We start from the raw sequence: 41,638 nt of genomic DNA on the forward strand, positions 1-41,638 counted from the left end.
TATACAAGTGAGGAAGTCGTCGGAAATACCCCGCGGATGCTCAAATCTGGTGAACATGATGAGGCGTTCTATGAAGAGCTGTGGAAGACTATCACCGCCGGTGAGACGTGGCATGGCACGGTTGTCAACAGACGCAAAGACGGCGAGAGGTATATTGTCCAACAAACAATTGCTCCGGTTGAAAACCCAAATAGTGATATCACACAGTTCATCGCCGTTAATCACGAAATTACTGATCTCCGAGATCTCCAAGAACGTCTTCGTGAGCAACGTGAGCAACTCGACGTGTTGAACAGAGTTCTCCGTCATGATATCCGAAATGATATGAACGTCATTGTTTCGTGGGGAGAAATGCTTGAAAATGAGCTCTCTTCGGACGGTAAAGAGAAACTTGACCGGGTCCTCCGGGCAGGAAATCATGTTATCGAACTCACAAACGTTGCCCGTGACCTATCAGCACTCATTCACGGTGATGAAACGCCAGATCTCAAGCCGATCTCACTTCGACAACTCCTCACTGAAGAACTCGAAAAGCGTCGGGAGACGTTTTCCGACGCAGAAATTACGATGCCAGACCCACCCGATCAAGAAACGCGGGTACTGGCAAATGAGTTGCTCTCGTCAGTGTTTCGGAACCTTGTCAACAATGCGGTCCAACACAATCAAAGACCAGATCCGAAGGTAGTCATCACCGTTGAAGAGATGGATGACACCGTCCGTGTCAGAGTGGCTGACAACGGACCAGGAATTCCAGCCGACGTCCGAAAAGATCTGTTTCAAGAAGGTCAGAAGGGACTAGAGAGCGGGGGGACCGGAATGGGTTTGTTCCTCGTTGATAATCTTCTTGAGAGTTACGATGGAAAAGTCTGGATCGCGGATTGCAGTGAGGATGAATTGCCCAGAGAAGCAACTGAGACGGATCAACCTGGCGTAGCCTTTGTTGTTGAGTTACAGACGACTGAGGCTACAAACAATAGCGAGGGGGGCGATCGATGAACGATACACTTTCTGTAAATGACTTCTCTGATGATGTTACTGACCAAGCGGCCTTGTTCCCTTTACTCTCTGATAAAGGAGATCGGCGGCTGATTGTTGAGTGGATTGAATCCCACGATAGCTACACGCTTGTCGATCCTGACCAGCCAGTCGAAACAGCGACATTCGATTGTTGTATCGTTGATGGGGAGATGTTACAGACGCATGCTGAAACGCTCCGAGCTCGGAAACGAAAGGCTGAGCCCGCTCTCTTGCCATGCCTTCTGCTCATTCCGGGAGCAGACCTCTCCGTTATTGAAACCGATCGTGGTGAGATTGCCGACAGCGTTGTGTTCGAAACCGCTGACGAAGTGGTTTCGATGCCGATCAAAAAGGCTGAATTAGAATGGCGGGTAGAGGCACTTACGAGGCTGCGAACCCAATCACTGCGTCTCAAAAAACGGACGGAGACGCTGGAACTATTCAAACAAGCGGTTGAATCCTCTGGTCACGCCATCTGGATGTCCGACGCGACAGGAACGATCAAGTACGTCAACTCAGAGTTCGAATCGATTACGGGTTACAGTCGGACTGAAGCTGTCGGTGAGTCACCAGAGCTTATCAGTTCTGGAGCGATGACCGACGACTACTACAGTGATCTTTGGGAGACGATCACCGCTGGCGACACGTGGCATGAAGAAATTACAAACCAACGACGAGACGGCTCCCAGTACGTCGCAGATCAAACTATCGCGCCAATTGTCGAAGATGGTGAGCCGAAAGCCTTCGTCGCAGTCCAAAGAGATATCACCGAGCGCAAAGAGATTGAGCAACGGCTCTCCTTATATCGTGATATTGTTGAGCGGCTTGAGGATCCAATTATGCTCCAGAGCTGTGAGGGAGAGTTTCGACTGGTTAACGACGCACTGTGCTCGTTTGCCGGGCTCTCAAGGGATGAATTACTCGGCGATGGTGAATACGAGTTTATGGACGCAGCCACTGCCACAGAGATTGCCCGGCAGAAACAGCGTGTAATCGAGACCGAACAGCCAGTCGAATACAGTGTTGAGCCGACGTTCACACATACTGACAAGGAGGCGGTCTTCTACACGAGCCGGTACCCCTACTATGAGGATGGAGAACTCACAGGCACAGTTGCGATCTGTCGGGATGTCACCAATCTCGACAAGCGGACGCGACAGTTGAAAGTCTTCGACAATATTTTGCGCCATAATATTCGCAACGATGTGAATGTAATCCGTGGTCGAGGCAAGCAGCTTCAAGATGAACTCGATGGTGACCTCAAGGCTGCTGCCGATGTTATTGTTGAGCGAGCTAACGGCCTGTTGACGACGAGCGAGAAGTCACGAAAGATTACTGACGGCCTCAGTGATCCACGCGACCCGGCCCCGGTAGACCTCGGACAGGTAGTTCGAAATCTTGCGGAAGAGACGGGTCAAAAATGGTCTAACGCAAGTATCGATGTTTCGGCCCCGGCTCAACTTGTTGTCTCTGCGTCTGACTCGATTGATACCGCTATCGAAGAGCTACTGATTAACGCTGTAGTCCACAACGACAGCGACGAACCACGTGTATCTGTTGACCTTACTGTTGACAGTTCATGGGGTATCCTCCGCGTGCGAGACAATGGTCCGGGTATTCCGGAGTTTGACAGAAACGTTCTTGAATCGGGCGGTGCTATCGAGACACTCTCTCACGGCAGCGGACTCGGATTGTGGCTCGTCTATTGGACCATCACTCACTCTGGCGGAAAGATTCGTGTTGACGACCGCGAGCAAGGTGGGACCGAGATTACGATTAGGCTCCCGTTAGCAGCTGAGAAGTGACTTCTTCTACTCCTTTAACAAGTAATTTTACCGGCTGTGCTCCCATTTGTTTGATATGACCAACTCGCCTGGCGAGACGATTGAGGCTCTACATGACGTTGCGACCAGACTTCAATCTCAGGATACGACTGAGAGTGTCTGTGATTTAACGGTTAGTGCCGCATCAGATATTCTGGATTTTAATCTTTGTACTATCTTGATTCGCGATGGCGAGTGGCTCGTTCCGCGCGGCACATCAAAAGATGCTCCAGCAGACGGAAGTCGTCAGATGCGTCTTGACCAAGGATTAGCAGGCAAAACATATCAGACCGGAGAGTCGCAGCTTGTTAACACAATAGAACCGGATGACAATACGGACCCCGCGAAGCCGGACTATCGGTCAGGCATAAGTGTTCCAATCGACGACCACGGTGTTTTTCAGGCGGTTAGTACGACTGAGTCTGCGTTTACCGTAGACGATATTGAGTTAGCTGAGCTACTTGTGAGTCACTCAAAAACAGCTCTTGATCGCATCGAAAGAGAGCAAGAACTGAAACAGCAAATTGAACGTCTAGATCGGTTTGCCTCAGTAGTCAGCCACGACCTCCGCAACCCACTGAATATCGCTCAAGGATACCTCGAAACCGTTCGTGAGAAGGAAGATAGTGAGCCTCTTCGAAAGGTCGCCGCTGCTCATGAACGAATGGACCACTTGATTGACGACATGTTAACTTTTGCACGAATCGGAACAGAGGCGCTCAATCTGGAGACTGTAGAGTTAGCACAACTCACTGAAGAAAGTTGGTCGAGTGTTGATCAACAGAACGCCACGTTATCTATTGACACAGAGCAATATATCAGCGCAGATCGGACGCGTCTTCGTCAGTTGTTGGAGAATATTTTGTCAAACGCAGTGATGTATGGTGGGTCAGATGTTTTTGTGAGGGTCGGGGAACTTGAAGATGGCTTCTATATTGAAGATGATGGCCCCGGTATTCCAGCTACAGATCGCACGGCTGTATTTGAGGCGGGATACTCTCCGGGTACGGAAGGTACTGGATTTGGATTAAGTATTGTTAAGCAGGTTACTGAAGCACATGGGTGGGACATTCGTATTACCGAAGGAAGTGACAACGGTACACGATTCGAGATTACTAAGATTGACATTATTTCTCAGTGACACCCCCGCACAGGGTGATACAGCAAGGGACACGTATCGAGAGAGCCTCTAAGATATTGTCTTAACGTACGAGATTGAGATCGTTAGAAGATCGGAACACCATTCTCACCGTCGTTCCCCGTGGCTCATTATCGTTAAATTGGAGTACTCCACCAGCCTGTTCAACAATCGCTTTCACGAGCCATAGTCCAAGACCAGACCCATGAAGAACAGGCTGAATCGTTTCTTCACCAGTCCGTATATCGCGCTCCTCATCCGGAATACCCGGCCCGCTGTCACTCACTTCGAGATACGATGCATCACTATCTGACCAGACCCGAATCGAAACTGACGCTTGGTCACGGTCTGAATGGATAACCGCGTTTTCGATAAGTTCTTCGACCGCTGTTTCGATCGTTCCGTTTGGAACGCTGACTGGCTCATTCGACGTTTCCAGCGTAATGTCTGCCTCAGGGAATTCTGTTTGAGTGTTTGATACTGCGTATTCGGCTGACTGTGTAAGATCGGTTGACTCAGCCGTTCGCGACTTCGAGAGAACTTTTGTGACCTGCCGTATTTTCCCAGCCATATCAATCAACTTCTGACTGTGCTCCGAGACTGTTTCAGCGGTGTTCACAACTTCGGGGTCAGTTGTCTGTTGTTCAATCAGCTCTGCGCTCCCCTTCACAACGTTCATCGTATTCTTTATGTTATGACGGAGCACCCGGTCAAGAACCTGAAGCTGCTGCTCACGTTGTCTAACCTCGCTAAGATCATGAACCGACCCCACTACACCGGTAACCGCTCCATCGTCGTCCCACAACGGCGAAAGAACAGCCCGAACGAAGCGCTGTCGTTCACCCGTATTGGCCTCAGTTTCGAGTTCCAAAACAACTGATTCTCCATCCAGCGCTTGTTTTATTACGGGCTCAATCTTCTCAGCAGTACTTTTTTCAACGATCGAATCAATTTGTGTCCCCCGCACTCGGCCCGAATCAAGTCCATAAAACTGCCGAAAGTCCTCGTTAGCGAATATAAGTCGCTCTGATGAGTCAATACAGAAAATCCACGTAGGCGACGCCTCGACTGCCGATTTGTATTGTCGGAGCCGCTCCCGTTTCTCTTTGTCTTCTGTGATATCCCGGTGAAAACCGGCGAATTCGCTGATTGTACCCTCTGTGTCGGTAATAGGAGCAAACGTTTCTTTTGTCCAGAATTCCGGTCGATCATCGTGGTTGTCACAGCGCTCGATGGTCACTGATTCACCTTCTTCGACGGCTCTCTGGACCGTTGCGGCCATTTCCGAATCTTTGCCATCACAGAACAGCGCTGTGAGGTCAGACCGATCCTCCAGATCGTTCTGCGCTAGTTCGTCGAACCGATCGTTTGCGTACACGAGCGGGTCGTCTTCCTGATGTAAATCGAATATTGTGATTCCAATCGGTGCTTTATCCATCACTCTGGATTTGCGATGGAGTTCGCGGCGTGTCCGCTCGGATGCCGTCACTTCAGTATACACGTATGCTCGGTGCGCGCCCACCCGCTCGCTCGGTAACCCCGTCTCAACCACCCGGTAATACCGAGTTTCACCGTCAGCTTCCCACTCGAAGATCGGATCGTCTCGAACCGTACACTCGTACAGTCTCGGCGCAGTGTCAGCGAAACTCGTTTCACCGGCCCCGCGGAGCTCATCGAATGTCTCAGCGGCGGTGGGGCTTATGTGTCTGATTTCTCCATCGGCGTCAACGATAACCGTTGCTTCGTTGAGATGTGTAAGCACCTGTTTTCGCCAGAACCGTGGAATCGGGCGAAACGTCTCATTCAAAAACACGAAGCTTCCCAACGCGAAAACGGCCATTCCAAGAGGAGCATAGCTCGTCTCGACAAACTGCGCCGGGACGCGCCCCAGTCCGATAGCGACGTCCACTACTGCTGGGACGGCTGTGAGGACTACAACGATCCCGAGCCGCCAGTCTTTGATGCGAGAGGTGGTCACGGCTTCGATCAGCCAGATCGTTGCAACCCCGACCGACAGGTATGCCGCCCCGGAGATCAACCAATAGGTAACACCGGGATTAAACGCAAGGTGCGCGAACGGTTCGGTTGAGACATAGGTAGTGAAGTAGAGATTATACGTGGGGTTAGTGAGTTTGATAGCGATAGCGACGAGGTACAGCCCAACCGCAAGACGCCGCAGTGCGGGGCGCCGGTGGTATTCGTGACCTGCGTACGCCGACGCAAAGTATAGCCACGCGCCAATACTAGCAAGTCCAACAATTAACCCGATGATTCGTAACCATATGGCTGCTGAAACCCAACTGATCGCGAACTGTATCGCAGTTGTCGCTGTCCACCCACCAGCCAGAACGAACACTGACACAAGTCCAAGGCGTGTATCACGCTCGGCGATATCGGTTGCTCGCCAAGCCCCATAACCCGAAATGAGCGTCGCGAAAGCGAAAACCGCGATATACGCCGCCCGTGCTACCTCCATACATATCTCATTTTATCTATTATAAAATGTGTTATGGTGGTCGCAAGATTCTTTTGTGTCATTACTATTGGAATTCTACGACTCAAAATATCTCCCAACAGTAGGGGAGAGGAGTCAAATCAGTTACTTCCCTCAGACGACACATTGCCTCCATCCGCGGCCATCTGAGACTGTGTGTTTGCCTGAACTGTCGTTTCTTGTTGTGTTTCGAACCCAGTCACCTGATCGTTGAGATCATCAGCCAGCGTCGAGAGTTCTTGAATCGTTTCGGTCGTTTCCGCGAGTGACGACGTCTGCTCCTCGGTCGCCGCCGAAACGTTGCTCGCCTCCGCGGCGGTCTGTTCACTCACACTTGCCACCTCATCTACCACCGAGACGACCTCCTCTGTCGAGGCGGCCTGGTCATCCGTCGCGTCACTAATTTCTCGGATGCCGCTCTCAGACTCCTGTACTGCGTCCGCGATCTCATCAAACATCTCAATTGTACTCTCGATCGTTTCCGACCCGCGCTCAACGCGCTCGCTCATCTCCTCCATTCCCGCAACTGTTTCCGTTGTACTTTCTTGCGCAGTCTCAATCCGCTCTTCTACAGCAGTCGTCGCTTTTCCTGCTTCCTCTGCGAGCGATTTGACTTCAGAGGCTACAACACCGAACCCCTCTCCAGCTTCTCCAGCACGCGCTGCCTCTATCGACGCGTTCAGGGCCAGAATGTTTGTTTTCTCCGCGATTCCGGAGATCATCTCTACAATCTCTCCAATCTCGTCCATATCCTCTTCGAGAGCCTCGACTTGTGCGGCCGCCTCGTCGGCTTGTTCCTCTATCGACTCAATTTCTTCAGTCGCCTCCGATGCGTACTCACGCCCTTCATTCCCCTGTTCAACTGCCGTCCCCGCAGTTGCAGCCACTTGATCTGCCGAAGACGCAATCTCTTCGACCGTAGCGGACATGTCGTTCATCTCGTTAGCGAATTCTTGCAGATTTTCACTCTGCGTGTCTGCTCCGTGTGAGATCTCCTCGACCGACCCGGCAACCTCTTCACTTGCTTCCTTGACTTCTTCCGTGTTTTGCGCAACAACATCACTTGAAGTGGCGACGTTCTCAACAATTTCTTTAACACTACCAACACTATCACTAAGGCGGTCTATTCCATTTTCTAAGTTAGACAGCACGTCGCCGTACGCTCCTGGGTAGTCGGTATCGATGTCTTGCGCGAGTTGACCCTGCTCTAACCGGTCGCTCGCAGTCGATATTTGCTCGAAACTGTTCGACAGCTGGGTCGTCCCCACCGCGAGATCATCAAGCACGGCACCGTACTGCCCGGGGCGGTTTGTGTTGACGTCGTCATCGAGCACACCCTGCTGAAGATCGCTACTAACGCTCTGAATTTGCTCGAAACTTGCCGCGAGCTCGCCGGCACCCGTTTCAAGATTAGTTATTGTCTCACCGTACGTTCCGGGGTATTGGGATTCAAACTCCCAGTTGAGGTCCCCCTGTTTGAGCCCTTCACTTGCGGTTCCAATCTGGGAAAACACCCCCTCAAGGTTTTCCTGCATCTTGGTGTACGCCTCGACCATCCGCCCGATTTCATCATTCTCGACGTGCTGATCTACCTCCTTATCGAGTTCTCCGTTACTGATCGCGGTGAGCCCGTTCGATAGCTGCTTGATTGGTGGTGTGATGCGCCCGGCGACGAACAGGCCGATCATAATCGCCACGATGAACGCTCCGATGGTCAGCCCAAGAACTTCCAACTGTGCGGTTTGTGTGGTACTGTCGGCTGCAACAACCGATGCTTCTTTGTCTTCGATAGCTGCCTGCTCGAGCGTCTGCGCGGAGTCCTTGGTATCTGTGACGATTGCGTCTAACTCATCACTCTTGACCTGTGCTTGCTCCATATCACCGGCTTCTAAGGCTGTAAACAGTTCCTGAGCGATCGTCGAGTACTGTTCGTGTTGCCCCTGTAATTCTTCGAACTCTGCTTGTTCTGCTTCGCTCAGCTCTTGCTGTTGTAGCTTGGCGGAGTATTCGTCGAATCTCCGACCTGCTGCTTCAAATTTTGACTGCTCTCCTTCTTCGCCGAGGAGTGCGGCGTGTACAGCGACTTGTTGCTCTTCGATGGCTACGAGCATGTTTAGCGAAGCATCGATTTTGTCGCCGTCTTCAGAGATGACGTGTGCCTCTTCATCGACGTTTCCAACGGCTTGGTATCCAATTGCGCCGGTGACGCCCACCAGTAGCGCCACTAAGACGAATGCGATGATGAGTTTCGGCCGAAGGTCCAACCGGTCGATCGCAATCTTATTCAGCATATCTGAGATTGTATGTCTGTTTGATAAGTAGTTACGTACCTAGATATTGTCTGTGATATTCAAGAAGGGTAGTTTCCCAAGAAAATTGGGGCAATGAAATGTGTGTCTACAGATAAGCAAGGCGAGTGCCTCGGGGCTTGACCCCGAGGGTGAAGCCGACACTTAGATGTGTTCTGTTAGTTCGATGTACCGTTCAATCGTCTCTGTTGAGACGGTTCCCGCAGTCCCAATGTAGTACGACCGCTCCCAGAACCTACCGCCCCACAAATACTCCTCCAAGAACGACTCGTGCTGTTCCCACATCTTTCGGGCCGTGACGCTTTTGACCGTCCGAACAATCTCGCTCGGTGCGTGCTTTGGGTGAGCAGAGAGGAACAGATGCACGTGGTCTGGTGAGATGTGGAGCGACAGTATCTCGTAGTCGTACTCGTCGCACACGCCCCGGAGACTCGTCTCCAACGAGTCCTCAATCGGTTCGAGTATCGAGTGACGGTACTTCGGACACCACACGAAGTGGTAGTTGACGTTATACATCGTGTGGTTCGACCGCTTCTCACCCATACCGAACCCACTCCACCAACACAGTTAAGTATATCCAAAGGATATACTCAGGTATGGTGAATCGCTTTGAAATCGACGGCGAGGAAGTTCTCGACGGTGAGGTCAAACCGTTCGGGAATAGTGCCCACGTCACCGTCCCCAAACGCTGGCGTGGTGCGGACGTGAAGGTTGTCCGGACCTCAGAACCTATCGAACAAGACGAAGAATGAACAACCCGCAGGGCCTCGTCAAGACGCTGGATTTCCAACTCGACATCCAGAGCGACAACGAGGGCCTGCTGTACGACGCCACACTCGAAGCCCGTCGGGTGTACAACGAGACCATCCGATTCGCTAAGGATGGTGTGGACTGGAACTCGATTTCCCCACGCCTCGAAGACGACGCCGACCTCGTGAAGAACACGACTCAACGAATCGTGGCCAAGGCACTCGGGGCGATGGAGAACTACTACGAGTACGACGACTTCGGGAAACCCAGTCACACCAAGGACGGCACCTACCCGCTCCGAGCGAACTACGAGGAGGGGTACAACCTGTCACTCACCGACGACGGCGACGTGGCGTTCCGCATCAGCGCGGCACCCTACAAGCACGTCAAGGGCGTCCTCGAAGGAAGTGACGCCCACCTTGACCTCCTCAAGACTGCGCTCACTGGTGACGAGTGGAAGGTCTCAACGTCGGAGACGCTGTGGCGTGACGGTGAGCCAGAACTTCACGTTAACATCCGCAACACCAAGCAGACCGTTCGAGACAAGCAGGACTCACGGATGGTTGTCGGCGTGGACGTGAATGAGGACAACGTGGCTCTCACCGCACTCTCAACGGATGGTGTCGAAGATACGTTGGTCATCGACTTCCCCGAAATCAAGTTCGAGCGCCATCGGTACTTCACGATGCGGAAGCGCGTCCAGAACGCGGGGAAAGACAGTATGCACGATACGCTGGAAGGGCGTGAGGAACGGTTCGTCCGCGACCGACTCCACAAGGTGTCTCGGCACATCGTGGAGTGGAGCCAACAGTTCGAGAGGTCGTGCATCGTCTTTGAAGACCTCAAAGAGATGCGCGACAGTATCGACTACGGCACGCGGATGAACCGACGCTTGCACCATCTCCCGTTCCGCGCCCTACAGTTCTATACGTCGTACAAGGCGTCATTCGAGGGCATCCCGACTGGTTGGATTAATCCCGAGTACACGAGCCAACGGTGTCCGATGTGCGGGCATACGGAGCGAGCGAACCGCAACAAAAAGCGATTCAAGTGCAAGGACTGTGAGCATCAAGACCACAGCGACCGTGGTGCAAGCGTCAACATCGCCGTGAAAGGTATCGAGAAGCATCAGGACTGGAATGTGCCTGCTCTCAACAGCCTTCCCCAAGTTCGGAAGGTGCGACGGCAGGCATCGGGGGCCGTGGACGCCCCGACCGCAACCCACTCGTCCGTTCGAGACGACCGTGACCCATCTCGGGGTATGGCGTCGAGGACGGTGGGAGTGTCAGACTAACCTGCGGGAAGACAGAAGCCTCGGGGCTTGACCCCGAGGCGGTTCACTTCTGTAGAAAGTGTAGTTCTCATATCACAAATCATCCAACAGGTTAATGTGCTCCTATTTCGATAACTATATATGAATATTACCGACCAATCAAGCAGCGAGGTTAATTCGTTAGCCTTCGCTGAAACTATTGGCGGCGCGAGATCGAGTGAAATAGTTGTTGATAACCTACTGTTGCTAGCTCAGTCATTTCTTTCTAACTCGGCGGTTGCTTTCTACAGAAATGGTACTGAATCAGATTTAGCTACAGAACTTAGCCCACAAAAAACTACAGATAACTTTGGAAATGTTAGGGAAGAAACCGTGTCAGTATCAGTTGTACGCTCTGTTATTGAGAGAGGTCAATCACAGCGGCGTACTGACTTGGAAACAAAGAGCCTCAGTGAAAGTAAGGAATGTGCCCCAGCAGACGTCTTTCTACCTGTAGGTAAGCATGGCGTATTACGAGTTGAAATGTTGAATGAAGACCATGTCCCCAGCGGTGATCTTTCGCGACTGACTCAGGCTACATCTGCGGCTACAGCAGCACTTGACCGACTGATCCAAAATAACGGAGCAGATGAGGACGAACAACAGCGTACAGTCGAATTTGATGCGGACTCACTCGATCAAGTCTATCAGCCTAAAACAACTACAGATAGTCACGAGACAATCGTCACCCAACTACTCTCACTTGGTCAGGATTACGTTGGACTCGACACTGGAATTCTTACGAAAGTAGAGAACTCAACAATCGAGATTGAGTACACGGTTGGTTCGACGACCGAGCGCGAAAAAGAGACGACATACGATATTTCGGATCAGCTGTGTGAAGCCACACTCAATCAAGATCTTCTCGAATCCATATCGTTCGCCGACGCGTCTGTGGAGGATTACGGAACGCATCCAGCGTCTGAGAACAGCGTCGCGTATATCGGCGTGCCAGTCTTTGTTGATGGAGAACTATACGGAACGATCAACTTTACGAGTAGCGAGCCGCGGTCAGAGACGTTTGACCGCGACGAACACGAGTTTGCCAACCTTCTCGCACAGCGGATTGGGATTGAAATCGAACACCAGAACCAACTCTTAGACGTCGAACGGTACGAGACCATTCTTCAAGCAGTTGATGACCCAGTATATGCGCTCGATGCTAATGGAAAATTCACATTCGTCAACGATGCCGCAGAGCGAGAGTTCGGGTACGGAGAGGACGTGATCGGTGTAGACCCATCAGTCGGGATGGATGAGAACGACATCGCTCATATCCAATCGCAGATTGATGATCTAATTACGACCGATCAGCGGTCAAAACGATCGGAATTCGAACTTAAATCGCGTAACGGCGAGCCTAAGATTGTCGAGAACCGGATCGCATTAATTGGCGAAAATGAATTCCGTGGAACAGCTGGTGTCCTTCGAGATGTCACCAGTAGAAAAGAACGAGAGCGGCAGTTGGCCTCGTTTCAAAGGGCAATTGAGCAAGGTGCTGATGGCGTCGCTATTCTGGACGACGAGGAGTACGTCTATGTTGATGACACTCATGTCGAGATGTATGGGTTCGACAACAAAGACCAGTTAATTGGGTCAACGTGGCACACGCTGTACGACGATTCTGAGATTTCTCGGCTCGAAGCAGAAGCCCTCCCAGCAGTTGAGTCCGACGGTTACTGGCGCGGACAGGTCACAGGTCAACGTCCGGACGGAACGACTTTCCCGACTGAAATCTCCCTAACTCTGATCGATGATGGTCGGATTGTGTGTACTGCTCGCGACGAGACCGAGCAACGACGTCAACAGCGTGAGCTCAAACTCTTCCAGCAGGCTATTGAACAAGCGGCTGATGGCGTCGCAGTTCTTAAAGATGACAAATACACGTACATCGACAAGACACATATTGAGATGTACGGCTTCGAGAGTAAGGAGGAGCTGCTTGGAGACTCTTGGCGCAGACTGTACGATGACGCAGAGATCGAACGGTTCGAAACCGAGGTCTTCCCAGCTCTCGAAGCTGACGGGCACTGGCGTGGGCCGGTCACGGGTACCCAGCCTGATGGAACGACGTTCCCTGCTGAACTCTCTCTGACAATCATCGACGATGGTCGCCTCGTCTGTACTGTCCGGGACGAAACGGACCGCAAAGAACGCGAGCGTGAACTGGAACTGAAAGAGCGGGCGATGGACGAAGCCACTGTTGCCATCCAGATCGCTGACGCAACAAAAGACGACAATCCGTTAGTGTACGTTAATGACGGGTTCGAACAAATAACTGGATACGAGCCAGAGGAGGTAATCGGCCAAAATCCACGGTTTCTCCAGGGTGACGACACCGACCCAGAAAGTAAACAGAGGCTACGCGAAGCGATTAGCCGAGAAGAACCGGTCTCACTTGACATTCAAAACTATCGAAAAGACGGGACACCGTACTGGAGTCAGCTCTCGATCACACCCGTTACAGACAAACACGGTACTGTCGAGAACTACATCGGTATCCAGCAGGATATTACTGAACGCAGAGAGCGCGAACAGAAATTGCTTGCAGAGCGCGAGCGATTCCGATTATTGATTGAAAGCGTTGACGAGTATGCTTTCCTCGCCATCAATGAAGACGGGCAGATCCAGACGTGGAACGAGAGCGCCAAACAGCTGTTCGGATACACTGATGAATCGGCACTTGGGATGGACGTCGCTACACTCCACCCGCCTGCTGATCGAAAGTCAAAGATCCCAGAGAGACTGCTTCAGCAGGCCAAAGTCGCTGGGAAGAGCTCTCACGAAGGATGGCGAGTGACAGCTGATGGGGACCAGTTCTATGCTGATACACGGTACGTCCGGCTCGAGAACGACGAGGGGACGTCTCATGGGTACGCGCAGATTGTCCGGGACATGACTGAGCGACGCCAGCAGCGGCGTCGTACTGAGCGGTTCGTTGAAGAGTCTGAGGACGTGATCGCAATCGTCGGGACAGACGGGACGTTTAGCTACGTTAGCGGCTCAGCACAAGCAGTTCTTGCGTATGATCCAAATGAGATGGTCGGTGAGAATATCTTCGATTACGTCTATGAAACTGAACGCGAGCAGTTGATGCAGACGTTTTTCGCTACTGTCGAAAGCACGGATGCTGACCAGCAGGCAGAATGTCGCTTCAAATCGGGTAACGACGACTGGCTCAATATTGAGTTACAGTGCCGGAATATGTTGGACGACGACGCTATCGACGGAATGCTGCTGTACCTCCGAGACGTTACCGACAGTAAACAGCGTGCACGCCGATTTGAGAGTATCTTCAATCAGACGTTCCAGTTTGCGGGGTTGTTGGAACCTGACGGAACGGTTATCGAGGTGAACGACAGTGAAATAATACCCGCTAGCGATCAAAGTGACGGAATAGCTGGAGATCTATTCCACGAAACGCCCTTCTGGGTGCACTCAGAGACAGTACAAAATAAAGTACAGGATGCGATCACTCAAGCCCGAAAGGGTGAGACCGTTCGATTCAAAACGGAGATGCAAGACGCGTCCGGTCTCGCGACGGTTGACCTCTCGATAAAACCGGTCATAACGGGTGAAGGAGATATTTCTGTGCTTGTCGCAGAGGGTCGCGACATTACCGACCAACAGCACCGACGCCAGCATATTGATGTCATCCACCGGGTGATGCGGCACAACATGCGAAATGACCTATCAAAACTTCGTGGCTGGGCACAGCAAATGAGTGAGGAGCCAGAGCCGAGCACGCGTGCCGAACACCTCGCAACGCTCGAACGGATATTTGACAAGTGGGAGTCAATGACTGATCGTGTAAAACAGATACGCCAAGCATCTCGACAATCAAACAAAGTAGCTGGTGTTAATCCCGGGTCACTAATTGAGGACGCTGTGGCTCCAATCAACGAACAGTACCCCACCGCGACTATTTCAACTGACATATCAGTTGACGCGTCAACACAAGTGCCGGCGATACTGCTTGACGCTGTCCGAGAACTTGTGGAGAACGCAGCTAAGGCTGATACTGACGCTACGATTAATGTTGAGGTCACCCCGGCTGAAAACGAGTGGGTTGAACTCCGTGTCTGCGACGACGGACCCGGTCTCCCAGAAATCGAGGCTCATGCCCTCGAGACTGGGAACGAAACCGACCTTGATCATGGGCAGGGCCTTGGACTGTGGATGGTTCGGATGATCACCACACAGATAGGCGGAGATATCTCGGTTGAACTGAATGAGAAGGGAACGGAAATCAACCTCCACATTCCTACTAAATGACGAAAAAGTATTACATGTACAAATTCTAGAGTGAGCAACAAGCAATATCCGGGTGCGCCTACAGTAGTATGTATGTCTAGACTGCGAGGATCAGCCGCGGTCATGACACTTGGTGGTCTGCTATTGACCCTATCCGTTAGCCACCATGTACGAGAGATTGCTGTACTCTCTACTCAACTTGGACCGATGATCGCACTATTTTTAGACGGGAGCCTCAGTCTCGGATTAATATACGCAGGATACTGGCTTCGTCAAAGAAATCTGACCGCTACTACCGAATGGTCTGTTGGTATTTGGACGATTTTTGGTGGTCTTGTAGGAGCTACGATTGCAGGAATAACACTTACAGTCGAGGTAATTGAGGGTCGGCCGCTCGTAGAACCACAGTTTAGGCTGTTAGTTTCCGCGGGTGGTGGGGCGTTAGTACTGTTTACTGCCGGATACTACGCAGCCCGCCAACAAACGCTCAATCACCGATACGAAACCCTGTTCAATAACACGATTCAGATAACTGGTCTCTTACGATTAGACGGAAGCATCATCGAGATCAACGACACCGCACTGGAATTTGGTGGTCTTGAGCGTGATAACGTCGTTAATGAGCAGTTCGACGAGATCTCGTGGTGGACGCACTCTGAAGAGGTCAAAAAAGGTATTCAAGATGCGATAGCACAAGCAAGAGATGGTGGGTTTGTTCGTTACGAAACTGAAGCGAGGGGAGCTGATGGTCTTAGAACTATTGAGGTTTCAGTGAAGCCAGTCACTAATGAGAACGGTAAGGTCATACAGCTCATCGTAGCTGGCTACGACATAACTGACAAACAACGGCAGAGAGAACACCTTCGAGTTCTCCACCGTCTGATGCGTCATAACATGCGAAATGATTTGATGAAAGTAAATGGCTGGACACAAATGGCTGCGACAGCGGTTTCTCGTGAAGAGCGCATGTCTCACGCAAATAGAGTTAAGAATATCTTGGATTCATGAGAAAAAATGACAGGTGAACTGAAAGAAGTCCAAAAGTTGATCGAATCAGAATCCGGAAAGCCAGATCATAAGCTTCCAGGTGATTTCTTACCAGATATCGTTGAGTCCCAACAATCTAAACATCCTGAAGCAGATATCTCGTTGACACTAGACGCTCCATTCACCGGACGCATCCCAGTGTATGTACAGAAAGCAATCATCGAAGCAATTGATAATGCCGTGGCGGCAAGCACCGAAGAGACGCCAACAGTAGGTGTGACCGTAGCTAACACCGATAACAATTGGATCAAAATTACGATTGCGGATGATGGGCCCGGAATACCACCAGCAGAGGCTGCGGTATTAGAGACAGGCCAAGAATCAGCATTAATGCACGGTAGCGCCCTTGGAATCTGGAAAATTCGGATGGCAGTCAAGCAAGCGGGCGGCAACATCTCTGTGGATGATCTCAGTAACGGGACCGCACTTCAGTTTCAACTCCCAAGCAGAGGTCAACAACAACAATCTCTTGCCAGAGTGTGATTGTGGGACCCTTCGACGCAGTCGCTGGAACGTGTCACGTCTACTCGGTGAACTACCCCACCCTACTCGCTCCCGCTGGTCGCTCCTTGAGGAAGGGGGCTTACCGCCTGTATTCTGCTAACCCCACTCCCTACTGCGCTACTTCGTCGCTTCAATTTCTGCGTTGCTCCTTGAAAAAGGGGGATTAGCGCCTAATTCCACCTTAGCATTCTCGCCGGTTAAAATACGAGTTCTTAGCTTCGTGGATTCCCTTTTGAGCTCGGTAGAGTACTTTCGACAAAAGGTACTCCCGAGTCTCGCCACGGATGGCGGCGATAGGGATAACGGCTGGTTGGCACAGCCAGCGGTTCACCTGTTTGACCGCAGCGAGGGCAGTTTCGCCCCGCGAGAACAGGTCGTGAACTGCGAACCGTAATATCCCAACTCAGCGGTGCGGTGCCGTGGGATTCCCGCGTCTTCAGGCGTGGGAGGATGTCAATTAGTCTGAGGACCGGCTAGATCTGGACGAGTCTTGTATCAACCTCACAGTAGATGGAAAAATCGGCTGAGTATCCCGAATGAAAATTTCCTCCGAAATGCTATATGTGTCACCGCTTAGTTATCATACATGATTGAGTCAACAGGCGTTTCGGTTCTTCTCGTTGATGATGACCCCGCTCTCGCGGGACTAACAGCCGATATACTCTCTGAACAGGAGAGCCAATTTGCTGTTGAAACAGTAACAAGCGCCAGCGAAGGGCTGGATCGACTCGCCACAGATAACTTCGATTGTATTGTGAGCGACTACGATATGCCCGGCCAGAACGGTATTGAGTTCCTCAAAACAGTGCGCGAGGAAGATCCCGCCTTGCCGTTTATTCTTTATACAGGCAAAGGTAGTGAAGCGGTCGCAAGCGATGCGATCGCTTCCGGTGTGACAGACTATCTACAAAAAGACTCTGGAACAGCTCAGTACACGATCCTTGCCAATCAGATTCGAAACGCCGTAGAAAGACATCGCCATCGAGACCGTGCCCAAGCGACTCGCGACCAGTTGCGCCAAATCATCGATATGCTCCCACAGCTCGTCTTCGCTAAAGACGAGACCGGTGAGTTTCTGCTAGCAAACGAGGCCACTGCCGACGCGTATGGGACCAGCGTCAATAACCTCGAGGGTGCTACAGACGCCGACTTCGCAGACTCCAAGGAGCAAGTTAGCCAGTTCCGCTCCGACGATCAGGCCGTTATAGCGTCTGGCGAGCCTAAACAAATTCCCAAGGAGACGTTGACGACCGCCGATGGTGAGACACGGCTCTTGGAGACGACAAAGATCCCTTACGACCCAGTAGAAACCGACAGCAACGCTGTGCTCGGGATCTCAACAGACATCACCCAACGTAAAAAAAGAAAAACCGAACTAGAGATGCAGTCCGCTGCGATGGAAGCGGCGATGGACGGTATCTCGATCCTGAACGAGGACCACGAGTATATCTACATGAACCAAGCCCATGCCGATATCTTCGATTACGAGGCCGGTGAACTCCTCGGCAGCACCTGGCGACGACTGTATGGCGACGACGAGATCACACGGATCGAACGGGACGTCTTGCCAGTAGTCGAAGAGAAAGGTGAGTGGCGAGGCGAGACTGTGGGTAAGCGACGCGACGGGACCACAGTCTCTCAAGAGATCACGCTCTCACTGCTTGACGATGGCGGTCTTATCTGTACAAACCGGGACATCACTGAGCGCAAAGAGCGCGAGCAGAAGCTTAAGCAGACGAATACTGTTCTCCGTACAATCGTTGAAAACCTGCCGATGGGAGTGCTCGTCGAAGATGCCGAGCGTGACGTACTCATGGCAAATGACCTACTGGGCGAAACACTTGGCAAACCTATCGATAGTGACGAACTTGTTGGGCGTGACTGTGCTGCGGCGGCTGAAGAGCTCAAAAACCAGTTCGCCGATCCTGAGGGGTTTATCCAAGGCATAGCAGATCGGATTGAACGCCGGGAGGCGGTTCAAAACGAGGAGCTCACCCTCGCAGACAATCGCGTTGTTGAACGCGATTACGTGCCGTACACCCTGCCAGAAGGTGAGGCGATTCTGTGGCTATACCGTGATGTAACAGAACGCAAGCAGCGAAAGGAGGAAGTTGAACGGAGCAGTCAGTTTCTGCGAGACACACAGGAAGTCGCAGCTGTCGGTGGTTGGGAATTTACTATACAGTCAGAGTCTTTGCGATGGTCGGATGAAATGTACCACATTCACGGAGTATCACGGGAAACTAATGTGACATTCGAAGACGCAATTGCATCCTATCACCCGGAGGATAGAGAGACCCTCCGAAAAGCCTTCAACCGTCTCGCAACCGAGGGCGAACCGTACGAACTGGAGGTGCGGATTCTCACAGTGGGAGGTGATGTACGGTGGATAAGCGCCCTTGGAGAACCAGAGTATCAAGATGATGAAATCGTCGCCGTCCAAGGGACGTTCCAAGACATCACCGAGCGCAAGGAACGCGAGCAGGAGCTTCGGATGGTCCGTGAGCGGTTTGAACGATTTGCCGGCAATGTCCAAGACGCGTTTTTCTTGTTACCAACTGACTACTCCGAAACCAAGTACGTGAATCCGGCAGTGGAAACAATCTACGGGATTACACCTGAGGAGGCCTACGATGACCCGACGGCTTGGCTCCGGCACGTCCATACCGATGACAAGGACGAGCTGCTCAAAAATCTGGAGGCCCAACAAGATGGAACAGTAGAGTGGCCAATCGAGCAGGAGTTCCGTGTCAACCATCCCAACCGTGGGGTACGCTGGGTACAGGCCCGCCTCGACGTAATTACCAACGAGAACGGCGATCCGTTTCGGATTACCGGTGTCACGACCGATATCACCAGACGAATAGAACGCAAACAGCAGTTGGAACAACAAACAGAGGAACTGGAGCATTTGGCGAACAAGTATGAATCACAGTACCGAACGCTGTTCGAGGAAGCCCCAGTAATGACGGTTCTCACTCGATCTGAAGACGACCGGCCGATTATTGAGGACTACAACAGCCAGTTTGTCGAGACACTTGGATACGATGCGGACGCAATAACCGGCAGCGAACTCACAGAATTCTACACACCTGAGTCGGAAGAAGAATTACAATCTGGAGGGTATAGCCGATCGATTAACGGTGAGTTCACTAGAGAGAAACGTGATCTAGTGGCTAACGATGGTGAGGTGGTAGAGGCTCTCTTGCGCTCGGTTCCACGTCGTACAGCAGATGGTGAGATCATCGGAACGGTAGCGATGTATATCGACATCACCGAACGTGAGTCGGTCAAGCGCACAAACAAACGGCTTGAGGAGTTCACAAGTGTTGTTTCACACGACTTGAGAAATCCATTACAAGTCGCCACGGGGGGGATTGAAATGGCATCTATAGAGTGTGACAGCGACTATCTGGATGAGGCAGAAAAGGGTCTCAACCGGATGGAGACGCTGATCGACGACCTCCTGATGCTAGCCCGTGAAGGAAAAGAAGTGACCGACGCACAGCCGTTCGATCTCGCCACGATGATTAATGGGTGCTGGGAGACCGTTGACACGGGCCAAGCAGCATTATTTAACAATGCCGAACGGAGTATACTTGCTGATAAAAGCCGCCTCAAGCAGGTGTTTGAGAACCTGTTTCGGAACTCAATCGAACACGGCGGATCTGATGTGACTGTGACGGTCGGGGAACTTGACGACGGGTTCTATATTGAGGACGATGGTCCGGGTATTTCGTCCGAGGAATATGATGACATCTTTGAGGCCGGGTACTCGAAATCGGCAGACGGAACCGGATTTGGGCTGAGTATTGTTGAAGAGATTATCGCCGCTCATGACTGGCAGATTCGTGTCACAGGCGGGAGTGACGGTGGAGCTCGATTTGAGGTTATGGATGTCGAATTTGAGAAATCATCAGGGGAGGTGTGACCTCCTCCCCGTCGTAAACAGTAGTTGCCGAACCTCACAAAGCACCCTCAGCTAGCTGTTTCTGAAGCCTGAGCTCTGTGGCGAAGCGGTTGTGCTGGGTGGCCTTGACGAGAAAATCTTCGACGAACTGACGCAGAGCTGTCGCTGTCGGCGGCGACTGCCGCCGACGCGACAGCGTCGCCACTCATGACGAAGGCTAGCCCTGTCGGAGAGTAGCGAGTAAACCGATCGTCTGGTGGTCGATTTGGGGAGACGGCCCGACGCGTCGCGAGGGCCGTCCACGCTGCCCGTTGAACCATATTGATGAACTCCTTGAACGACCACTTCCAGGGGCGACGCCCCCCACGGCGGGGCGTCGCCACGTACTCCCAGTGTAAATACCGCCAGACGTTCTGTAACAACAAGCTCACCACGACGTACAGCAGCCGTACGACCGGATTTTGTGTTGAGGTCGTCGCAATACTTTGTTTAGAGAGTCGATAGCTCGTGTCGATACCGAAGCGTTTCGCGTGGTGGTATCGAGCATCTCGTGGTGAGTCGATGAACGGCGCGTCAGTCCTTGCCACTGCCAGAACGTTCGGCCTTCAGCTGTCGAACCTCCCGTTCCACGTCGAGATCGTCCAGATCGTCGAACCGGACGATCAGCGTCTCGTCCTCACCAGCGTTCGCGTTCCGCCCATCGTTGTCGGCCGTGTCGACCTCGTTGGCGGTTGTCGGTTCGTCTCCGCTAGTCTCTCCTCCCGAAAGCCGGGCGTCGACCCGACGGACGAGTACGTACGTCGTGGCTGCAGTTCCAGCGGCCACGGCCCCGTAGGCGGCCAACAACGCCTCAGCACCGAACCGAGCCTCCAGCACTGGCCCTGCGAGCCACGCGAACACACAGACACCGACAAGAAACGCCGTGGCGACAGAAACGGCTCTGCTCATGTGGTGCGCTTCGGCGTCACCGGACAAAGCCCTTCGCTCGCCGAGTGCCGGTCCGTGGGCCTATCAGCACGCAGTCGAGAGGTTACACCGTTGATCGTCCGTGTCTATTGTTCGAGGATTAAAACATCATCTCGAGTGTTATACCCACTGATGATTTCTAACCAACAGATCGGTGTATAAAGACCCATCACAGAGGAATTCGTACTCTCTGACGTTAACCAACAGGGGTGGATAAGGGCGGTTTTGTTGGTTAAGCGGCCCTGTTGAGATCCTCAAGAGATAATAGGTTTCTGGGGATGTGCTAAATATAGAAACTTCGTCTCACAGGGTATTTTGCGAATCGCCAGTCATCTATATGATACTCGTTCTCGTAGTTAGCTCATGGTAGTGGATGTGCTCACGACGATAGAGGAGCTGTTAGGAGAGGTTCAAGAAGATATGGACAACCCGGACGCAAGTTACAAACTGAGGACTGCGAGACAACTTCTTAGTGTGCTTGAACAGCGTAACGAAGACCTAAGTATGGCAGTCAGCGAAGCAGTCTCCGACGATGAGTTGCTCGACCGGCTCCGTGAGTTAGATTATATACAGCCAGCAGTTGACGACTTCGCTGGATAGGATTGGTACGTGCTCGTACTGTTGGCGAACCTACCTGGTTGATAGATAGTACACGGCCGATTCGCACTCTATATTCAGCAAATGGTTGACGACAGATCGCCGGTTGAGGGTTTTAATAGAACCAATTCGACACGTACGCACGACTCGGGTTTGAGGAGGTAGGGTGTGCGTCAGTGGGGGTCGATATCGGTGGCCTCCTCCAGCCGCTCGACGCGTTCGCGCAGTTCTTCGAGGTTGGGATCCTCGGCCCGCGCATCCTCCAGCGGGCGGACATCGGTGAGTGCGTCGTCGACGCGCTTGTCCTCGGCCTCGCCGCCGAGGTAAAGATCGCGGCGATCCTGGTGGAGGCTCCGGAGCGTCGACTCAGCGATGCCGGTGTCGTCGGCGACAGTCGCGAACGACTCACCGCGGTCGACACGGGTGAGGGCCTCCCGGCACCGACAAGCAGCTCTATCAGATTGCTGATGCCGCCGCTGGCGACGCTCGTCTCGCGATCGGGATGCTTCGCAGCGCAGCCAGCACAGCTGATCGCGAAAATCACGAAGATATCACCAACGACATTCTCAGAGACGCTGCTGAAGATGCTCGGGCCCAAATCAAGCAGAAGAGTCTCGACTCGCTCACACCACACCAGCGGGTCGTCTACGATATTGTTCGCGACCACGGCCCGCTTGGACCCAGCGAGATTCACGACCGGTATACTGAGGCGGTCGACGATCCGCGGACGAAGCGCACCGTCCGGACCTACCTTTCGAAGATGGCACAGTACAATCTCTTGGAAGCAGAAGGGACGAGTCGAGACCGCAAGTACTCACTCGTTGATTCAGCAGCTGCGTCGCCGGTTTCGTAAAATTTGGTGAGCTATGAACCGAAGATCCCTATTTTTCTGGGTTGCTTTCATTGGATTGTGGATTGCTGCTATTGGAATGGAGGTGTTGAGATAAGGTCGAAGGATGAGGCGGTCAAAAGATCGAGTGGTTCATGCTCAGTTTCGACCGCCTCAGCGGCGATAGCGGTTGTATCGAGTTAGATTTTCTGGAGCGAGAGGCGACACCCAAGTCGGCGATGAAGCTCGGTATCCGACTCCATTTGGCTGGATTATCACTTTCGGATACCGTCTCGATTCTTGAGAGGTTGGGTGTCGATCGCCATCGAACCACCGTCCATCGGTGGGTTCAGAAAGCCGATCTACAGCCGACAGACGGTGCGAATCCGAATCACGTTGCGGTCGATGAAACCGTGATTCAGCTCAACTCTGAGCGATATTGGCTGTACGCTGCCGTCGATCCCGACACGAACCGGCTGCTCCACGTTCGGCTCTACCCGACGAGAACAAACGCGATATCCTCGATGTTTCTCTCAGAACTCCGTGGGAAACATCAGGTCGACGACGCGGTCTTTCTCGTTGATGGTGCTCCGTGGTTACAGGCGGCCTGTCATCGTCACGGGCTCCGATTCCAACACGTCACACATGGGAATCGGAACGCCGTCGAACGTGTCTTTCGTGAAGTAAAACGCCGAACAAACCAGTTCTCAAATACGTTTAGCCATAGCGAACCGAACACCGCCGAAAATTGGCTCCAAGCGTTCGCCTTCGCATGGAATCAGCTTATCTAAACACTACCATTGGAATAGCAATATTTAGCAGCCACACTCCAAATCAACAGACAGCTCGTAGTATTTTGAGCACGCTGGTAAGAGTACAAGCTGGTATCTTCGCGATTGTATTCTCCATCGTCATTTTGGGAGTACGACTCTCTGCCTCACGGTATTCCCCACGGCTTGCGAAGAGTTTCAGCTCAGATTCCACATACCGAGTGACAGTTGGGGTTTTCGCATTTTCTATCGCGATCGACATCTTTGGTCTCTTTGTTGTGGGGGCAGTTTCCGATGCTACCCTTAGAGTCGTACTCGCGTCATCTGGTATTCTAGCGGCTGGCTCATTCGTTTCTCTCTACGGATTTGTGAATCAGATACTAGAGAGAACGACTCCCGAGGGGATATTATCGCACATCGAAGACAAGCTAACGCCAAAATCGATGCTGGAAGAAGCTGAGTTATCAGCCGACGACGCAGCTCACCCAGATCCATTTCAGACGCTTATCTCTGTAATCAATTCCACAATCGAAGAGCATGATCGGGCGAGTTCCGCACTAGGCCTCTCAATCTTCGGAGACCGAGTTTCAGCGCTTATCAAGCAGAATGGGAAAGCCGAAGAAGACTCTCCAGTTGATCAGACAATAGAATACGTATGTAAAGACCAACTCCCCCTGATTCTGGAGCAAGCGGTTAATGAGGAACTGACTGAAACAGCTATACAATCTACTGAGACAGCAGGGACGATCGGGGAGGCGGCAATTAAGGAGGATTCCAATCGAGCGGTTGAACACGTAGTACGGGGGCAAGCCGGCTTAATCGATAACCTCCCCTACGAGACAAATGTGGAGCGAGTTCGAACGGAAGTTATCGAGACCTCTCAAGAACTAGTTAGTGCGGCAGCAGAAAATCAAGTCTATACTGGTTCCGCAGTTAGTGCTCGATTTCTTGGCTGGACAGCCGCTTCATCCATTATGAAACGCGATATAGAGGATGGTCGAAACCAAAGTTACACTTCCTTGTTGATTCGCCACTTTCCAAGCCTCATCTCAACGGTTGCTGAATCCGATATGGAGGTAAATGATCTAACTTACCATCAGTGGCTCCGAGCACAGAACAGCGAGCACGTTGAGCCGGTGACCCCTGTGGAGCAATTGATTGGTAGTGTATACGGTTCAATGGCAGAACTAACATCGGCAGCAATCAGATATGAGCTCAAGACAGGACAGCAGATCGTAAGGTGGGAGAGTGTGGCTAGTGGCTGGTCTAGTGGTCTCGATTCTCTCACCCAGATGAACTTAGACGAGATGGCACAGCTTTGGTTCGGAACGACGCTTTATTTGGAGTACATCGCCCGAGAGTCGTCTTCTGACATCATGTCTGGATTTGACTCGTATGGACGTCACAGAGTCACTCGCGACATCGGTGAGGAAACCGTTGAAAAGATTCAGGACGGTCGCCTCGACCCGACTGCTCGAATTGATTTCATACCGGGAGGGGTTGATCCCATTAAACATCCACTCACCGGCCACAAAACACCGATACTCCAAGACCCCGACCGGACATTTACAGAATGGATTAATACTCAACCCTTCATATTCCGAGGGAGACGTTTTGGACGGGTTGGTGAGCCCCCTACTGATGAAGACTTAGATGGAGGAGTTAATCAGTAAATTGTACGCCTAGAGACACACCATTAGATAACAGAGTGGAACCGCCATGACATAGAGAGGGGATTCACGAATCTCTCAGTACAAGTGATGAGAACCAGTAGATGGTCCGACTACTCTGCTATTGAACCCTAGCTTACGAAGATGATCGAGGCACGAGTCGGAGAGGCCCTGCGGACATAGAAGACGAACTCAGAGGGCTACAGTCTAGCACGCCGTAATTTGGCCAGTTCACCGCCAGATTTTTACACCGTTTCCTAATAGGAATCGTATGCCTAATAGGAAAGAGTCGATCTCAATAGAGTTACAGTATCCGTTTCCGGAGGATCGGGTATTCCGATACCAGGCAATGCAGGACGTTCTCAACGTTCTCATAGATCAGCCGTATGCGACATACTCGATGAGCGAACTCGCAAGCCTCACAGGGGCAAATAAGGGAACGATCTCAAAGGCGGTGACATTGCTTTCCGAGCTTGATGTCATCGAGATCGCACCAGATGGGCGGACTCAGCAGGTCCAGATTAACCGTGAACGGCTCACAAAACCAGATCCAATTCTCTCGATCCCGCAGAGCGAGTTCCACCAACCAGTTCAGGCATTTCTACAACGACTTCAGGACGAGTTGGATGGATTAGTCGGGGTCGTCCTGTTCGGAAGCGTCGCTCGGGGAGAGGCAGATAGGGCCAGCGACATCGACCTATTGGTGATCGTCGACAAAGACCAAACGGCAGCTCGCCGGACTGTCCAGACGGTTGTTAGCGATCTCGAAGACCAACGGTTCGAAGGGAATCGGTACACGTTCCAGCCGCTTGTCGAATCGACGGACAGCGTCCAACGAATCGGTGATCAACTTCGCCCTCAGTTCGACGGCGGGATCACGTTGGTCAGTTCCGACCAACTCTCCGAACTCCGAACCGAGGTGTATGCCGATGAATGACGATATCCGAGACCAGTTGGGAGAAGCCGAGCGGACCTTCGAGGGCAGTCCCGGAACGATCGAGGAGGGATTAGATGTCGACGACGCGGAGTTGGTCCAACTTCGCCGTGCCTGTCGGCTGCTGGAGGTGGGATCAAATCTCCTCGACCAAGGGTACTACACGGTCGTGATCGAGTCGGCGTTCGTCGCCATCGAGCGCACTATCCAGTTCCGATTGATCCACGATGGGGCAATGTCCGCGGCGGAGGTCATCAGTAGCCACCGCCGACTCTACCAACGTGGTGCCGAGATAGGCCTCTACGACGACGCGTTCGGAGAGGAGCTTGCCGAGCTGTGGAACCGAAACCGAACGAAGACCTATTACAGACTCGGTATCGCAACGAAGGAACAGGCAGAGGCAATGTACCGGCTTGCCGACGATATCCACCGCCACCTCATCGATATGACACGGGTATCACACGAGTGTATCTGTCGAGCCTGACCGGTATGATGCGTTTCCTGGGTCGCGGGCAACAATCAGGACGAATGTCTTCGAGACCAGGAACCGTGTCGGCCGCAGTTTCGACGAACTGTTCGAGTCAAAGCTGCCGTGGCTTCTGTTGTGTCTAATAAAAATATTCTGAATAATCATATTCTAGAATATCATATCTACAGATGTCATCATCGACGGGCTCGGTACAACGATGCTAACTAGCTTAACCAACAAATTGCCGGGGCCTACCGAAGTGTTGGTTAATCTGACGATCAAAGGCGACGGCCACCCCGGAAAGAGTCTTGGAAACAGTCTACCACTCCTCAAGATCCGGTGACAGAGTTCGAATTAGTGTCTGGTACATTCCTTTCTGGAAGTCCGGAAGCGCCGCGCCGTCGCTTATTGAGAGCGTGACTAGTTATCGAGTATGGGAGATCACCCACCATCGAACCGAATGGCGGCCGACAAGCCGACACGGGGGGCTGACCGCAATCGGACCTTGGCAGATCAAGCCGATCCAGCCACAGAAGAGATGCTCCTACCGTCACTCGACGACGGCGTCACGTTGCTCGACGTTGACGACGGCCGAGGCGTCCCAATCCTCCAGTCGCTCGTGCTGGACCATCTCCTGGTACACGATGGGCCCGCCTTCTGGGTTGACGCGAACGGCCACGCGACGACGACGACGCTGGCTCAGATCACACCGAGCCAGCGGTTGCTCGACCGGATCCACGTCGCACGTGGATTCACCGCGTACCAGCACTACGGCGCTGTCGACAATCTCCCGACGACAGTAAACCAGAGCATCCAGAAATCGACCGCTGTCACCGACACATCCGGTCGACAGTCAACGGTACAAAACGAAAACTCGTCTCCACACACCCCGTCGCTCATCGTCGCACCGGCTGTCGACGCCCAGTATCGCAGCGATGACACACTCAGGGAACAGCACGCGGAAACACTCCAAGCGAGAACCCTCGCTCGACTAGCGACGTACGCCGACAGCTACGACGTCCCGGTACTCGTTACTCGGAGTACGATCGACGAGTTCACAGTACCGGTCGCGACGGCCGCCAATCACCATCTTGAGTGTGAGCAAACCCGGATGGGGCCGCGACTCGTCGGTGACGAGTTCGAGACACTCGTCTATCCCGTTGATGACGGTGCGTACTACCAGACCACGTTCGCCTACTGGCGACAGCTGCTCGCTACGCGGGCGACACAGGTTGGCCTCGAACCCGCGACACTCCCGTCGTCGACGTCGAGTCCGCCAGGTGTCGGAACAGGCGTGACCGCTGACGGCGAGGCGACATCGCTCACCACAAGTCCGCTCCTCGATGCGTGGACAGCACCTAGGGGGCGCTAACAATGGGACGCACAAACCCGACATATCGGGATGCGCTGCGGGCCATCGAAGAGCGCTGGGCGGAGTTCCGTCGGGCACTCCGTCGTCACGACCAACCACGCTTCGACCGGCTGTTCGAGTACGCTCGCGAACACGCCGACGCGAGCGGGCTGTTGAACCATCAGAATCCACTGGTGCCGGCGCTGTTCAGTATCGATCTCGAACAGGAGGCCACATTGGAAGACCATGGGGAACGCCTCGAAGCGCTTGAACACCGGCTCAACGAACAGAGCACCGATGCGCAAGGACCCGATGGGGAAACCAGCGAGGAACCCCAATGAGTACACTCGCGACGATCGCATTCGACATCGAGACGACAGGGTTTTCGACGACTGACCAGTTGACCGTCGTCGGCTTTGACGCCGAAATCGGCTCGCGAGTGTTCCTCAATACAGACGGGAGTACGTGTGCCTCAGATATCGAAGAACGCGTGAACGACCATCTCACCACGCCAGTGACGCTCTCTGTTCATGACGATGAGAGCGTCCTGTTGGACGCCGTCAAGACGTTCGTCGATACCACGATCGCACAGCGAGATGTCAAACTCGTAGCGTATAATGGGGAAACCTGGAAAGGCGGATTCGATCTGCCATTCCTTCGAACGCGGTTAAGCCATCACGAACGCGAGTGGCCGTTCGCCGAGCTACCGTACATCGACGTGATGGAGGTCTTCTCCTCACGGTTCAATACGAGCGAGAACAGCCTCACTGGAGTGTATGGTGAGCTCGTGGCTTCCGGCCACGGCACAGTCGATCCATTTGGGGAAAGTAGCGAGGCCGTCGACGCGTGGGAGACTGGTGATTTCGAAGCGGTCGTACTCCACAACGTCGCCGATATTCGGCGTACACGAGCGCTGATGGACGTTGCGGAACGGTACTGCTCGAAATCAGACTTTTCGATGAAATCGCTCGATCCGGTGATGGATAGCCAGTGACTCGATTAACGTGGCGTCCGCCTTGTCGTGAACGGTGAGGAAGATATTACGGTGGATTTTCTGCGTCGTTGATCCCATCGAATGTTCCATTCGTATAGACGTATCGCCACCGTTGGAGAATCGCTCGCGTCACAAGACTTGTTTCAGACACGGCAATACAAGATGGGTCGACAGGACGGCTCAGAGCATCGGGGGGTGAATGGAAGTGTCGTCGCGGCGCGTCGGGTTTCGGGTGACAGTCAAACCGAAAATTTCGGTCTCGATCATCTGTGTAGTGTGCGGCGTAGTTCCCGGTGAGACTCCACCGGACGTCTATCCGGGCGGTTGACGCCGCTCCGACGCCGTCGGATAATTCAGCCGAAAGTGTCTGGGGATTCAGCGGATCGTCCAATGACGCGGTCTGGACCAGCGGCTCGAGGTCCACAATCAGGTCTCGGATTTCCCGTAGCGCCCCGGCGTCGATAGGACCAAACACCTCAGACTGTTCGTCTGGCTGAATATGGTGAGGGGGATCTCCGTCGTCACTCATACGACGATGGATGTATCGCCGTTACCATCGTCGTCCGTGTCCGTGCCAGTGAGGTGACCAGTCTGACTCACCTCACCGATCGCGAGTGTTGCCTGTGCGAGTGCGAGGTTGCGTCGCGTCGTTTGCCATTCTGTGAGGAGCGCACCATGATCGCTGTCGGCGTCCCCGATATCCAGTTCTCGGGCGAATTCCTCGGGTGAATCAACACCGTATTCCTCGCGCCACGCCTGGATCTGCGACTTCATATCGGCGATGCCGGACGCGATCTCTTCGGGCGTCCGTTCCGCGAGGAGCGACTGGGCGTGTTCGGTGACGATAGCGGTTTCCGACCGTCGGTAGTGTGTCGTCTGACCGTCCTGTGACGTCGTTACCTCACCAGCGCTCTCGAGCGTTCGCAGGTGCTTTCGCGCCGTGGTCGGTGAGACGCGGGCACGCTCGGCGATCTGTGCTACAGACAGCGGATCGTACACACGAGAGATGACTTCGTACACTCGTTCAAACGGCGTCGTCTCCTCGATCCATTCCTCTTCGACGACGTCGTTCACGTCACGGTGTTCGGTACCGCCATCCGGGCTCAGTCGGTGGGGCGGGGACGGCTCTTCGGACATTATGTGCCAACCAACGAGAGAGCGGTATAATAATCTGTGGGGTAGTATATTGTTCACCGAATTCAAGATATGGAGGACTGTCCATAGCAGGCTTAACCAACAACCATCTGTGAAACGGCCGTTCTGTTGGTTAACGCGCTACCGGAGGTTCAGCTAACAAACTCGGAAACAATTCTGGAAGTGGCGTTAACAGAGCGAATCCGCGAGAGTCCGCTGTTTCTGTCTAGGCGATCTCCATTCCCTGAAATCCGGAACAGACACGCCGGCGATTATGCGAGACTCCGGTGTAAAGACGGGAAGGTGGGTGACTTACGAAAATGCCGTTCACAATCGATTTCCTTGACGATGGTCGCGTCCTCGAGTGGGAGGCGACCAACGACGGCGCGACCGCGACCGAACACGACGACTACACGCCCCGTTTCTACGTCGCATCACGTGACCCTGACACCGACATCGATCTTACACAACTTCATTCACTATACGAACGCCATCCTGATGTCGTCGCGACCGAGATCGTATCCCGGCGGCCCGGATTTCGTCGTGACGGCGAGTCCGCTCTAGCTGTCGATGTCGACCACGTCGACCGCGTCACACCGCTTGCGCGACAGGCACACCAACTGATAGCGTACCCCGTTGGCGATCTCGCCTGCTTCAACGTCGATTTCTCACGGGAGTTTCGCTACTGTCTGGAGACGAATCGCGATCCAACGCCGGCGGCGGAACTGTCGATGCTCCGGCTCGATATTCCAGTGACCGAGACAGGCCAAGACACGTACAGCGAGCTCACGATTGCCGGCGAGACTGTTACCGGGTCAGCAGGTGACATCCTCACCACCGTCCAAGCGGCGATCGAAACACATGATCCAGACATCCTCGTCTGCTCGACGAGCGAGATCATCCCGACGCTACACGAGATGGCGACGAACGCCGGCGTCGACGACTTCTCGCTGAGCCGGTGGCCGGATGTCGACTACCAGCAGCTCGCGAGTCACTCAACGTACTCGAGCTACGGTCGCGTCGGCCACTCTCCGGCGCGGTACAACGTGCCCGGGCGGGCGATCATCGACGAGTCGAACACGTTCTTCTACGGGGAAACAAACCTCGACGGTGTCCTCGACCTTGTATCGCGCTCGAAAAAGCCCGTCCAGGAACTCGCGTGGGCATCAATTGGGAACGTCCTCACGGCAATCCAGATCTGTGAGGCCCACGACCGCGGTGTTCTCGTCCCGTGGAACTCCTGGCGGCATGAGTTCTTCAAGCCGACGGGGACGCTTCATGACGCCGACCGTGGCGGCTTCATCTTCGCGCCCGAGGTCGGCCTCCACGAGAATGTCCACGAACTCGACTTCTCCTCGTTGTATCCGAACATCATCTGTACGCGGAACGTCTCGCCCGACGTCATCCGGTGTGATTGTCACAGCGACCGCGACGATGTCCCCGGCCTCGGGTACTCAATTTGTGACGACCAAGGCTACCTCGTCGACGTCCTCCAGCCGATCATCGACGCGCGCGACGAGATCAAGACGGCCATCCGTCACGAGAAGGCTCGGGATGACCCCAACGAGGACAGACTGACGGAACTCGAAGGGCGGTCAGGCGCGCTGAAGTGGATCCTCGTCGCCTGCTTTGGATATCAGGGGTTCAGCAACGCCAAGTTCGGACGTATCGAGTGTCACGAGGCAATTAACGCGTATGCGCGCGAGATTCTCCTGACGGCGAAACAGCGACTTGAAGCTGGCGGGTGGCGGGTCATTCATGGCATCGTCGACTCCATCTGGGTGACGCCGGACCCCGACGTCGACGACGAGGACCGCAAAGATCTCAAGACACTCGCGACGGAGATTACCGAAGAGGTCGAGATCCGACTCGAACACGAAGCCCACTACGACTGGGTGGCGTTCGTCCCGCAGCGCGAGAGTGACGCCGGCGCGTTGACGAAGTACTTCGGGACGGTCGCGGGGGACGACGAGTTCAAGATACGGGGTATCGAAGCCCGACAGCGCTCAACCCCACCGTTCATCGAGGACGTCCAGCAGGATTGTCTCGACCGACTCGACGCGACTCGATCTCCAGACGCTGTACTTGACTGTCTCCAGGACGCAATCAAGCGCCTTCACACTGGAACGGTGCCGGTCAAGCAGCTCGTCGAACGGAATCGTGTCTCCAAGCCGCTGGAGGGATATACACAGAACACACAGAATGTAGCCGCGTTGAAGCGGGCTCAAGAGCAGAACCTCGCCGTCCATCCAGGGCAAGACATCGAGTACGTCGTCGTCGACGACGAGAAAACATCGCGAGAACGGGTCGCGTTGGCTCACGAAGAGATTGAGTCGTACGATGCGTCCTATTACGAGACACAACTCGTCAGAGCTGTCGAGAGTGTGCTGTCACCGCTTGGCTGGGACCGGACGGAGATTCAGCGAGAACTCGTGGAGACGCGGGTGCCAGAGTTGATGGCGTTCGCCACAAGGAACAGTTAACCAACACGGGAGCCATCTAGCATGGATTTGTTGGTTAATACTTAGTCAATGCCTTGGGACAGGGGAGACACAGCATCATGGGTTCCATCCCGTCAGTACACGGCACCAAGGAAGACTGTCGTATCAATCAGTACACGCGAGATCTACGGACGGACAGGCCGAGTGTCTTGGGGCTGGATCTGATAGCAGAAGACCAGACGAGGGAACGTCTTCACCTCACCAGACGGCAAGACGGACATCTTTCGACGAGCCCGACACGATGAGACACACACCCCTCTATCGATGTGTTCCAACTGAGTAGGCGAAACGAGGGAGAAACTCGATTCTCTGCTACAAACCTCGCTGTCGGCAAAGAACATCGACAGCGTCTCTCTATCCCTGGATTATCGTATTCAAGCCCGATGTATTTGTGTCGGGTTTCTAGGGACTTATTGTCGCTGGCCGAAACACATCGAACACATCGATAGAGGGGTGTGTGTGTTTGTGTTATTAGAAGAAGAGAAGAGAAGAGAAGAACCGACTCGAAATGAGTGGCTATGAGATGACGAGGACATTCCTTCTCTGTTCTAAACCGGTACGAGGACTGTATCGACCAGTTAGCTCAAATAAGATCCCGTCACACCCCACCCCGTGAAGACTTCGAACACATCGATAGAGGGGTGTGTGTCTTCGACCGGGGACTGCGAAACACATCGTCATCGGCTACGGCCAATTAACCCATTCTCTCGGGAATTATGCGGTTAACCGGGTATTACAGGTTTCAAACGGCTAATCACACTTCGATAGAGGTGGGGAACCTTTTTCATACAGGCGTGTATCAATTGGCCTATGGGTACTGACGACTCCGATGATCCCGCAGAGAATCCGGGACCGTCGGAGGACGAGGTGACGGCTCAGGCTGAGCTGTCGAGTGCGTCGCAGCCGGAGTCATCGCGACAGGCGTCATCGTCTCATGTCACTAACGGTGACTCACAGCCCGACGAAGGGGCAGATTCCGAGGGGCCATCACAGTCAATCGAGGATATGCTCCTCGAGTTCGACGATCAGGAGGGGCTAATTCGGGACCGAGAGCTACTCGATCCGAATTACGTTGTTGAAGAAGATCGCATCGTGGGCCGTGATGAGCAGCTCCAAGAAGTCACCAAGATGCTTCGGGTTGCCCTCGGCGATAACCGACCGCCAAACCTGTTCCTCTACGGCCCGTCTGGAACTGGGAAATCGCTAATTACGAAGGCAGTTTGTCATAATATCAGCCGTATCTGTGAGAGCCGTGACATCCGGTTTGGCACTGTTGAAGTGAACTGCCAGGATCTAGACACGCTTGGTATCGCCGTGTATGAACTCGTTCAGCAGGCTGCTGATGCGGCAGGAGTCCCTGTTGAGGTGCCAAAACACGGCGTGGCAACGAAAGAGAAGTGGGATGAGCTCTACCGGATCGTCAACGAGCATTTCGACTCTGTTGTGTTTGTCCTCGACGAACTGGACATGCTCGTTGGCCGGCGAGACAAACAAGAACCTGCGTTTTCACGGCTCCTGTATCAGCTCTCCCGGGCAGGGGCAAACGACGAACTGGACGCGTACATCTCCGTCGTTGCTATTTCAAACGACACGAAGATGATGGAATCCGTTGGGAGTCGCGCTGTCAGTTCGTTCACCCCAGAGGACGTCCATTTCGACGACTACGACGCAAACCAACTCCAAGCAATCCTCCGACGGCGTCAGGATGCGTTCCATGACGACGTCGTCGACGATGATGTGATTCCACTCGCAGCGGCGTTCGCAGCACAGACGCATGGTGACGCGAGGAAGGCGATCGATCTCATGCGGGTTGCCGGCGAGCTGGCTGAGCGTGAAGGCGACAACCGCGTTAGCGAAAAACACGTCCGTACCGCACAGGAGAAAGTCGAGAAGAATCGGGTGTTAGAGGTCGTTCGTGGTATCAGCACACAAAAGAAGCTCTGTCTGTACGCAACCGCAGCGGTTGCGTCCCAAACTGACGGTGGGAGCGCCAGGAGTACGACCGGCTATCGTGTGTATCAATATCTGACTGATGCTATTGACACGGATCAGTACCACCAGGAAACGTACGTGAATAAGATGAAAGAACTCACGACGTACTCTCTGGTCGACTTCGAGCGACGGAGCCACGGGCCCAGCTCGGGGATGTTCCTCGAGTTCCAGTTTGGCGAAAGTCCAGGGACAATTCTCGAGACACTCCGTGAAGACTCGCGTATTGAAGCGATTTCTGAAGAGGAGGTTACCTCCGTGGTCAAAGCGCAGATCCGAAACCAGACGTAGACATTTCAGTTATTGATGTGGTCTTTTGCGGCACGGTGTCCCCTGTTTTATGAGACTTTTCCATTATGTCTGATAGACACCCCTCTATCGATGTGTTCGATGGGTGGGCTATCGTGCTCTTCCACCCCGGTTATGAGACTTTTCCATTATGTCTGATAGACACCCCTCTATCGATGTGTTCATCGTGTCGGCTATCGACTCACCCATCCCGCTTATGAGCCTTTTCCATGATTTCCAATAGACACCCCTCTATCGATGTGTTCGATGTGTCGGCTATTGTGCTCTCCCACCCCGGTTATGGGACTTTTCCATTATGTCTGATAGACACCCCTCTATCGATGTGTATCCGGAGTTTGTTATCAGGTCTCACTTGATATCTGAGTAACTCATCCACGGGTGTTTAGTTATTTTCCATTGTTTCCGATAGACACCCCTCTATCGATGTGTGATTCTCCATGAGAGCCGCCAAAACGAACATATTCGGCAGATAAATATCACGTGCTCACCGACACCACCATCCCTCTCGAGTTGAGCGATCGCCATGCGAACTACTCGACCAGAGCCTGTATCGATGTGTTCTCCCGACCCGATCCTCGTCGACACCCCTCTATCGATGTGTACCGGATTAGGGGACAGGAGTGGTCACTCGTCGGGGTCAACCGGCCCTTTATATTTTGACTTCACCGAGCTTCCGGTCCGCCACTGCCAGTAGTAGTAGCGGTTGTCGTTGATCTCCTTGATTGTAATCGTGGCCTTCGTGGGGACGTCATCCGGGAAGTCGTCGGGTTGCTCGTCACTTTCGTCATCACCGGACTCTTCATCGACGTCGACTCCACGAGCCTTATGCGATGCCAACGCCTCAGCGTAGTGTGCGACGTACCGGAGCTGTTCAGGCGAGTAGCTGTTGAGTTTGTCGACCATCTCCGTTGAGAGGTCAGCAGGTGGCGTCGGTGGCTTGTGAGACATCTGCGATCTAGTATTAACCAACAGAGCGCGTAATGACATAGATTTGTTGGTTAACAAGATATCGTCTCGTCACGCTAAAGAGTGCGAATAGCAAACTATTCAGAAATAGACGTGCCGTTAGACGCCGTCCGGACGGGGGGCGTTCTCGTACTTGACCATCTTCTCGGGCTTGTCGGAAATGGTGTCGTAGATCTGCTGGAGCGTCTCCTCCGCAGCGAGCAGGTTGTGCTCTGCCAGGAACTCCCGCCCCTCGTCGGTCAGGCCATAGAACTTCCAAGGGTAGCCCTGCCGGCGATGGTCGTCGTCCAGGGCAACCTCTGTGACGATGCCGGCGTCGATGAGTTTCTGGATGTGCTTGTAAACGGTGGCATCGCTCACGCTGGGGTTGAGCTCCTCAAGCTCGTACATCGAGGGCAGCTGGTCGGGATGCTGGAGGATGTTGTTAATCAGCGCGAACCGCGTCTGTTGGGTGACGAAGTGGACGAGTTTGCGTTGGGTCGTGTCGTCCTTCTCGACCAAACTGGCGCCGATAGCTGCGTATTCGACTGTGAGTGTCAAAGTAGTTTACCCCTGAGTAAACTACGAATCCCAATCTGCTTAACCAACAATATCGTCCTATTGTCTCCTGTGTTGGTTAATAGAACCGACCACCTCCCCACGACTGATAGAGACGCAATCACTACCTTGGTTCCCCGCAGATACACTCGTGTCCCTGTCGGGATCGCCCAATAACGTACGCATGAATCTCGGTGGCGAGTTCGTACATCGCGTCTGTACGCGCTGCTGAGGCGAGCCCATCCTGCTAGTATGTTTTTGCTCGGTGGTCGCGCCAGAGATCAGCGAGAAAGGCCGCTATCGATTCGTCGAACACACCAACTGCTGCCGCCTCGCGGTAGACACCAGGATGTGTGCCAGGGAGATAATCCGGCTGTATCGTGCCTCGTTCGAGAAGCCGGAATTCCACGGTCCGTTCGATAGCCACGAACGATGCTTCGATGACGAGCGTGTAGTAGCTGGCATCCTGTAGTGCCTCGGCGCCGGCCAGCAAGCGACAGGCCTTCCGCAGCTGGAGGAGAGCGGCATCCTCGACATCAAGCCCAGCTTCGATATCTGTTGGGCGGCGGTCGAACGCGGCTTGTACGTTGTCGATGAGCTGGTCGATTCGCGTACTACTCATTGGCGATGACCTCTTTTCGGAGTGAGTCAAGCTGGTCGCTCCCATACACTGTAATGCCCTCCGCGAAGATGTTATGGAGTTTTGACCCGACTCTCCGTGCGCTCTCGGCGGATTCAACATACGGTTCGAACGCGAATCGGTCACCGTCGAAGCGCTCTGATTGGAGTTCTGCGACGACGTCGGTGACCTGTCGGCGAGCTGTCGTCCGGTCGCCATCGACGACGACAAAACAATCGATGTCACTTTGCCGGTCAGCCTCCCCCCGAGCGACACTCCCGAAAATAACGATACCGAGGAGGTTGTCGATGTTGTCGGCGTTAGTGAGCGTAGCTTCTACGCGGGTAACGAATGCCCGAATCGGTGTATGGAACTCCGACTGCGGAATAGCAAGTACCGGATCGTCCTTCTGGAGGCGGTTGGGGTCGATCGCGATGTGGTTTCGTTGTGGCGTCTCTCGAATTCGGATGGCCCCGATACTGTCGAGCAGGTTCACAGCTCGCCAGACCGTTGAGCGGGTGACACCTGTGGCGTCGACAAGTTCAGGAATCGTAAACTCCGTCTCGTGAGCGTCGGCGAGTAGCCGGAGGATGTCGTCTGCGGCACCGATACGAAACACATCAGTATCCTGGTCGGGATACGCATCGATACAGACCGTTATATCCTGTTTTGTAATTTCAGACACTATCTGATATTGCGCAACAAGATATAAACAAATAGCGGCGACACGCAGACAGACGCTCTACCACTCCCCGGGTGATCCGGCTAGGACTCTGTCGGCTCCAGCATGGCTGGCTCGACATTGATTCGGAGGCGATACGTATTGTCGATCGATCCGGTGTCGGGCCGCGTGGGGTCCAACAAGGTCCGATACGAGTAGTCGTGGAAGCGGCTCTGGATGTCCAGCCACTCCTGGAACTCCTCACTAGTCTGCGCGTCGTCGACGCCGGCGACGAGGTCGTCGATCCACTTTTTGATGGTACTGTTCATTTCGTCTGATCGCGTGTTGGTCTCTTCGAAGGAGATCGACGAGTCTCTGGTCGTGGACATCGTGTTCACCGAATCGAGTTCACGGCGACTGCGTCTGTTCAGATCGTGCCGCACCCCTCAGGGGCGTCTAAAAACACATCGCAACAGCGCAACTGACCGGTTCAATCGATTCTGCGGGGGAAATACTCAAAGTACAAATACTACAGATCGGTCACCGATGGGGACTTACGACTGCTCCTACCACCTCTACAAAACGAGGGGGCAGATTGCTTGATGTTGCTACTGGTTCCCCTTTTATTCATCTATGACCACACTCTCGAAACAGCGGATTCAGCACAATCAGGTCGCGATCTACGCCGTCGCCGCTCTCCTCTCGGTTGGGGCCGGGTTTGGGCTCCCAAGTGCGAGCTCGGTCCTGGAACCGCTCATCAATCCCGTGTTGGCCGTGCTGTTGTACGTCACATTCCTCGAGATACCGTTCGTCCGGATCCGGCGTGCGTTCCGAAACGGCCGGTTCATGGCGGCTGCGCTGGGTATGAACTTCTTGGTCGTGCCGGTCGTCGTATTTGGGCTCACGCGGTTCCTCCCGCAGGAGCCGGTGATTCTCGTTGGCGCGTTCATGGTGTTGTTGACGCCGTGTATCGACTACGTCATCACGTTCACCGAACTCGCAGACGGTGACGCCGAGCAGATCACGGCCGCGACGCCGGCGCTGATGCTCATCCAGCTGTTGTTGCTCCCGCTGTATCTCTGGCTGTTCATGGGTCAGCAGGTAGCCGAGTTCATCGAGGCTGGGCCGTTCATCGAGGCGTTCGTCGTCATCATCGCGCTGCCACTGACGCTCGCATGGGCGACCGAATACTGGGCGGAGCGCTCCAGCCGCGGCGCCCAGTGGCAGGACACGATGGGATGGTTGCCGGTCCCGATGATGGGGGCGACGCTGTTCGTCGTCATCGCCTCTCAGCTGCCTCGCGTACAGGACTCGATCAAACAGATCGCGGCAGTCGTCCCCATCTACGTCGCGTTCTTGATCATTATGCCGCTCCTCGGTCGATTCGTGGCGGGAGTGCTTGGGATGGGGGCTGGCGAGAGCCGGGCGCTCGTGTTCACCTCCGTCACCCGGAACTCGCTGGTCATTCTTCCGCTGGCACTCGCGTTGCCGTCGAGCTATGCGCTCGCACCGGCGGTCGTCGTCACCCAGACCCTCGTCGAACTGACGGGGATGGTCGTCCTCACCCGAGTCGTCCCGGCGTGGTTAGTGCCAGAAGCTCCCAACCAACTCCTTGATCTTGATGTTGGACAAGGTGACTGAGCCACCTTCGATCCTACAAACGAAACCGTAGGCTTCGGTCAGCGGAGCTCGTGGCGTTCGTCCGCGAAGCCAACCGTGACGAGGTACTCGAGGAATTCGCCGAACCTGAACTGGAGGCCGCGTATCGAAACCTCGATGAGGATACGTTCGAGCAGCTGGCGGTCGGTGCGGCCGCGCCGTTGTTCGCGTTGCCGGACATCGACGGAGGGAGATGGGACCCCGCGGATGCGATCGGGGACGGCGAGTGGACGGTCCTGATCTGGGTGTTCGCCGACTGGTGTCCAGTCTGTCACCGCGGGTTCGACGAGCTGATCGAGCTTCGCGACGAACTACACGAGGCGGACGTCAACGTGGCGACGATCGAGTGTCACGGCGGCTACCGCGGCCGAGTGATGGTCAGACGGGAGCTCGAACCGGAGTACTGGTTCGCCGAGGAGTCGTTCATCGAATCGTACGCGGAGCGGATCTGGTGGCCGCACCTCCTCGACCGCGCGGGAGCGGTCGGCGCGAAATACGGCGTCGATCCGATGTCCTACGCCGTCCACGCCGAGTATATCAACCGCCCCGCGACGATCATTCTCGACCCGAACGGCACCGTTCGCTTCGCGTATTACGGAACGTTCTGGGGCGATCGGCCGTCCATCGAGGAGACTCTCGAAATGATCCGGTCGAAGGAGTTCGAGTTCGAGCACCCGGAACGACGGCACGTCGCGTCTGAGCGATTCCCCGGGCCAGCGGAATACGAATTTGCGGTTAGGGAATCGTGAGCGCGAACAGGGTGAGATTGTGAACCGCAGGGAGGAGACCGGCACCACCGGCGATGACGAGCAGACCGGCGGTCTCTCGGCCGACATAATCGCTGTCTCTGTCGAGGACAGCCAAGACGAGCAGGGCGGCCGCGATTTTCACGAGCAGAAAGAGCACGACGCCGGATGGGCCGATGCCGTCTCCTGCCTGAATGATCGTCGCGGAGATCGGATTCCGTTCAATCGTCCCGAGGTGCCGGAGTCCGATCCCAGTGGTCGTCCCGTCGAGGACGTGCGCGAAGAGGACTCCGCCACCGAGCCACCCGTGGGTGGACAGACGTAAATCTCGAACCCCTCGCAGGACGGGTCCGGTGATACCGAACGCCAGCACGATTGCAACGGCGTTCCAGACGAGAACCCGCCAGTGGAGTGCCCCAGTTGCGAGGAGACTCGCTCCGCCGACGGCGATAGCTGTGAGGACGCCGCTCACGGCCGTCCATCGAGAGACGTCGTTCACCCCGACGACGTCGAGTATCAGCCACAGCCCTGCAACTAGCCCCGTAACCGCGAGGTACACCGTTGGGCTCTGAACGAATCCAGCGGTCAGTCCAGACAAGGGTACCGAACGGCCGACGGCAACCGCGACACCGATGACGGCGAACCACGGAAGCGTCGCCGCGATATCGGCCCCGGTCACGGCGACGTGGCGACGGCGAAGGGCCCACGCTATCGAGACAATTGAAATACTAGCGAGGACGAACGCGACGCCGGAGTCGATCATTTTGACGGGTTTGGACAACCGTACGTGGGGGACCGCCGCTCCCGGCCGTCGTCTGGGACCACGTCAGGTGTACGTCTCCTCGAGGTAGGAGACGATGTCGTCGCTCTCTGCCAGCCCCTCGATCCCGTGTTCCGGATCGACGAGCACCGGGACCCCAGACTGTCCACTCACGGATTTTACTTCGAACCGGAGAAATCGGAATGGGAGTACGTTGTGCGTCTCGTATTCCAGGCCCAGTTCGTCCAGTTTGGTTTCGACCTTCGCGCAGTACGGGCAACCGGGGAGCCGGTAGAGTTCAAGCATTAGAACTGGGTAGATAGTGAGCGCAGCCGCATTAAACACTCTTCGCGGCTGTGAACTGAATTCACACGAGCGTGTGGCTGGCGGGACGAACGGACAAACACCGCCGGAATCTCTCGTGATTCCTTCGGAGACGACTCACTCGATACAGCAGCTCATCGTCGACGTATCCCTGCGGAACGCCTGACACGCTTGCTTGAACGCTTCGCTGAACGTCGGGAAGGGGTGAACAGTATCGATGATGTCGTCGACGGTGAGGCCGAACTTCACCGCCAGCGTCGCTTCCATGATCATGTCGGCGGCACGGGGGCCGACC

At 54.2% G+C, this 41,638-nt stretch carries 31 protein-coding genes and 6 pseudogenes (1 of these 37 running past the window's edge); 23 read left to right on the forward strand and 14 right to left on the reverse strand.

Annotated features, from left to right (window positions below; all coding sequences use genetic code 11):
* The 3 genes in view from EXE44_RS10980 to EXE44_RS10990 are tightly spaced (at most 55 nt apart) and all read left to right on the forward strand, a layout consistent with a single transcriptional unit that may run on beyond the window.
* Positions 1-996, forward strand: the 3' portion of a protein-coding gene (locus EXE44_RS10980; RefSeq protein ID WP_158293450.1) for a PAS domain S-box protein. 546 nt of this gene lie to the left of the window's left edge; 996 of the gene's 1,542 nt are visible here — the last part of the coding sequence; its start codon lies off the left edge, out of view; it ends in the stop codon at positions 994-996.
* Complete coding sequence (locus EXE44_RS10985) at positions 993-2,822, forward strand: PAS domain S-box protein (protein WP_137717169.1); 1,830 nt, start codon at positions 993-995, stop codon at positions 2,820-2,822. Before EXE44_RS10980 ends, EXE44_RS10985 begins: the two co-directional genes overlap by 4 nt.
* Positions 2,823-2,877: 55 nt before the next feature.
* Positions 2,878-3,981 (forward strand): GAF domain-containing sensor histidine kinase, encoded by a 1,104-nt coding sequence (locus EXE44_RS10990; protein WP_137717170.1) that lies wholly within the window; start codon positions 2,878-2,880, stop codon positions 3,979-3,981.
* Between the two features lie 61 nt (positions 3,982-4,042).
* Here EXE44_RS10990 and EXE44_RS10995 read toward each other — a convergent pair whose 3' ends face one another.
* From EXE44_RS10995 to tnpA, 3 genes are all read right to left on the reverse strand, one after another.
* A complete protein-coding gene (locus EXE44_RS10995) occupies positions 4,043-6,454 on the reverse strand; it encodes a PAS domain-containing protein (RefSeq protein WP_137717171.1) in 2,412 nt (803 codons plus the stop codon).
* A gap of 119 nt (positions 6,455-6,573) precedes the next feature.
* Complete coding sequence (locus EXE44_RS11000) at positions 6,574-8,763, reverse strand: methyl-accepting chemotaxis protein (protein ID WP_137717172.1); 2,190 nt, start codon at positions 8,761-8,763, stop codon at positions 6,574-6,576.
* 162 nt (positions 8,764-8,925) lie between these two features.
* The gene (tnpA, locus tag EXE44_RS11005) at positions 8,926-9,324 is read right to left on the reverse strand and encodes an IS200/IS605 family transposase (RefSeq protein WP_137717173.1); all 399 of its coding nucleotides are present in this window, start codon (positions 9,322-9,324) and stop codon (positions 8,926-8,928) included.
* Positions 9,325-9,377: 53 nt separating this feature from the next.
* Between tnpA and EXE44_RS11010 the strand changes: the two genes are divergently transcribed.
* The 7 genes and pseudogenes from EXE44_RS11010 (at position 9,378) to EXE44_RS11040 (ending at position 20,579) form a co-directional block, all read left to right on the forward strand.
* Positions 9,378-9,533 (forward strand): DUF2080 family transposase-associated protein, encoded by a 156-nt coding sequence (locus tag EXE44_RS11010; RefSeq protein WP_137695126.1) that lies wholly within the window; start codon positions 9,378-9,380, stop codon positions 9,531-9,533.
* Complete coding sequence (locus tag EXE44_RS11015; protein ID WP_137717174.1) at positions 9,530-10,825, forward strand: RNA-guided endonuclease TnpB family protein; 1,296 nt, start codon at positions 9,530-9,532, stop codon at positions 10,823-10,825. The genes EXE44_RS11010 and EXE44_RS11015 overlap by 4 nt, the downstream gene beginning before the upstream one ends.
* A gap of 120 nt (positions 10,826-10,945) precedes the next feature.
* A complete protein-coding gene (locus tag EXE44_RS11020) occupies positions 10,946-15,118 on the forward strand; it encodes a PAS domain S-box protein (RefSeq protein WP_137717175.1) in 4,173 nt (1,390 codons plus the stop codon).
* A 102-nt stretch (positions 15,119-15,220) separates the two neighbouring features.
* Positions 15,221-16,105 (forward strand): PAS domain S-box protein, encoded by an 885-nt coding sequence (locus EXE44_RS11025; protein WP_158293451.1) that lies wholly within the window; start codon positions 15,221-15,223, stop codon positions 16,103-16,105.
* Between the two features lie 6 nt (positions 16,106-16,111).
* Positions 16,112-16,627 (forward strand): sensor histidine kinase KdpD, encoded by a 516-nt coding sequence (locus tag EXE44_RS11030; protein WP_137706897.1) that lies wholly within the window; start codon positions 16,112-16,114, stop codon positions 16,625-16,627.
* 265 nt (positions 16,628-16,892) lie between these two features.
* Positions 16,893-17,042: pseudogene (locus EXE44_RS21390) on the forward strand (RNA-guided endonuclease TnpB family protein); the annotation flags it as partial.
* A gap of 192 nt (positions 17,043-17,234) precedes the next feature.
* Positions 17,235-20,579, forward strand: coding sequence for a PAS domain S-box protein (locus tag EXE44_RS11040; RefSeq protein WP_137717177.1), 3,345 nt, complete (start codon positions 17,235-17,237; stop codon positions 20,577-20,579).
* Positions 20,580-20,794: 215 nt separating this feature from the next.
* Here EXE44_RS11040 and EXE44_RS11045 read toward each other — a convergent pair.
* Positions 20,795-21,133, reverse strand: a pseudogene (locus EXE44_RS11045) (ISH3 family transposase); the annotation flags it as partial.
* A complete protein-coding gene (locus EXE44_RS11050; RefSeq protein WP_092563063.1) occupies positions 21,132-21,506 on the reverse strand; it encodes a hypothetical protein in 375 nt (124 codons plus the stop codon). The gene EXE44_RS11050 and the pseudogene EXE44_RS11045, both read right to left, overlap by 2 nt.
* A 381-nt stretch (positions 21,507-21,887) precedes the next feature.
* Here EXE44_RS11050 and EXE44_RS11055 point away from each other — a divergent pair, with 381 nt between their 5' ends.
* The 9 genes and pseudogenes from EXE44_RS11055 to EXE44_RS11100 all read left to right on the forward strand — a co-directional run bounded on the left by EXE44_RS11055 (position 21,888) and on the right by EXE44_RS11100 (position 29,138).
* Positions 21,888-22,124 (forward strand): hypothetical protein, encoded by a 237-nt coding sequence (locus EXE44_RS11055; RefSeq protein WP_092563060.1) that lies wholly within the window; start codon positions 21,888-21,890, stop codon positions 22,122-22,124.
* Positions 22,125-22,560: 436 nt separating this feature from the next.
* Positions 22,561-22,974 (forward strand): annotated as a pseudogene (locus EXE44_RS11065) (BlaI/MecI/CopY family transcriptional regulator); the annotation flags it as partial.
* A gap of 131 nt (positions 22,975-23,105) precedes the next feature.
* The gene (locus EXE44_RS11070) at positions 23,106-23,741 is read left to right on the forward strand and encodes an IS6 family transposase (protein ID WP_137717178.1); all 636 of its coding nucleotides are present in this window, start codon (positions 23,106-23,108) and stop codon (positions 23,739-23,741) included.
* Positions 23,723-25,393 carry a DUF2254 family protein gene (locus EXE44_RS11075; protein WP_137717179.1) on the forward strand — a complete coding sequence of 557 codons (1,671 nt, stop codon included), beginning with the start codon at positions 23,723-23,725 and terminating at the stop codon, positions 25,391-25,393. Before EXE44_RS11070 ends, EXE44_RS11075 begins: the two co-directional genes overlap by 19 nt.
* A gap of 268 nt (positions 25,394-25,661) precedes the next feature.
* Positions 25,662-26,327: a nucleotidyltransferase domain-containing protein gene (locus EXE44_RS11080; RefSeq protein ID WP_241991817.1), complete on the forward strand. Its 666-nt coding sequence runs from the start codon at positions 25,662-25,664 to the stop codon at positions 26,325-26,327.
* Entirely contained in the window at positions 26,320-26,808 is a 489-nt protein-coding gene (locus EXE44_RS11085; protein ID WP_137717180.1) for a hypothetical protein, read from the forward strand. The genes EXE44_RS11080 and EXE44_RS11085 overlap by 8 nt, the downstream gene beginning before the upstream one ends.
* Positions 26,809-27,226: 418 nt before the next feature.
* Entirely contained in the window at positions 27,227-28,165 is a 939-nt protein-coding gene (locus EXE44_RS11090) for a hypothetical protein (protein ID WP_137717181.1), read from the forward strand.
* 2 nt (positions 28,166-28,167) lie between these two features.
* Positions 28,168-28,485 (forward strand): hypothetical protein, encoded by a 318-nt coding sequence (locus EXE44_RS11095; RefSeq protein ID WP_137717182.1) that lies wholly within the window; start codon positions 28,168-28,170, stop codon positions 28,483-28,485.
* The gene (locus EXE44_RS11100) at positions 28,482-29,138 is read left to right on the forward strand and encodes a ribonuclease H-like domain-containing protein (protein WP_137717183.1); all 657 of its coding nucleotides are present in this window, start codon (positions 28,482-28,484) and stop codon (positions 29,136-29,138) included. The genes EXE44_RS11095 and EXE44_RS11100 overlap by 4 nt, the downstream gene beginning before the upstream one ends.
* A 525-nt stretch (positions 29,139-29,663) precedes the next feature.
* Here the strand turns inward: EXE44_RS11100 and EXE44_RS11105 are convergent.
* On the reverse strand, positions 29,664-30,212 hold the full coding sequence (locus EXE44_RS11105; RefSeq protein ID WP_137717193.1) for a winged helix-turn-helix domain-containing protein: 549 nt from the start codon (positions 30,210-30,212) through the stop codon (positions 29,664-29,666).
* A 380-nt stretch (positions 30,213-30,592) separates the two neighbouring features.
* Here EXE44_RS11105 and EXE44_RS11110 point away from each other — a divergent pair, with 380 nt between their 5' ends.
* Together EXE44_RS11110 and EXE44_RS11115 are read left to right on the forward strand one after the other, a co-directional pair.
* Positions 30,593-32,755: a type B DNA-directed DNA polymerase gene (locus EXE44_RS11110; protein WP_137717184.1), complete on the forward strand. Its 2,163-nt coding sequence runs from the start codon at positions 30,593-30,595 to the stop codon at positions 32,753-32,755.
* Positions 32,756-33,583: 828 nt separating this feature from the next.
* Positions 33,584-35,053 carry an orc1/cdc6 family replication initiation protein gene (locus EXE44_RS11115; RefSeq protein ID WP_173230877.1) on the forward strand — a complete coding sequence of 490 codons (1,470 nt, stop codon included), beginning with the start codon at positions 33,584-33,586 and terminating at the stop codon, positions 35,051-35,053.
* 642 nt (positions 35,054-35,695) lie between these two features.
* Here EXE44_RS11115 and EXE44_RS11120 read toward each other — a convergent pair.
* The 5 genes and pseudogenes from EXE44_RS11120 to EXE44_RS11140 form a co-directional block, all read right to left on the reverse strand.
* Positions 35,696-36,019 (reverse strand): hypothetical protein, encoded by a 324-nt coding sequence (locus EXE44_RS11120; protein ID WP_137706893.1) that lies wholly within the window; start codon positions 36,017-36,019, stop codon positions 35,696-35,698.
* A 117-nt stretch (positions 36,020-36,136) separates the two neighbouring features.
* Positions 36,137-36,550 (reverse strand): MarR family winged helix-turn-helix transcriptional regulator, encoded by a 414-nt coding sequence (locus tag EXE44_RS11125; protein ID WP_137717195.1) that lies wholly within the window; start codon positions 36,548-36,550, stop codon positions 36,137-36,139.
* 148 nt (positions 36,551-36,698) lie between these two features.
* Positions 36,699-37,196 (reverse strand): annotated as a pseudogene (locus EXE44_RS11130) (hypothetical protein).
* Positions 37,189-37,878, reverse strand: a complete 690-nt coding sequence (locus EXE44_RS11135; RefSeq protein WP_199241203.1) for a nucleotidyltransferase domain-containing protein — start codon at positions 37,876-37,878, stop codon at positions 37,189-37,191. The pseudogene EXE44_RS11130 and the gene EXE44_RS11135 overlap by 8 nt, the downstream one beginning before the upstream one ends.
* A 173-nt stretch (positions 37,879-38,051) precedes the next feature.
* Positions 38,052-38,243, reverse strand: a pseudogene (locus EXE44_RS11140) (DUF955 domain-containing protein); the annotation flags it as partial.
* A gap of 244 nt (positions 38,244-38,487) precedes the next feature.
* On the opposite strand from EXE44_RS11140, the gene EXE44_RS11145 reads away from it, so the two are divergent.
* Both EXE44_RS11145 and EXE44_RS11150 read left to right on the forward strand, forming a co-directional pair.
* A complete protein-coding gene (locus tag EXE44_RS11145) occupies positions 38,488-39,495 on the forward strand; it encodes an arsenic resistance protein (protein ID WP_137717185.1) in 1,008 nt (335 codons plus the stop codon).
* Positions 39,496-39,650: 155 nt separating this feature from the next.
* Entirely contained in the window at positions 39,651-40,262 is a 612-nt protein-coding gene (locus EXE44_RS11150) for a peroxiredoxin (protein WP_274595376.1), read from the forward strand.
* On the opposite strand, the gene EXE44_RS11155 is transcribed toward EXE44_RS11150, so the two are convergent.
* The 3 genes and pseudogenes from EXE44_RS11155 to EXE44_RS11165 form a co-directional block, all read right to left on the reverse strand.
* The gene (locus EXE44_RS11155) at positions 40,249-41,022 is read right to left on the reverse strand and encodes a DUF63 family protein (protein WP_137717187.1); all 774 of its coding nucleotides are present in this window, start codon (positions 41,020-41,022) and stop codon (positions 40,249-40,251) included. The two genes, EXE44_RS11150 and EXE44_RS11155, sit on opposite strands and share 14 nt — an antisense overlap.
* A 63-nt stretch (positions 41,023-41,085) precedes the next feature.
* Positions 41,086-41,325 (reverse strand): glutathione S-transferase N-terminal domain-containing protein, encoded by a 240-nt coding sequence (locus EXE44_RS11160; protein WP_094552830.1) that lies wholly within the window; start codon positions 41,323-41,325, stop codon positions 41,086-41,088.
* Between the two features lie 135 nt (positions 41,326-41,460).
* A pseudogene (locus tag EXE44_RS11165) lies at positions 41,461-41,638 on the reverse strand (mercuric reductase); the annotation flags it as partial.

The organism is Halorubrum sp. SS7 (assembly GCF_005435055.1).
GTDB classification, from domain to species: Archaea; Halobacteriota; Halobacteria; order Halobacteriales; family Haloferacaceae; genus Halorubrum; species Halorubrum salinarum.

What these genes read in the sequence shown, in the direction of transcription:
- EXE44_RS11050 (WP_092563063.1), bottom strand. Translation starts at nt 21,506, where the DNA reads ATGAGCAGAGCCGTTTCTGTCGCCACGGCGTTTCTTGTCGGTGTCTGT.
- EXE44_RS11025 (WP_158293451.1), top strand. Translation starts at nt 15,221, where the DNA reads ATGACACTTGGTGGTCTGCTATTGACCCTATCCGTTAGCCACCATGTA.
- EXE44_RS11120 (WP_137706893.1), bottom strand. Translation starts at nt 36,019, where the DNA reads ATGTCTCACAAGCCACCGACGCCACCTGCTGACCTCTCAACGGAGATG.
- EXE44_RS11155 (WP_137717187.1), bottom strand. Translation starts at nt 41,022, where the DNA reads ATGATCGACTCCGGCGTCGCGTTCGTCCTCGCTAGTATTTCAATTGTC.
- EXE44_RS11015 (WP_137717174.1), top strand. Translation starts at nt 9,530, where the DNA reads ATGAACAACCCGCAGGGCCTCGTCAAGACGCTGGATTTCCAACTCGAC.
- EXE44_RS11160 (WP_094552830.1), bottom strand. Translation starts at nt 41,325, where the DNA reads ATGCTTGAACTCTACCGGCTCCCCGGTTGCCCGTACTGCGCGAAGGTC.
- EXE44_RS11090 (WP_137717181.1), top strand. Translation starts at nt 27,227, where the DNA reads ATGGGAGATCACCCACCATCGAACCGAATGGCGGCCGACAAGCCGACA.
- EXE44_RS11080 (WP_241991817.1), top strand. Translation starts at nt 25,662, where the DNA reads ATGCCTAATAGGAAAGAGTCGATCTCAATAGAGTTACAGTATCCGTTT.
- EXE44_RS11110 (WP_137717184.1), top strand. Translation starts at nt 30,593, where the DNA reads ATGCCGTTCACAATCGATTTCCTTGACGATGGTCGCGTCCTCGAGTGG.
- EXE44_RS11030 (WP_137706897.1), top strand. Translation starts at nt 16,112, where the DNA reads ATGACAGGTGAACTGAAAGAAGTCCAAAAGTTGATCGAATCAGAATCC.
- tnpA (WP_137717173.1), bottom strand. Translation starts at nt 9,324, where the DNA reads ATGGGTGAGAAGCGGTCGAACCACACGATGTATAACGTCAACTACCAC.
- EXE44_RS10985 (WP_137717169.1), top strand. Translation starts at nt 993, where the DNA reads ATGAACGATACACTTTCTGTAAATGACTTCTCTGATGATGTTACTGAC.
- EXE44_RS11115 (WP_173230877.1), top strand. Translation starts at nt 33,584, where the DNA reads ATGGGTACTGACGACTCCGATGATCCCGCAGAGAATCCGGGACCGTCG.
- EXE44_RS11095 (WP_137717182.1), top strand. Translation starts at nt 28,168, where the DNA reads ATGGGACGCACAAACCCGACATATCGGGATGCGCTGCGGGCCATCGAA.
- EXE44_RS11075 (WP_137717179.1), top strand. Translation starts at nt 23,723, where the DNA reads ATGGAATCAGCTTATCTAAACACTACCATTGGAATAGCAATATTTAGC.
- EXE44_RS11020 (WP_137717175.1), top strand. Translation starts at nt 10,946, where the DNA reads ATGAATATTACCGACCAATCAAGCAGCGAGGTTAATTCGTTAGCCTTC.
- EXE44_RS11000 (WP_137717172.1), bottom strand. Translation starts at nt 8,763, where the DNA reads ATGCTGAATAAGATTGCGATCGACCGGTTGGACCTTCGGCCGAAACTC.
- EXE44_RS11100 (WP_137717183.1), top strand. Translation starts at nt 28,482, where the DNA reads ATGAGTACACTCGCGACGATCGCATTCGACATCGAGACGACAGGGTTT.
- EXE44_RS10995 (WP_137717171.1), bottom strand. Translation starts at nt 6,454, where the DNA reads ATGGAGGTAGCACGGGCGGCGTATATCGCGGTTTTCGCTTTCGCGACG.
- EXE44_RS11040 (WP_137717177.1), top strand. Translation starts at nt 17,235, where the DNA reads ATGATTGAGTCAACAGGCGTTTCGGTTCTTCTCGTTGATGATGACCCC.
- EXE44_RS11070 (WP_137717178.1), top strand. Translation starts at nt 23,106, where the DNA reads ATGCTCAGTTTCGACCGCCTCAGCGGCGATAGCGGTTGTATCGAGTTA.
- EXE44_RS11055 (WP_092563060.1), top strand. Translation starts at nt 21,888, where the DNA reads ATGGTAGTGGATGTGCTCACGACGATAGAGGAGCTGTTAGGAGAGGTT.
- EXE44_RS10990 (WP_137717170.1), top strand. Translation starts at nt 2,878, where the DNA reads ATGACCAACTCGCCTGGCGAGACGATTGAGGCTCTACATGACGTTGCG.
- EXE44_RS11145 (WP_137717185.1), top strand. Translation starts at nt 38,488, where the DNA reads ATGACCACACTCTCGAAACAGCGGATTCAGCACAATCAGGTCGCGATC.
- EXE44_RS11010 (WP_137695126.1), top strand. Translation starts at nt 9,378, where the DNA reads ATGGTGAATCGCTTTGAAATCGACGGCGAGGAAGTTCTCGACGGTGAG.
- EXE44_RS11085 (WP_137717180.1), top strand. Translation starts at nt 26,320, where the DNA reads ATGAATGACGATATCCGAGACCAGTTGGGAGAAGCCGAGCGGACCTTC.